The sequence below is a fragment of the Blautia sp. DFI.1.216 genome (assembly GCF_020594215.1).
Lineage (GTDB): Bacteria > Bacillota > Clostridia > Lachnospirales > Lachnospiraceae > Blautia_A > Blautia_A wexlerae.
Genome location: NZ_JAJDML010000022.1, coordinates 1 through 57,671, shown reverse-complemented (window position 1 = coordinate 57,671; position 57,671 = coordinate 1). Strand labels below are relative to the sequence as shown.

Sequence of the window (57,671 nt, the reverse complement as noted above, 5' to 3'; positions counted from 1 at the left end):
TTTGCCATTGCCTCTTGAATTAAGGCTTCATTCCCGGCGTCAATGTAAGCGGTTGCCTCGTCAAGAATAACAATCGGCGCATTTTTCAGTACAGCGCGGGCAATCGCAATTCTCTGGCGCTCACCGCCCGACAAGTGACCTCCTGCACCTCCGACAACTGTATGGAATCCATTTTCCAGATTCAGAATGAAATCATAGCAGCCACAATCTCTGGCAGCCTGATATACTTCTTCATCCGTTGCGGATGGTTTTCCCATACGGATATTTTCTAAAACAGTTTCGTCAAAAAGATAGTTGTCCTGTGAAATATAAGCGATGTTATCCATAAGCTGTGACAACGGAATTTTGCGAATATCTGTTCCGTCTAACTTGACAGTTCCGTTTGTTACATCCCAAAATCCCGCAATCAGCTTCGTAATGGTAGACTTGCCGCCGCCACTGGGACCGACAAAAGCGGTAATGCTGTTTTCTGGAATAGAAAGGTTGATATTTTTTAGCAATGGCTTTTCGCTTTCATACGAAAAGCTGACGTTTTCTAACACAATATTGGAAGAATGAATAGACACCGGCGTTTCCGGGCGATCCAGTTCTTTTTCATCCAATACGGCGCACAATTCCCCGACTACTGATTTCATTTGAGAAATGCTGTCCGTAAAGTTCATGGCATTTAAAATTGGTGTGATAATACCCAATGACAGCACGATACAGGTAACAAATGCCGGAACGCTCAGGCTCCCGTTCCGGTACAGGACACAGCCAATAGGAAGAACACACACTAACACACTGGGCCAGATTGTAACAAGCATGGATTTGTAAAGCTGCACGCTTTTCATCCAGTTCACAGCATAGGCCGCATTATCTTCAACGGCATCTGAATATTTCTGGTAAGAATTAGCAGACTGATTAAACGCCTTAATGACTTCTATTCCGCCGATATACTCAACCACAGTGCTGGTCATTTTACGCATGCGCATAATAAGACCCTGGAATTTTTCTTCATATCCATTTGCCATTCCCTTATAGCACAACATACCAATCGGCAGGGTAATCAATGCAGCCAGCGCCATTCTCCAATCCAAAAACAGTAGGTAAATCAGAATACAAATCGGAATACAGAGATTCGCTGTCAGCTCCGGTACTAAATGCGCAAGGGTCGTTTCCATTCCCTCCACACGATCTACCAAGACATTTTTTAATTCTCCCGATGGGGTGTTAATCATATAGCCCATCGGAACCCTGGTAAGTTTATCTGCTAGTTTCAGGCGGATCTCCGCCAGAGTTGCGAAAGTGGCCGTATGGGAAACTAAAGTAGAGAAATTTGCAAAGCATACTTTCCCAAGGAAACCAATTCCCGCAATCAGACACCACTCCATATAGACGGACACAGATGTCTCTCCATCCATCAAGAGAATCACAATTTTTGAAACTGCAAAAAACGGTAGCAATCCGGCGGCAACACCCAGGATTGCCAAAATCACTGAAAGAACATATTCACCCTTATATGGAGCGGCAAGTTCCATCAGTCTGGACATGGGATTATCTTTCTTGTCCATTTCACATACGCTCCTTTTCATAAAAATAGAGATTGGTTAAACACTTCTAACCAACCTCTATTATATCTATTCGGCTATTTTCTGCCACTCTGATAGGGCGTTAAACACTCCATTTAGACATTGGATTATATTTATTCCGCAGGCTGTACGTTATCGATCTCAAAGAACTGTGGCACGCTGGAGAAAGTATATCCGGCGATTTTGGAGGAATTATATACAACCAGATCCTTAGAATAGGAGATCGGAAGGTCAATCACATTGTCGTTGGAAACATTCAGTGCAGTAGCAATCGCACTCTGAACCACTTCGGGATCAGCAGAGGTGGAGAACGCATTTACCGCATCCGAATAGCTCTGGAAATCCTCAAGTGCCTGCAAGGAAATAGCATGAGGATCAGCACCGAGGGATTCCTGCAGGAACTTGTGCGGTTCAGTATAAGACCCTTCTGTATTCCATGTTGTAATGTCATAATTTCCTGCAACGCCTTCGGTCCACCAGGTCATCTGATCCTGGCCGGTAGTGGTTACGTCAATACCAACCTCTGCAAGCTGGGTCTTAATTGCAAGAGCCATGTCCTGTGCAAGAGAAAGATCAGTCCAATAGGTGTAATTCAGGGAAAGCTGCTGTCCATCTTTTTCACGGATACCAGTGCTTTCATTCATCACCCATCCAGCTTCATCCAGAAGTGCATTTGCTTTATCCAGATCATAGCTCCATGTGCTGTTATAAGTAATGTCTGTGTAGGGTGCTCCGGGTGCAAACAGGCTGGTGGCCGGAGTTTCGTATCCATAGGTCAGGCCCTTGGTGATTTCTTCCTTATTGACAGCGTATGCAATCGCCTGGCGAACCTTAAGATCGCTCAAAATTTCGCTGGACGCATTCAGAACCAGGTTCCGGGTCAGGGTATTTCCATCATTGATTGCGCCCTCGATCCCATCCAGAGAAAGAGCCTGATTATAGTCATCATAGCTGAGAAGGTCAGCACCGTAAATCAGGTCAACCTCACCAGTCTGTAATGCCTGAAGTCTGGAAGATGCCTCCGGGATATACTTTATGACAACTTCATCATAGTAAGGAGCTTCGCCCCAATAGTTTTCATTTCTGACAAAACGGGTGCAGTCACCGGAAATCATTTCTTCGCGGATGTATGGACCAGTGCCGACAACATCTGTGAATGTCTGGAAGTTTTCAGCTTCAAACACATTCGGGGACATCATACCAGCAACATTCTGGAAGCAGAAGTCATTGATATAAGAGAAGCAAGGGGCAGCATAATGAACGGCCACCGTGTATTCGTCAACAACCTCTACGCTTTCAATGTTGTAAATGCCCTTGATACCGCTAAAATTAGGGTTGGAACGGTCAAAGTCCAGAATTTCCTTTACGCTTTCCGCATTAAAAGCGGCTCCATCTGTAAAAGCAACATCCTGACGGAGCTTAAAGGTAAGGACAGTATTTGTCTCATCCCATCCCCATTCCTCGGCCAGTTCGGGAACAATTTCCCCGTCCTCATAGGCGACTAAAGTCTCATAGACCAGGCCACAGGCAATATTGTTTTCCTTGTTCATGGTCAGTGTCGTAAGGCTGTCCAATTCCTTAGCCGTGACGATCGTCAGTACCTTCGCTTCGTTTTCACCGCCAGTCTGCGTCTGATCGGAGGTATCATTCTGACCACAGCCGACCATAGACAGAAGCATACTCACGCCCAATACAGCGGCGAGAAGTTTCTTGTAAATCTGTTTCATGTTATCCTTGTCCTTTCTGGTTTGATAATTGATCTATTAGATAGCCTTGCTCGGCGATCCGTCCCTCCCGCATGATGATAATCCGATTTGCAATACGCATTGCGTCCTTTCTGCTATGCGTAATGAAAATGCAGGAGCTGCCGGATAGCTTCACAAAGTTCTCTACTAAAGTAAGTACGGCATCCGCCGAAATCAGGTCAAGCCCGCTGGTCACTTCATCCATGATTAAGTAATCAGGTTCCACGGCAATCGCCCGAAGCAAAGAGAGCCGCCTCTGTTCGCCGCCCGAAAGCTGACGGACAGGCGTTTCCAAAAGCCCATAATCCATGTGTACGGCATCCATCAAATCTAAAATATGTTTTTTTCTTTCGGCTCTTTTCTTATCAGTTAAGTTCACCAGTGCTTCTTCTACATTTGCGTATGCAGACCTGGCAGGATTTAAAGTGCCGGAAGAATCCTGAAAAACAGCCTGTATTTTTTTACGGTGCTGTTTCCATGTTCGATAATTCCAACAGGTTATATCTTCACCATCCAGTAATATTTTGCCAGAAGTTGGTTTCTCAATGCCGATCAGAAGTCTTGCCAGCGTGCTTTTTCCCGATCCGCTTTCTCCCTCAATAGCAAGACTTTCACCTTTACAAAGGTGGAGGTTGATGTCCGAAAGCGCATTAAAATCTCCCTGGTTCACATTATGATATACCTGATTTACATTCTGGATTACAATTTCTCCCATTTCCATTCACCCCGACTTTCCCTATGGCTCAACGCGGAAAATTGTTTCATCCAGTCTGTCTGCGGACTTGACAAGAGTTTATCCATCGTTCCATGCTCAATAATTTTTCCGGCTCCCAGAACATAAACGTTCTGACATAAGTTTTTAAGTGCGGCCACATCATGGGATACAAATAATATGCCTTTGTCCTTCATTTGCTCCTGCATGATGAGAAGCAATAAATCCCTGTTTTCTTCATCCAATGCAGCGGTTGGTTCATCGGCTAAAACATAATCCGGCGACATTCCCAATAAGATTGCCGCAGCTACTCGTTGTAGCATTCCGCCTGATAGTTCAGACGGATATGCACCCAAAATCCGATCCGTGTCTTTTAGATTTACGGAAACCAGTTTCTCTTTCGCCAGGTCAGTTGCTTCACTTGTATTCAAATGCAAACGATTGACAAAGGTTTCCCGCATCTGATAACCGATTTTTAATCGGCTGTCAAAAGCCGTCATAGGGTTCTGGGGGATAAATCCAAGCTTCTTTCCACAAAGCTCACGATGTGACTTGCGGGAAAGATGTGATAAATCTATATCGTCCAACAAAATTTTCCCGGCATCAATATGACAGCTTGTGTGAAGCATCCCCAAAATGCTCCGCAGCAAAGTTGTTTTTCCAGAGCCGCTTTTACCTGTAAGTCCAATCACATGGCCTGCAGGAATTTCCATAGATATGTCTTTCAGAAGGTAGCGGCCTGACCGTTCCTTGACATCTAACTGTTCAATTTTTAACATCACTCTGCCTCCTTCGTTGTCAACTGCCTGCCAATGACGTTAAAGCAGAGTGTCGATAAAATTACCGCCCCTATTGGATAGAGAATCATGGTCGGGTGAAGAACCAAAGCACCCCTTGCGTCTAAAATCATACTTCCCCAATCTACTACATTATCACCAAGCCCTAATCCAATAAAGGAAAATCCGGTAATAGCCAGAATCATATCCGCACAGGAAAGGCACAGAAAGCGAATCATTTCGGCAATCAAATTCGGGAAAATATGAATCAGCATGATTCTGAGCTTTGAAGCGCCGGAAGCGATTGCACACATGACATAAGCTTTTCCCATTTCCATGTCGGTACGGGTACGAACCAGTTTTATGTATCTCAAAATGTAAGACACAGTGAGCGCGACAAGAGTAGTTTTCGCTCCGCTGCCCCAGGCTCCAATAAACACAATTAAATACGCAATCGGGGGAATGGCTGTAACAGCGTTAATCAGGCCATCAATAAGTGCATTTTCTTTCATAATGGCCCGGCTTGTCACCATTCCGATAACAGTGCCAAGCAGAAAAACAATAAGAGAGCCTCCTAATACAATCCCCAGCGTTGTCCAGCCACCATAAAGAATCCGTGACAGAATGCAGTGCCCTAAAGCATCCGTACCAAACGGATATTCTGCGCTGGGATCAGCATATCTCTCCAACAAGTTTGATTTCATTGGATCGTTGGGTGCAAATAAAAATCCGGCAAAAAAGAAAATAATCACAAGGGTTGGAATGAAAATCGCACACCATTTCCGAAAACGCTTCGTTTTCATTTACGCCACCCCCTTTTTACGCCCGATTGCCCACTGCACCAAGTCAGCGGCAATGTTGCAAAGAGCAATCGCCAGCGCCAGAAAAAACACCTCGGCGTGTATCATGGGAGTATCGCGATCAAGCACATGGTTTACAATCAGATAACCAAATCCCGGAATTGAAAAAATGGATTCAATCACCGTTGCGTTAGCCAGTGCCAAACCAATGCTTTGTAAAAAGTTTGGAACTAAACCCATCGCTGCCCGCGGAAAAAAATGGCACAGCAAAAGCCTTTTTTCCGAAAGCCCACGGCAACGGGCATAAAATGCGTAATCCTCGTTGCTTTCATGCTCCAGAGCATCCATCAGAAGCGGCGTATAGAAAGAAGCCCCGAATACGCCAATGCAGATTGCCGGAGATATGTAGCTGAGTAGGGTTGTATTTCCTGCCACAGAAATTAATGACTTTTGAACAGCAAAATAATCCAGATAAACGGTTGCCAAATAGAAAGAGGGTATGGACACACCCAAAATGCACAAAAGCCTGACTGCCTTTTTCGGAAGTTTCCAGGGAAGTAAAAAGGCAATACAACTAACGATTACAATGAAAACAACCTGAAAGATAGATGCCAGAGCTACAATTCCAAGCGTTTTCGGAAAGGCTGTGGCAATATCCGTCCAAACATCATGTCCATTTGCCAAAGAAACGCCTAAATCAAAATGCAGTAAGTCCCATACCCAACGGCCATACTGGACAAGCAATGGTTTATCAAACCCCAACTGAATCCGAATCTTTTCAATCTGTTCCGCTGTGGGGTTTCCGATCATCCTCTTTGCATAAGCTGTGGCTGGATCAACGGATGACAGTCTCATCAGCAAGAAAGACAGTAGAGTTACAAACAATAAAGTAAATATCAGCTCAACCAGTTTCCGTAGGATATATTTTCTCATATCCCGTTTCATAATACCGACTCCTTCGCGGGTTAGAACAATCTAACCTCTATTCAAAAAAAAGAGCGTCTGCACGACGCTCTTAAATCATCTGCTAGTACAGATGATAGTATATTGTATCTGGTATTTTGCCGCCACTCTAAAAAGACCAAACATCCTCTATTTGGACAACTTTTTTCGGAACTCGGAAGGCAGTTCTCCAAATTCCTTTTTGAATACTTCGGAAAATTTACTTGGATTATCGTATCCCATTTTAGCCGCAATTTCTGTTATGCTGTCAGAAGTATCCCGAAGCAAGATCGTGGCAGCCTGCATACGATAGGATTTCATATAAGCATAAATAGAACACCCATAAACGCCCTTGAAGCAAACCTTCATTGAGGTAAGAGGAATTTCAAATTTTTCTGATAACTCCTGCAAAGTATAATGGTTGCGAAGATCAGCTGTCATATATTCCTGCATTTTCTTTATTGTTTGTACTTGATTTCTTGCAAAATATCTTCGTTCTTCCTGGTAATCCTGAAGCGAAACCTGATTCAGAAACATCAGCAATTCCAACACTTTCACTTTTAAATAGTAAACGATCATCCGAGGCTCCACCCGATAAAGTTCCGAAAAAATATGTTCAATTTCGCTTTGAGTTCTTAATACAATGCAGGTATCATTCTTGCAAAACTTATCTGCAATCGAAAAGACATCTATATTCAGACCTCCAATCACACTTTCTATCCGCTTCATAGTTTGATCTGCCGTAGGCAGATCAATGGTAATAGAAATGCCGTGATAATGCGACAACGGAAAGTAAGTTGATGTAGTTTCGTTTGTCAGGCGGTTAATTGCAAGATCGCCAGCACCGACATACTGATAATCTCCATTAGCAAATTCGCATTCAAAACGTCCCTCCCGGCAATGATTGATTTCAAGTACATCAGAGTGCGGAAGCTTGTTTTGATTCTGTCCATCGCTCATGTGAAAATCATTATAGAATAATTCAATACCCGGAAGAATTTCATAGCGAGTGATAACACCCTCCCCAGTTACATTTTTCATTCTGTAAATGGAGCAGCCATCTTCGCTGACAATTTTTTGAATTTCCGGGTCAAAAAAGTCTGTAAATTGCTGTTCGCTCATTTGTATTTTCTCCCTGATTAGCATAAGTAAACCACAGTTAGTATAGCATATTTTCATGGCCGCAGTCCATGGATGTTTTTTGAATTTTGAAGTATGCGTGTTGTTTATGTTACTGTTCAGGTGCGAACTTGATTAAGAAAAGCCGGTGGTGTAAACTGTAATCAGTCAAAACCACTGGCTCTTCTTAATCCAGAATCCTGGATACTCTATCAAAGAGGTTACTTTCATTTTGTCGCATCACAACCAGCATGCTCATGCTTTTACAGAGATAATCGTGGCTTTGGTTACTCCGGAAGGACACGACCTGCTTTTGCTTTCTTTTATAGTTGCGAAGCTGTCTCTCGGCTTCATTATTACTTGTCGGAACCCTTCTGTCATGCAGGAACATGAGATGGTTTTTCATCAGTTTGTCCATGCGTAGGTACAGGTTGTATCTGGTGTTAGCATATAAGTCCGGACAAGTGGCTCCGAAGAAATCGGAGTAATCATTCTCCTTATTGTATTGATTCACCTAATTATTTCGGATACTATTTCTCTGTAATCATATTTACTAACTTCTGAATATTGTTTACATCAGTAAAACATGTAAGATGATTTCCAGGAATCATAATAACAGTAACATCACCAATGCAATTTTCTCTCCAAAAATTTATAACTTCTTCACTTCGATGGAATACAATTTTCTCTGTATCTTCTGCTATAAATAAACGAATATCACCTAAATATGGTATAGGTTTATATATAGCTCCATTTGTACTTTGTTTGAATATATCAAATAAATAGACAAACATTTGAATTGGCATATTTTTCGATACACTGTTTATATACAGTCTTATTCTTTCCTCTTTCTCAATCTCCCGAAGACCATTTATGTATTCTTCTACTTTATTTTTAGATTTCTGTTCTATTCCTGTATATTTTCCAAATTTCTCATCCATATATTCATATAATTCCCGCTCATTTAATTGATATTCCGCCAACACAGGATACGTTATATTTACCATAGGTAAAAACATTAGTTCCATTACTACCTCATCCTCAATACTATATTTCCCTGGTATACTATCAATCAGAGAGACATCAATAACATCAACTCCCTTATCCATCATATTTTTTGCAACCTCAAAAGCTATCATTCCGCCAACACAATGTCCAATAAGTTGTATTTTATCATAGCCTAAGTCAAGTATAATTTTTGTATATTTATCAGCAACACTCTCATATAAATGCCCTGCATAAAAATCTAAATATTGCTTTACATTATTTAATGCTATACTAACAATAGTCCCCTTTTCTTCATTACATAGACCTTGTATAAATGGTAAAAATTCATCAATCGATCCCAAGCCAGCGTGGAAAATCACAACTAATTTATCTTCTTTCCCTTTTTTATGAATTTTTAGCTTGCCAAGTTCTTCCTCATTTACCTCAGCATCTTCATATCTGCTATTCACTTCTTTTTTTAAAATAATTTGATCTATGTATGAAACTATCTCACTCAAAGTCGGGGAATTAATCGTCTGTTTCAGCAATATATCAAACGGTACATCACATTGACTCCCACTTTCTTTTAAAAAATTTCGTATTTTTCCAACTGCTTGTGCCATAATCAAAGAATCTGCTCCAAAACTACGCAAATCCGAATCTGGTCTAATATCGCTTCTCTGTAGCAATTTACACCATATCTCTTTTATCGGAAAATAAGTAGATGAATCACTATTTATTGTGTTTTTCGTATCTGCCTCTTTTTTGCCCTCTACAATTTCTATATTTTTAAGATATTTTCTGTCAATTTTACCATTAGATGTTAATGGCAATTTCATTACACGTATATTGTATGGAATCATATATGCCGGAAGCATTCGTTTTAACTCATTTAATACATATAGGCTAAAATCTTCCGTAAATTCAGATGGCTGCGGTTCAACATATGCAATTACTCTTTTTTCTCGTCCCTTTTCTCTACACAAAACTGCAGCATATTTAACGGATTTAATTTTTTCTATATTAGCCTCGATTTCTCCTAACTCAACCCTAAATCCATTCAATTTTACTTGAGTATCACGCCGACCTAAAAATTCAATATTTCCATCTTCTAAATATTTTCCTTTATCACCTGTATCATACATTCTTTCTCCATTTACCATAATAAATGCTTTCTCGGTTAGTAGCGGTTCATTTAAATACCCTTTTGCCAATCCTATACCAGAAATGAAAATATCTCCAACAGCACCCAACGGGCATATTTCTTTTTTACTATCCAATACATAAACTTCTTGATTTGGAAGAGCTTTTCCATATGGTATACTTTTCCATTCATCAAAAAGGTATTCATATTCATAATATATTGACCAAATTGCTGCTTCTGTTGCTCCACCTAAACTAATTACCCGTGTTTTTTCCATACAAGCAGAGATTAATCTTTCTGGCAAAGTGAGCGGTATCCAATCACCAGACAGCAATGAGCACCTTATGTTAAACTGTTCCGTTCTTTTTTCATTTTCTCTGTATTCCAGAATCATCTGCATTATGGCTGGAACAGAATTCCATACAGTAATTTTTTGTTTCACTATCGTCTCAAATAAATAAGAAGGATCTGCAATTCTGTTTTCATCAGGTAAGAACAATTTTCCTCCTGCCGACAAAATTCCAAATATGTCATAAACTGATAAGTCAAAACTTAATCGAGATACTCCAAAAACTATATCATTAGTGGAAATATTCAGCATTTTATTTACATAATATATTGTATTCAATGCAGACAAATGAGAAATAGCAACCCCCTTAGGTTTTCCCGTACTCCCAGATGTAAAAATAACATACGCTATGCTGCTATTGGGGACTTGCGGAATTTGTTTTGTAATTATTTCATTGTTTTGTTTGTCTGCATAAATGTACTTAACATCTAAAAACATTAACTCTATCTTGCTACAACTACTTATCAAAACATATTTTATTCCCGCCTGTTCAATAATTTCATTTATGCGTTTCTTAGGTTGTTGAATATCTATCGGTACATATGTGCATCCGTTCATTAAAACGCCAAGAACACTTGCTATTTGATAGTTTGATTTTGGCATAAAAATCCCCACAAGATCTCCTGGAATGCACCCTTCCTGTTGAAGTTTATTTTGAACGAACCAGCTTTTTCTTACTAATTTACTGAAAGACCATATTTCATTTTCATCTTGAACTGCTTCTTTTTCGGGACATAATTCTGCCATTTCCAAAATAGAAGAATACAACAAGCCACTCGGCAAATCATATTTTTTCTTACTAATTTTAATGTTTTTATTTAATATAGCAGTCACCTTTTCTACATTCCAATTTTCTGCGTCAATCAAAAAATTGCAAATTAAATCTTGAAACATTAAAAACATTTCATCTATAACCTCAGGCAAAAAAATTCCTTCTCGCACATCCCAATTTATTAATAACTCATCGTCCTGATCAAACACTTGACAATCAATAAACACCTGTGGAGTTTGAGAAATACCATTTTGATAATATTTACCATGGTAACCTTCTTTCTTAGTATTCCGGATCACTCCAATTCCACTAGTAAATACATATGGCATGATAATATTCTCTTTGCCTTGAGACAATTCACGTAATACTTCAACACCAGAAAAAAACTTATGTTCCATATCTGTTAATAATTGTTGCTGAATTTGTTTCACGTATTCTCTAAAACTCTTCTGAATTGAGAAATCAACTGCCAACAAATTTATTGAAGTAAAATCCCCAACAATATTATTTACTTTGCTTTCATAACTGTTTCTATTTAAAGTCGTTAAATTCATAACAAATTTTTTGTTGGTACTCCATTTTGAAATAACCATAGCGTATGCAGATAAAATAACAGCAGAACTTGTCAATCCCATCTTACTAGAAATCAATTGTATAGTTTTCCACTTGTTTTTTTCAACAACAAATTTGTATCTTTTAAATATAACATTTTTATCAATATTCTCAACAGCATTAATAATAGGGAGATCCGGTTTTTCAGGAAACTCAGCTAAGCGTTCTATCCAATATTCACGATCAGAAAAATATTTTGGTGTATACTTCTTTACTTTTTCACAGTATATATAATCACTAAAATTGTATTCAATTCTAGGTAATGAAGCCGTTGGATTTTGATATAACTTTTCAAATTCGTCTATTAATATCCATATGCTTGCCCAATCCGCTATCATAAAATCGATAGAAATACCCAGAATAGCCTTATTGTGACCAGATACACACCCTATATCAAACATAGGCCATTTTGAAGCATCATATATTTTATGTCCTAATTCAGTTTGCAAAGTTTCTTGCGTATATGTTATGTTGCGATTTGTATACAACGTATACCAAGGAGTATCTCTTAAAATTTTTTGAATTCCTGTATCACTAAAGATTACTCGCAGCATAGGATGTCGATTAATTAGAATATTCCACACTTCCTCTACACGCTGAGAATCCAATTCAGAATACTCAACCTCCATATAAATGTGGCACGCTGCATTTCCATATTGAAAAATATTTTTTCTTCCAATCAAATACGCAGACTGTACATCTGTTAATGGAAAACTGTCTCCTTGCTTTCCTTTCCATAGTTTTTCTGGATGCTCGGTACAATTAATAATTGTCAGAAGTTCATTTTTACATTTTCTTATTTCCTCTATGACTTCATTTGTCATAATTCCTGACGGCGCTCTATATTTTATTTTTCCATCAACATTACTAAGTTTTACTTTCTTATCCTGCAATTTTACAAAAAGTTCAAAAGCCTTTTTTAAATTATTTGCATCCATAGCGTATTATTCCTTCCTTATAATAAATAACTTTTGATTTAATGGTGCTAATGGACTAGTATCACTTGGCACTACCACTAACTCTCTTTCACTTATTCCGCAACCCCAAAAAACTTCTTTCCATTCCTCCATTTTCAAAAAAGTTTCATTACATACTTCCCTTGCATCTGTTGGCCGGCTCATCATAAATGATTGTGATAACATTAACTCATAATTCTCTCCCACTGGCTCAGCAATAAGAGCAATACCGCCATGTACTAAGCTGCATATGATTTGTCTCATAGAATAATCCGTATTGACAGCATTATTCATCATTCCAGCAGCTATGACAATGTCCACACTCTCTTCAGCAATTCCCTGGTCACTTAAGTTAGAATCAATATTTATCACCTTATACTCTAATTCTTCTTTTCCCTGGTACTTTTGAGCAGCAAAATTGAGAAAATATTTTGTAATATCAGAATAAATATATGCTATTTTTTTAGTTGAATTTTCAAGAACCTTTAATATTCTGTCTGTTGTTGCTCCTGTTCCTGCTCCCAATTCTAATATCCTAATTTTATCTTTTTTAGTATGTTCTATAGCGAATGAAAGAATCTTTTCTATACAATATGCAAGATATTTTTCCATTAAATTTTCTCTATAGAAACAATTAGCTAACTCTATTGTTCCTTCCGGAAACAATAATAACGCAGCATTCATTTCTCCTGATAACAAAGCTTCCATTTTTTCAATATGTTTTAAATAATAATTAATGACATGTTCTCCTGATAATTTTCCAACCCACTTATCAGACACAATTTTCCAATTGTCTTTCTCACATATACTTGTATTTTTCTTTTTCCATTTAATTTTCCCAGCATTACATTCTATATATCCATTTTCACTTAAAGCATTAAGCCACCTTTGTAAAATATGCATATTTGAATCTGCCACCTTTAAGCAACTTACAATTTCTGTTATTGATATATTCTCCTTCTCCCCAGTCGCCTCGTACAGTTTGTATGAAATAGACTCCAAACATGCGATATTCATTATATGTTTTGCTTCTTCAACATAACCATATGTAATATCTGGTTCCAAATAAAAGTCAATATTGTTTGCAGTTTTTTTGATTTCTAGTGAATCATTTAAAAAGGTGTTTTTTTCTTCAAAAAAATCTAAAACATAGTTATTTAAATCAACTGCATGATTTGCATTTTGATACAATCTTGGGTAGCCAATCTTTTGAGTTATAAGCCCCCATATACTGGGAATTACAATTTCACTTTGAATTTTCCGACGATATTCCGTCATTTTTTCAAAATAAATATTATCTATAAATTCTTTAATTTCTTTTTTTATAGCATCTATCCATTTTTTGCAAAAAATATCTTTATAGCTCAACTCACTTTCTGACTCATACCAGTACATTTTACTGTCAAATATCCTCTGATCTAATTCATCCCCCTTCTTGATAAATAAGTCATGAGCAGCTCGAAATTGCGGTTTCCAAATAATCGGTCCATTAACATCAACCATGAAAAGCATTCCTTCCGATGTATAAATATTTATCTGTTGTAAATAATAGCAATAACTATCAGAATCGACTGTATTTACAGAATTATATACTTTAATACTCAACGGTATATCGTTAATACTACCTGAAGCAATAAAAAAATCTTGATTTTGTATCCAAAAATTTTCAATCGAAAATCTTGCCTTTTCCCTGAAAATTCTCAAAATATTGTCCAGTAGACTATATATAACTTGATTAGCACAAGCACATTCTATTGACAATATTTCATTTTTCCTCAACAGCCCTTTAGAGCACTCAATGTATTTATGAACAGTGTCCATGTACTTATAAAAATTTGCTACATGAAAAAATACCCCCTTCTCAATTGAACATTTTACACATTTTTTCATCTCGTCTATATGAATAGGCTGTTCAATGAATACATGAATACCTTTAGACAAAAATTTTAATGCCAGTTCACTTCCATCACCTCCCATTACACCCGTTCTGACAGCAATAAATACAATGTCTATATCCTCTGGGATTTTATCTATCGATGTATATAAATTAACATTATATTTTTCAGCACATAGCCTTGATCGTTCACTTCCATTAGAAAAAATGCCTATGAATTCCACGCACTCTTTCATCTTACTAATAGCATCTATATAAAATTGTCCAAACTTACTACCACATACAAGTGACTTTAATTTTCTCATTTTCTCACCTTCTCAATAAAATAGGGACAAGTTACACTCCTCAATATCTAATACTCGTAATTTGCCCCTAAAAATGCGAGCTATTTTTCATTATGAAATATACTAAAAAACAGATTTGACAATGTTAAATTTCTCCACACTCCATCTCGATATCTTCCATAATGACATTTTGTCTTACTAAATCTATCTTTTGAGCCAATAATTTTATCGTAACATTTTCAAAAATATCACTAATCATAATTTTACAGCCAAATTCTTTCTGAATATCTGAAATCAATTTGGTTGCTATTAATGAATCACCACCTAAAACAAAATAATTATCTTCAGTCCCTAAATTTTCATAACCAAACATTCGTTTCCAAATATCCAAAAGTTTTTCTTCTGTCTCCGTTACTGCTTTTGAAAATCTGATAACCGAAGTTTCTTCTTTAAAATCTTCCCGTAATTTTTTCCGGTTAATCTTTCCATTGGACAATGTTGGAAGCTGTGCCATAAAATGATAGTTTTGGGGAACCATATACTCCGGCAGCTTTTCCGACAGATATTCCCTAAGTGCTCCATCATAATAGGACAAGACAGATGCCTGCTGCCTACTGCAGCATATACATCTCCCATATTCTTCTGTTACAACAATGTCCTGGCCTAATCCTGCCTCTGATAAGCATTCTCTCCACAGCAGACAATCTGGGGTAACCATCCCCGCTTCTTTTCTCTTGTCCCGAATATCTGCGAAACCATTTTCCAAAAAAGTTGCTGTAAGCTCCTGAAGATATGTCCTTACCACAAGATCTGTCATTAACAATATCCCATTTGGCTTCAGTAATTCCGCTACTTTCTTTACCGCATCCACAGCGTCAATATTTCTATGCAAAGCATTTACCGATATCACGACGTCATAACTATGCAGAGCCATCTGCTGCTTGTCCATGCTTTCTTCCAGATTCAGCATTTCAAACTCGACTCTTTCATATCCCGCAAGCTCTTTCTCCGCTTCCTGCAGAAAATATTTTGAAGAATCCACATATGTATACGCCACACTTACATCTTCCAGCACATTTAAAATCTGTCTTGTAATTGCAGCATCCCTTGTCCCAATCTCTATAATCTGGAGTGGTTCTTTCCTGCGCCCTTCTATCAGAAGTTTTAATTCCTGCACCAGTCTTTCCACGGTCTCCTCGTAACCCGGAATCCTCCGAAGCAACATATTCGGAGCCAGCGCCGAATCTTTCTGGTAAAATACATCCAGCGGAACTTCATTCCCAGTAACCATATGCTTCAGATACGGCTTCAGTTTCTTAAAATACGTTTCCGCATCTCCAGCTTTTTCCGGTACAGCTACTTCCTTCCCGGTACGCGATAGTCTGCCGTCCTCTTCTCTCAGGATTCCTTCCTTCTTTAAAATTTCCAACCATCTTGCCACAGTATTCTTCTGTGTTTCCGTAATGCTCCCTTTTTCAAAAATTTCCTTCTGCGAAAGAACTTCCTTCTCTGATACAAAAACGCCTAACTCTATGAGTGTCTCCAGCATAAGCTGTACACATCTCTGGTCTGCATAGGCAAGGAAATTTTTGTATGCTGTCTTCCGTTCCTGCTGCATCTGCCAATTGCTGACATCATCCTTCAGTTCTTTCCAGCCCCCGCCAAAGATATCTGTGCCGTACAAATACGTTGTAACTTTAGAATCTTCCTGCAGCGGCGCTCCGATATAAGCAGCCAGCGTTTTATTGCCATGACCATCACTAACTGTATCAACAACTGCATGAGCCACACCCGGAAACTCCTGAATAGCATGTTCAATTTCTCCCAATTCAATCCTGTGTCCACGGATCTTTACCTGATGGTCTTTTCTTCCCAAAAATTCAATTGTCTCATCATCCCAGATTCTTCCGAGATCACCGGTCCGATACCATCTTCCATACTGATCTGTGATAAATTTCTGCCCCGTAAGCGCAGAATCTCCCCTATATCCTTTTGCTACACCAAAACCGCCAATCCAGAGTTCGCCTTCTGCCCAGTAAGGGCAATCCCTTCCATACTCATCCACAACACGATATGCCTGATATCTGAGTGGCTTTCCATAAGGAATAGATTTCCAGTTTTTCGGCATCGGCAGGGTAACATTCTGATAATTGGACCAGATACTTGCCTCTGTAGCTCCTCCCATAGCGACAAACTGGCAATCCTCTGTCCATGCCGCAACCCTCTGCGGGAGATCCATCCCAATCCAATCTCCGGAAAGCATAACCGCCCTGATCGGCAGTTTCTGTTTCATGGATTCCGCCCGTATCAAAAGCATATCCAGAAGCACCGGCACTGAATTCCAAACGGTAATCTGATATTTCAACACTTGTTCCAGCCAGTAATCCGCATTCCTTCTCTCCTGCTCTGGAAGCAATACCAATGTTCCTCCTGCGCCTAGAATTCCAAAAACATCATATACCGACAGGTCAAAATCCATAGCTGATACAGCCAGCGCCCGATCTGCACTTGTCACATGGTACTTTTCATTAATATCCTGAACCGTATTCCATGCGCTTTCATGCGCAATCTCTACACCCTTCGGAACACCTGTAGAGCCTGACGTCATGATGATATAGGCGCTGTCCTTCGGCGACACCTCTGGCAGTCTCACATTTTTCTGTCCCTCTTCCATACCTTCCATCACAAGGATTTCCGTACCTTCCGGCCAGTCCAGTTTTTCGGATAATTCCCGATTCGTGACCACATAGCGGACTCCCGTCTTCTCATGGATTAACGCTCTCCGATCTTTAGGCTGGCTTAAGCTGACCGGAAGGTATGAATTTCCGGAAAGCAAAATTCCTAATGCCGTCTCGATCTGTTCTATCCCGCGCGGCAGGGTAAGTGCAACCGGGACTCCCTTAATATCCTTTTCTGAAATCCCTGCCGCCACTGCTGTCGCCCGTGCTTTTAATTCCCCATAGGAAACCGATCTTCCGCTTCCCGCATCAATAAGCGCAATATCTTCCGGGCAAACTTCCGCATGGTTCATAACAGCCCAATGCAGGCATTCCACACGCTCCGGCACTCTTGTACGCGCTGTATCTTCAATTTCTCTTTTTCTTTTTTCAGGAAGCACATCAAATCGCTGATTCCAGTCCTTCTTTCCCAATTCATGCAGAAGATTCTCAAAACACTCCAGCATATCCGGGATCATATTCTCCGGGAATAACTTATCCACGCTGTCCCATGTAAGCTGTACGCCATTTTCATCTTCATAACTCTGGAAGTCATTCCACACCTGCGGCGTTTGGGAAATCATATAGGAAAACTGCCCCAGTTCTTTCCGGAACGTATCATTTACCAACGGCGTTCCCAGATTGCAGGCAAAAACAACCGGCGCCACTGCCGATGCGTCTCCATACATCTGTGCAAGGTCTCTCTGGACTTGCACGCCGGAATATGCCGTATACTTCATATCCTCATGGAGCTGCTTCTGAATCCTGTCTAGCAATTCTGCAAACGTCGGATTCCCTTCGCAGTCAATCTCCAGCAATAACAGTGTAGTGAAATCTGCTATCACGTCTTCCAATCCCTGCTGCTCTGTTTTCCGGTTAAAAAATGGAATATTAATAAGGAAACGATGATTCCTGCTCCACCGTTCCAAAACCGTCGCATATGCAGTAAGAAGAACCATTGCCGGAGTTGTCTGGTATTCCTTTGCCCGTACTTGCAGATGAGCCCACTCTTCCTTGCCAATCCTTACAATCCTGCGGTTGAATACAGTCTTTGTCACTTCCTGCGGCCGTTTTGCCAGTGGCAGGCCTGGCCCTTTCGGCAAATGCTCCAAGCGTTTTTTCCAGTATCCTTCTGCATTGTTTCTCTCTTCCTTATCTTCCTCTTTCTGCCGTTCCAGATAAGAAGCAAAATTCCACCCTTTTGATTCTGCCGGAAGGCTTTCTCCGCGATAGGCAGCCGCCAAATCCCTCAATAAGATCTGCAAACTCTGTACATCGGCAACCAAAAGTGCCATATCCACGTGCATGCGTGCCCTATTTTCAGGAAAAAGCGTAAGCTCTATTCCTGCCACTTCGCCTTCCTCGATCTTTAGCTTCCGATGGGATAAACGTTCTCTGACAGATACTGCCATTGCCTCTGCTTCCTCAGATGACATCCGTGAAAAATCATGAACCTTTATTTTTTCACAATACGGCTTATCCAGGATTTTCTGTGTCCCATCTTCCAAAAAGCAGGCACGCAGCATGGGATGATGATACTGCAGCACATTCCATGCTTTTTCCAGACGCTCCGGATCTATATTTCCCCCATCAAACTCTAAATACGCATGACAGTCTATTCCTCCAAGAGCCTGTTCTTCATCCCTGCCAACCCAATATGCATACTGTACGTCTGTTAAAGGAAACGGCTGTTTCATATCCTTTTCCGGCGTTATCTTAGATTTTTGCGCCCGTTTTTTGCCCGCTTTTTTCTTCATGCTGCGCTGGATCAGCGCCCACCAGCCTTCAAGGGTAGGATTTTCCATCAATGAACCGAATGAAACCTTAACCCCCTGTTTTCTCCACTGGTTTACCAGACGCATGATCGTCAGGGATGAAAGCCCAAGCTCCAGCAGATTTTCGGAATCCCCCAAATCTCTGGCTACCGGCAGCTTTTGTTTGATCTGTTCCTTTATCTCTATATATTCCATGATTCTGTCTCCTTCTATTTTTCCTGCGCCATCCGTTCTAATGCTTTCTTATCTATTTTTCCTACGCTGGTCAGCGGCCATGTCTCTACCCGTTCTATCTGATCCGGCATTTTATACGCCGCAACGCCTATTTCCCGCAGGAACCTGTGGATTTCCTGCAAATCGATCCCGGCTTCATCATCGGTCACAAGGAATGCACATATCCGGTTTCCAAGGGTTTCATCCGGAACGCCGACAACGGCTGCCTCTTTGATTTTCGAATGCCTGCAAAGGTAAGCTTCAATCTCTGAAGGCATGATCTTTTCTCCGGCGCGGTTAATCTGCTCTTTGATTCTCCCGCCCAAACGTAACCTTCTGTCTTTCGTCCACATAGCTTTATCGCCCGTCCGGTAAAACCCGTCCGGCGTAAAGCTCTTTTTATTTGCTTCCTCCGCCATATAATAACCATCAATCGTATACGGGCCTCTGGATAATAATTCCCCAAAAACTCCTTCCGGTACGGCCTTATCTTCTTCATCCACAATCTTCACTTCATCCGCAGGAGACACCGGAGTTCCCTGACATCTTGCGATCAGGGAACCTTCATCCTCCGGGCTAGTAAAGGACAGTAGCCCCTCCGCCGTACCAAATACCTGCATCAGTTTACACGGCCATTCTTCAATGATCTTATCCGCAAGGGAATCTTCCAGCATTGCGCCGCCCACCTGCAAAATCCGCAGGCTGGATATATCATAATCTTCATCCCATTCCAGCATTTCCATGCACACAGTAACCATAGCAGGAACCAATGCCGTTATCGTGACACCTTCCTCTGTAATTGCGTCAAGGATATCATCCGGGCTGGTCGCAGACGCAAGCACAACTTTTCCTCCCACGTCCAGCGTGCCTAAAAGCCCCGGGCAGCATAATGGGAAATTATGAGCTACCGGAAGAGACGCCAGATAAACGTCACTGCTATCCAAGCGGCATCTCTTCGCGGACATGCGGGCATTATACATATAATCCGTATGGGTGCGCGGAATTAGTTTCGGAACCCCTGTCGTCCCGCCGGACAGCAAAAGCACCGCCGTTTCATACCCATCCACAGCCGGAAATGCTCCATTTTCTCCACACGTTTCCGCAATCATTCCACTGATATCCCCGGATTCGCTATCTACAAATATATGCCGGATACATGAATATTTCTCTTTCATCGCATTTGCCATCGGCACATATGAAAATCCCAGATATTTCTCCACCACAATATAAGCGGCCGGCTTTGCCAGTTCAATAATTCCTTCCAGTTCCGCCTCCCTGTGGGCCGGCAGCATCATGATTGGCACCGCCCCAATCTTGGAAAGAGCAAAAAACACGATCACAAAAGAAATCCTATTCGGAAGCTGCACAAGCACTTTGTCTCCCTTTAAAATCCCTTTACGCAGAAAAGCTGCCGCAAGACAATCTGCTTTTTGCTTTAATTCCATATAACTGATCTCGTCTTCGCTGTCCGTGACCGCAGTTCTTTCTCCATATTTTTCCGCCCACTTATCAAGCTGCTCTCCAAAGCCGCATCGTTCCCATCCTTCCAGATGCTCGTATTTGCTCATATCCTTCTTATAACTCATTTGATTTGTCTCCTTTCTTATGCGCCGCCACATACGCAGCATATCCCTCAATCTTTACTGGATACAAATGCCATCCCTGGCCTTTCCTGCCTTTTTCTGTAATTTCCCCGTTTCTGACAGAGAAGAAATCCATTCCTCTTCCCAATCCAATACCGATCGCTTTTACATACGCTTCTTTCGCCGCCCAATACTGGAAAAACAGTTCCGGTCCCTCATTTATTACATCTTCCGCTTCTTCTGCCGTATAGAAATTCCCGGCTATCTCCCTGTAATCCGGGCATCCTGCCATTTCCTGCACATCCACTCCGATATCCATTCCGACAGCGAATCCCTCCAGTATGAATTCCCCCGAATGCGAAATATTAAAATTGACTGTCTGCTTTCCTGCGATTTCTTTATGATAAGGCTTACCCAGTTCATTGACAGAAAAATCAACTGTTTCCACATCTAAGTATCTTTTCAAGAGAATTCGCACGATAAGTTTCCCGGCAATATAACGCATCCTGTCTTCAGGAAAGCGGAACTTTCCGGCTTGCTCCGACTCCTGCTCACTCAGGATATATTCATGATTCTTCCAGAAATCTGTCATTTCCGGCCAACAGATGCACCATATATGTATCTCATTTTCACGGATACGAAGTTTGTCTGCTGACAGAAATTCCTTCTCCCCGCATCGTTTAACCTCCATTTTTCATTCCCTGAAGCCGTCTCTCAACCTCACTTATTACTTCGTCTTCGTAATCCCGCAGATAAAAATGCCCTCCCGGAAATATTCGGTAGTCAAAATCATTATCCGTATACTTTCCCCATTCACAGATTGCACTCTCATCCGCTTCACCGTCCTTTTCTCCGCCAAATGCAGAGATAGGTGTATGCAGCACTACTCCCGCTTTATCATAATACGTTTCATCCATGGTAAAATCCGCCCGCAGCATAGGCAGAAAGAAATCCAACAATTCCTGATTCTCTAGTATCTCTTTTGGCGTCCCTTCAAATCTTCCCAGTTCCCTCTTAAACGCTTCATCCGGAAGATGATAGATTGGCTTCGGTTCCGGAATGCTGGGAATCCGGCTGCCGGAAATAAACAGGTATTTCGCTCTATATCCCTCTGCCTCCAATCGCTTTTCCAGCTCATAGGAGATCTTCCCGCCCATACTGTGCCCCCATAAGGCATACGGTCCGTCCACAACCTCTCTTACAGCCTCTTCCAGATCATCTAACATAACCGGCATATCTATATACGGTTTCTCCATGATCCGTTCTTCCCTTCCCGGAAGCTGGACTGGACATACCGTTACTTTTCCCTGCATCTTTTTCGCCCACTGATTATAAGCAGACGCGCCGCCTCCTGCAAACGGCAGGCAGAACAAGGTTATTTTCTCTTTGTTGATATTTTCTGTATTTTTTATCAATTTCAAATTCACTTTTATATTCCTCTTGTATCATGTTCTTTTTGTTCTGTTTATCATCCTTTTGCAATACGCTTTTCCCAGGTATTTCTTATTCCTATCACGGATTAGTTCACTCTAACTCTTTATCAAAAAAAATTTTGGTCCATCCTAATATTAAACCAGACGCCAAAACAATATGCGCTACCATAATCCCGTTTACGATCAGGGAATATCCAATCACAGAAAAAACACCTGCTATCGCGCATTCAATAACTAAAATTACCCTCGCGCGCATCCCATAAACTTTTTTCTCTTTCGCATCCAACTTCTTGCTGCTGGCATCTACCGGCGCCATGATAAATATAACGCCAACCGCGACAAACCATATGATCCGCATTTGCCATATTACAGCCGGAGCAGACGCCAGATACAGACTGCATAGAAGGACAAGGATACCGGAAACAGCCATGCAGCCCCCTGCCTTTTCCAAATGAATCCCTCCGGCATACTGCCTTAAAACAGTAAAGGGCAATAAAAAGACTATCATCTCCATCCAATTCCCCGTTATGATGCCAAGTATGACGATGATAAGGTATATTACCACCCTGCCCAGCAGTACGCCGTAAGCATATTCATACAGCCTGCGGTCTTTCTCTTCAAGAATCCCATTCCTGCTTTGTAGTTCAAAAAGCCGACCAGCCATTTTTTTCCACACTAGAATTTCCTCATTTTCTTAACTTCTTCCGGCTCATCTTCCTGATAGTACAGCCAGTTGCACGCCAGATTTGCCGTATACGCCGTCAAGCAGAGTGCAAGACAGTTTACAGCTCCAAGCAGTTTGATTCCCAGGTTTTTTCTGATTATTTTTTTCATAGTTACAAAGCCTCCTTTTTTCCGAAAGTTTACACAAAAATCGCCCTCTTTTCAATTACCGCGGCAAAAACGGTAACTTTTTGGGCGATTTTTGCACGTCCTTATTTGATTGTAAAGATCAGCTTAACAGAGAACTCCCGTTCTCCTGCCTCCACTCGCATAATTCCCGCATACTTTTTAACCAGTTTTCCAACCGTGTGCAGTCCGATCCCGTGACTGTCCGCGTCTCTTTTGGTGCTTATGTACCTGTCCTTGTCCTTTAACAGAGGGACGACATACCCATTGCAAAATTCCATGACAAGGAAATGCCCCGCATTTCCCATATACATCCTGCATTCCACATATCTGCCATCTTCTGTCTTTTCTGCCGCTTCCAGTGCGTTATCCAAAAGATTCCCTACGATCGAGATCAAATCCAACTCTTCCAGAAAATCCAGTCTGAGATCATTACCCAGGGTAATCCTATAGGATATATCCTTAGATTCTGCAAGAAATTTTCTTTCACATAGGATGCTGTTCAAGATCGGATGCTCACAATATACACTTTTTTGAAGATTCTGAATCCGGACGCCTAAATGTTCCATGATGTCCTTAACCTCTTGATTCTCTCCTTCTTCTATCAAGCCGGCTACTGTACAGATAAATTTATTTATATCGTGTAAGAATGCTCTGTTATCCTCATTAACCTTATTCATATACTGCAGATTGGCAATCTCCGCCCTGCTTTTCTGGTATAGCCGGTCCATCTTCTTCACTTCTTCTGATTTTTCTACAAACCTGTCAAATACTGTGAAAATGAAGATATTCGTCATTAACAGAAGCGAAGCTCCTACCGGAACCATGACCCTGTTCATTCCTTCAAAAGAAGTGTGCGAATAAAACATACATCCTAACATAACGATCGTTGCGGTTGGCAGCATGAGCAGCACTGTAAATGTTTTATTTTCAATCGTCAGATAATCCCTTTTCCTTGTTACCTGATTAATGCATTTAATAAACAGAAATGTCATGGTACTCATCAGCAGGAGTGCTAATGTCTTTTCTGTTTCAGTCCTGAAGCCCTCGGACGCACCAGTCACGCCATATGCATTCGTAAGTGCCGCAAAGAGAAATTCGGGAATAATTGCCAGCACATAATAGCAGCATACCGTAACCAGCTTCTTCCATATATTTCCCCGGAACACAACCATAGACGCGATCATATAGATTACCGGAATCATTACCATATTAAGTATTGAGGATTCCAGGCGGTTGGTTCCGAACATTGCCAGTGCTGCGATACAATATACGAGAAATTTTTCCCAGAATCTTTCTCTTCTGTATGGGAGTATGTTCTTTTCCAAGTCCTCCAACAGACACATCTGAAGAAGACAAATCAAATAATCTCTTATTATCATACCATGCCGTTCCTTTCCCCAAGAAATGTTATCAGTGCGTCGGCAAACTGTCCTTTTCTCGACCTCGAAACATTCAACTGGATTCCAAACGACAGCAACGCAACGTTCTTTTCCAATCCTTCCACTTTTGCCAAATTCACAATATAGCTGTTGTGTGCATACTCAAATCCCCTTCCGGCCAGACGTTCATATAAATCGCCTAAAGATTCCTTACAATGCATCTCATCTATCTCCCCCTGCCTAGCAACGTATATAGAGCAACCCCTTTTCGCCAGACAGATATATAAAATGTCTTCCGTATAGATACGAATTACTCTTCCCGCTGATGTAACCGTCACGGAAGAATCTCCACAGTGCAATTTTACTTTTGATAAAATTGCAGGGATTTCCCTTTTTAGACTTCTGTCATGCAAGTCTTTCATAATATACCGGAACGGCTGCCCAATATTGATGCTGTCTGAAGTCGGTTCAAAGTATCCGGAGCAGAACACCAATATCGCTGCCCTATTGTATTCCCTCAGCTTCAGTACCGATTTATTCCCATCCAATCCGGGCATACGCATATCCATAAAGACCAAATCATGCAAAATATCAGCATTTTTCAGTAGTTCCTTTCCTGACTCGTATTCATAAAACCGTATCTCGCTCTTAGGAAGAATCCCTTCCGTTTCTATAACCTTCTCTATTTTCTCCCTGTAATTTTTATCATCATCGCAAATTGCTATTTTATACATCTATGTCCTCCTAAGTTAGTTTCCTCTAACCCTCTTTCATAAAAAATCCATCCTGCAGAATCTGAATCCTATGAGCATTTACTCTTCCTATAGTTCGGGTTCCAAATCTGCAAAGATGGGATCAGCAAAAAATTCCTGTATTGTGACATCCAATCCATCGCATATCTTTTTTATTGTAACTACGCCAGCATTCTTACTCTGACCATACAAAATATTCTTTAATGTTGAAGGAGGAACGCCAGAACATACCGCCGCCTCATTCACTGTGATATCTTTCTGATTAATCAGATCGTTTAAACGATATATGACCGCTGTTTTTATATCCACGGTATCGACCACCTTTTTTTCTTCTATTTTATATAAATCGGCTTTAAAAGGTCGCCCATATATAGTCTTTTTGATCTATATACGATATTTTTTTAACAGTTTTTCTTATTCTAGCAGAAATCCGCTAAATTTCTATATTTTATTAGATACATGAAACCCTGTGAGAACATTTCTGATCCTACGCAGGGTTTTCCACTTTGTTATAAAATTTTTATATTTTGCAGTATGCTGGATCGGAGTTATCATTCAACTTTCCTTCTGCTGCCGATTGTAAAAACATATTTTTACGAATAAATATTCAGCAGTTCTTCCGGAGAAAGCAGTGTAATCCAAAAGGAAAGAAAATCCTTTTTATTCCTTGTCACAATCGCATCACACTGATTCTCCTTCGTACAAGTTGCAAGTAGGCAGTCTTCAAAATCAGATACTCTCTGCAAATAAGCAGGCAGCACATCTTCGTTCGTCACTGTCAGCACTTTTGCTATGTCCAAAACGGAGCCAAGTGCCTTTCTATAAATTTATACCGTTCTTACATCCCGATCAGCTCCTCTCTCCAGCTCATCTTTTCCCTGCTTTTCTTGGATTTTTCTCTTATTGATTTCCAGTCGTTCATGAATAGATGGCTTCTTTGCCTTCGTAGTTGCTTTATTCTTTTCTGTTTGCATACTCGAAACTACCTTTTTCACAGCTTTGTCATTATCCCCTTTTGTCACATTCGCTGCTCTTGACGCTTCTACTCTGCTGTCCTGCTTTTCTGCAACCTGCCGTTCCTGCTTTTCCTGCACACTTTTTTCTTCCAGACTGCAAAAGCTCTGCAAATATGGCAGCACATGGTTCTGCATATCGGTCAGATCTTCCATACACTTCTGAAACTCTTCATTTCCCTTGTTTTTCAGATAACCAATCCAGCTTTCATCCGTAAGTTTCAGTTCATTTTGGAGTTTCAGCTGACTTAAAATACCGCCATTTCCTGTTCCAATATCTATTTTCCCTTTGAAATGTTGCAGCATTTTATCGCCTTTTTCCGCATAATATATAGTAAAAAACATCTGGGCTGTTACCATCGGCTCATCCGTCCTCGGATTACGGTCTGCGTACCATTCCTTATCCTTCTGTGCAGTACGGGAATCCAGATCTGAGAGCTTCTGACAGCGTGGTTCCATCAGCTCTCGCTTTTCACAGTAATTCACATACACCATCGGCTCTGTTTCTTTGGATATATCTGGTTCGTAGGATTTCAGCCGTTCCAGCAAAACACCTGCCCACACGGACTGCTCACAGTCTTCTTCAATCACATCCTTCAGAAAGGAAATATAAGAACCAACATTTCCACTTTGCAGATCCAGCATGACTTCCTGTATGGTATCCTGCCCTGGCTCTACATGGTCCCGATAGTCATACGGATCGAAGTCTTCCGCAATCTCATCCAATGCTGCTGCCAGTTCTTCTGTTGTCATTTTTTTCGGATACATTGCCTCACGCACATCCTGAATCGGGATATATTTATAATCAGGCAATGCTTTATGAATCTTCTCCAAACCTTCACGCACCACCGGCTGATCTTTTAAAAACCGCACATTATCCAAGAAGTCGCCGTGTATCGTTGTTCCCATTACAATCAACAGTTCTGTTTCATCAAACAAGCTATCCTCCGGATCACGATAAATAATCCCCATTCCACTGCCTTTATAAGCGTTTTCCGGATCTTCTCTGTACTTCTCATAGATTGCTGCGATTTCTTTCACATCTGTGCTTTTCTCATAAGCTCCCATATCATGAATTTCATCACATTCTGCAGCATAATATTCCAGATAAGCTTCTTTCTTAGGCGGCATATTATTGAGTACATTATCAATCATGTTATAATTGGCCTCTTCCAGTTCCTCCACCTTTGCCAATGGCTTATATTCGCCCTGGCTTTTCTGAATCTCTGCCATTACAGCTTCATCCATTTCTTCTACTTTTTCCATCAACTGATCATAATCCCCACGGATGCGTTCTCCCGTCCAGCCTTCGTCTTCCAAAAGTTCCTCCGCCGCTTCTTCAATAGAAATTTCATCATTCTCATAAATGCCACCATCCATCAAGCGGAAATCTTCATCGTAAAAGGAATAATCATATCCTTCTTCTGTTCTCTGAATAGCAAAATATCGTTCTCCTACCTCATATGCCAGTTCACTAAGAACCTGTTCTTCCAGATTCAGGAAAGAATCCAGCTGTTCAAAACTGATACTGTCTACAAAATGAGCAGTTACCTTTTTCCCGTCATTCAGAACTATGATATCACTGACAGACAGGGAATGCCCACGGAAGTCTTCCGGTCTGTCAATGTTGAACTTTTCAAAAATATCATCCAGTGACATATTTCCTGATAATTCACCAACATAGACCAGCTTATAATCTTCTTTTTTTATCTGCATACCATGACTTTCAATAAAACTCATATTCATAAATGCATAGTTTTCTCCCGGTAAATCATCCCGAATCTGATAAATTCCAAATGTCCTTCTTGTTCCTAACAACAGATTTGCTTCTTTCAAAGATTGAATCTGTGGATATTTCTGCATTTCCCATTCCAGGTTACGGAAACGCTCCAGTTCTGTCATAGACATCTGATAATGCTCCGGTCCTCGTTCAATTTCCATGCGTTCTGTGACATACATAGGTGATGAAAAATTAGTGATCAGATAGATATCTGCTCCTGCATCGTATAATTTCAGTGCTTCTTCCTGCTCAATGACACTCATAGGCTCCTGAAATGCTCCTAAATTTTCTTCTGCATAATCTAGGTTGTTATCTTTTATCCGTTCCCACATCTGCGATTCCATTCCAAACAAACCGTCATGTGCCTGTATCATTTCTTTACTCGCATATTCACCTTTACTGCCAGCACTGCCAAGACAATAAATCTTAGAACCCATTCTGTGATAATCCAAAGCTGCTTCTTTTCTAAGTGGCACCATATCTTCTTCCATATATCCATAGTCACGTAATTCCAGCTTACCTATGGTTGGATCTGGCAGTTCCTGAATATCCATTCTTGCGTCATCCAGCAAATCCTCTACACCTTCTGAATCTGCCTGGCTCACTGCATCTGCCAGATTTCTTACCAAAGCCCTAACTTTCTCTTTCTCGCCGATCAGATTCGCATATTCAAAAAGCTGTTCTTTTACATCTGTTGATATTTCTATACCTCTACTCTCTGCCTGATTGATCTGTTCCTGCGTATATTCCTGCATTTTCTGCGTTTCTCTACCTATTATCCTGTTTCTTGCCATATAAGTTCCTCCTGTATTCTGAAAAATGGCATAACCCACAGAACATATTTTCTGTCAGATTATGCCATCTTCCTTGTTTTCTTATTCCAGACCAAAGTCCCGTTTTCTGTTATCCTTGCCAGTTTCACTTTCCCGCTGACTCTTTTCTTTACAAATCTGCAGTTTTTCATGGATAGAACCACGTGCCGGTCTTTCTTCTTTCTCATCTGATTCAGATACCTCTGCTTCTGCATCTTCCCGTTCATCCATATTGAGCAATGCATTTAGCTCTGACAGTCGCTCCAGTTTCTGGTTCAACTCCTCTTCTTTTGGAAATGGCTTTCCCACTTCTTCTTTCGCATTTGCCATCTGTTCATACACTGTTTCCAATCTTTGTTGTGCTTCTGAAAGCTTCTCTGGATAACTGTCCAACAGATTGTTGATACGGGTAATATTTCCAAGTGCATCTGCTCCAAGATGAACTTTCGAGACAGCCTCATGTTTGACAGATAATATAAATTCTTTACTCCATCCATCAAACTGAATCCTCATATTGAATCCCTGATAGTTTCCGATATCCATCGCAGCATCTACAGTTTTAATATCTTTACATACCGCCAGAAGTGCTGCTCCTGCCTCTTTCTTTTCTGTGAACACTTTGCCACCAATCTCCATAGTAAACTGCTCTGGATCTGTGCTTTTATGCTCAGAAAAATGAGCGATGTCTGCCTTGTAGCTGTCAATGATCTCTGTCAGTTTTGCAATCTGTTGCGGAAAATTCCTTACAATATCATCTTCCAAACGATACTGGTTATTCATGTGATTGGCTTTTAAAAGTTTCAGCTTTGCCACATCCACGTCCAGTGCCATCTTCTCCTTTACTGCCGGATTTCCAGTTGCCAGTGCTTTAACCTCTGCATAGGAAAGTGCCGCTTCGTCCACATCTTCGCAGCTTCTGACCGGTGCTTTGCTGGTCATGATCTGGGAAATGAATTTCTGCTTGTTCTCGATCAGCTGCCACATGTAGCTGTCGAATGTGGATTCTGTTACATATCGGAAGATATGAACCTTTTTATTATGATTTCCCTGGCGGATAATACGCCCTTCCCTCTGTTCCAAGTCAGATGGTTTCCAGCCAATATCCAGATGGTGCAACGCAATCAGACGATCCTGCACGTTGGTCCCGGCACCCATCTTTGCTGTCGAACCAATCAAAAAACGAACCTGCCCGGATTTCACTTTTCCAAACAACTCCGTCTTCTTTGCTTCTGTATTTGCATCATGAATGAATGCAATCTCTTTTTCCGGTACACCTTTTTCCATCAGTTTCTGCTTCAAGTCGTCATAAACATTGAAACTGCCATCACCTTTCGGTGTGCTCAAGTCACAAAAAATCAGCTGTGCCGATTTCTGTGCTGCTGTGTCTTTCCAGATCTCATAGCTTTTCTCTGCACAGACTGCTATTTTGCTTTCTGGATTATCTGGCAATAGTTCGTTCACCAAACGCTGATCCAATGCTAATTTTCTTCCATCATTGGTGATTTTCAGCATATTATCAACTGAGGCATCTACCCCTCCGCTTCTGACAACTTCTGCACGTTCCCCCAGACTTTCTACGATTTCTTTCTGCTGTTCCGTTGGTTTCAGCACCACTGTTTCATATTCTGCTTCCGGCACAGGAAGTTTTAACTGATCGGAAGTCTTGATATCTGCAATCTCCTTAAACATATTCATCAGTTCCGGAATATTATAAAATCTTGCAAATCTTGATTTTGCACGGTAGCCTGTTCCTTCCGGTGCAAGCTCAATGCTCGTGACTACCTCGCCAAAGGTGGAGGCCCAGGAATCAAACAGTCCAAGTCCCATATTTTGTAATTTGCTGTTCTGCAGATACCGCTGCATAACATATAATTCCGTCATACTATTGCTGATTGGTGTGCCCGTAGCAAAGGTAATGCCTTTTCCTCCGGTAATCTCATCCAGATACTGACATTTATTGAACATATCTGCGGATTTCTGTGCTTCGTTCTGTGCAATCCCGGCTACGTTTCTCATTTTTGTATAAAGAAACGCATTTTTATAGCTGTGTGCTTCATCTACATACAAGTGATCCACTCCCAGTTCTTCAAAAGTAACTACCTGATCTTTTTTCTCTTTCTGATTCAGTTTCTCCAGCCTTGTCTGCAGTGTTTTTCTTGTCTTTTCAATCTGTTTGACGGTATAACGTCCACCATCCTGTTCATATCTTGCACTCTGGATTGCCATTTCCAGATCATCAATCTGCCTCTGAAGCATGGCTTCTTGTTTCTCATCAGAGATTGGAATACGCTCAAACTGAGAATGACCGATAATAATGGCATCATAGTTTCCCATAGCGATCCTGGCACAGAACTTTTTCCGGTTTGCCGGTTCAAAATCTTTTTTGGTTGCTACCAGAATGTTCGCCCCTGGATATAGCTGTAGGAACTCAGCTCCCCACTGCTCTGTCAGATGGTTCGGAACTACAAAAAGATTTTTCTGAGATAATCCCAGACGTTTGCTCTCAATTGCCGCCGCTACCATTTCGTAGGTCTTCCCAGCACCTACCACATGAGCAAGAAGCACATTATCACCATATAGCTGATGTGCGACTGCATTTTTCTGATGCGGTCGAAGTTCTATTTCCGGATTCATCCCTGGGAAAGTCAGATGACTTCCATCGTATTCACGGGGACGGATACTATTAAAACGTTCATTGTACACGCTTACCAGTCTTTCTCTCCTCTGCTGATCCTTAAAAATCCAATCTTGGAATGCAGCCTTTAAGGCATCCTGCTTTTGTGATGCCAACATAGTTTCTTTTTTATTCAAAACTCGCACTTCATCCCCATTTTCATTTACAACTTTATCATAGATTCTAACATCTTTTAGATTCAAGGTATCTTCCAGAATCCGGTAGGCATTTGCTCTCTCCGTTCCATACGTTGCATAGGCAAACGCATTTCTTGGACTGTCGGCGTTCTTTCCTGTAATCCTCCACTCACCATTTACCTCAGAGAATTTTACCTGTATTTCCTTCTGTGCAAGATACCTCGGTGTATGAAGCAGTTCCACCATAAAATCCTGATAATCCGAAGGTTCAATCCAGGTGGCTCCAATACGCACTTCAATCTCCGACGCTTCCAGATCTCTTGGCTGAACTGCCTCCAATGCACGCACATTCGGTGTGAATTCTGGATGATTCTCTGCAAAAGTTCTTGCAATATTTAATTTATCCCTAACATTTCCGGAGAGATATTCATCTCCGCTTTCCCACTGGTCTGTCAGTGGATTTTTGAAGATAACTCCAACCAGCTCTTCTGTGATTTTCTCTTCGGTCTTTCCGGTCAACTGTGCCATATATGGGAGATCTACTTGAGCCTTTTCATTTAGGGACAGAGCAAGTGCTTCTGTGGCTGTCTCCACACTTGTCACAGCGACCGCCTTTTTAATGGTTCGTTTGGTGAACATGTCCGCTTTCCGCTTCAATGTTCCATCTTCATTCAAGTCTTCCAGGGAACACAGCAGACAATAAGAAGAGTCATCAGAAAATGCACGTTTGTTAGCATTACTTCCAATAACTCCATACTTTGCTGTGTAGGTATCATACACCTGATTCAGTTTTTTCTGCTGTTTCTGGATTTCTTCGTCTGTGACAAATTCTTCCATCTGCATGGCGATCAGTTCACGAACGGTATCACGGATTGCAACCATGCCTTTTACACGTTCTGCAGTGGCTGCAGGCATTTTCACCTGATTCATCAAAGAATTGACACGGTAATATACCTGATCATCTACCACCGTATAGCTGTAATTTCGGACATTCGGATCTGCCGGAATACTCTCTGGCATCTCATCCAGTTCTGCCTCTATATCTACTGCCGCTACCATGCTTCCCTTGATGTGTTTTACAGCTTCTTGTAACTGTAATTCCAGAACAGCTCCTTCCATTGGAGCACAGGTTGTTTCCATACCATACGGACCGGACACTTCTTTCATCTCACCAAGAATCATTCCCGGATGCTGAACAAAATACTTGTTAATGGTAATCCCTTTTGCATCACTCTCCAAATTCACCCAGTCTGGCATCTCTTTTGTGAAACTCTCACGCTTCTGGAAAAACAAAATATCAGCACTGACTTCTGTTCCTGCATTTGCCTTAAAAGCTGTGTTCGGCAGTCGGATTGCCCCCAGCAAGTCTGCACGCTCTGCCAAATATTTCCGGACTTCCGGTGATGCCTTATCCATAGTTCCCTTTGTTGTGATCAACGCAGCTACACCACCTGGACGTAACTGATCTATAGTCTTGGCAAGAAAGTAATCATGAATCATAAAATTGTAGCGGTCATACTGACGGTCATTGACCTTATATGCACCGAATGGCACATTTCCGATTGCCACGTCAAAGAAATCATTGGGATAATCCGTCTTCTCAAAGCCTTTGATCTGGATATTGGCATCTGGATAGAGAAGTTTAGCAATTCTACCACTGATGCTGTCCAGTTCCACTCCATAGAGTTTGGACTGGTTTAGATTCTCCGGAAGCTTTCCAAAGAAGTTCCCGACTCCCATAGATGGCTCCAGGATATTTCCCTTTGTAAATCCCAGATTCTCCAACACCTGATACATACTTTCAATCACAATCGGCTGTGTATAATGAGCATTTAATGTGGAAGCTCTGGCTGCAGCATATTCTTCCGGTGTAAGGACGGTCTTTAATTCCAGATATTCTGTCTCCCATGCAGATTTTGTCTCATCAAATGCATCTGCAAGACCTCCCCAGCCGACGTACCTGGATAAGATTTCCTGTTCCTCTGGTGTCGCATTGCGGTTCTCATCCTCACATTTTTTTAACAGCTGAATAGCCATAATATTGGCTCGGAATTTCTCCTTCGGTGTTCCCTGTCCAAGTTCATCATCTGTGATATGGAAGTTCGTTGCTGGAATCAGTTCTGCTATTCCGTTAATCTCTTCCAATGATTCTTTTTCTTCCGATACCTCAACTTCTCCCGACAGTTCTTTTTCTTTTTTATCATAATCTGTCCACACACGTTTAGAAATAGCAGTAAAATAGGAAGACTCTTCCTCCATGATTTCTTCCTTGATTTCCCGTAATTTATCTAAGGTATCCGCATTTACTGTTTTGTTGTGATAATGATAATAAAGTACTTCTTGTCCAAGTTTTACATCCAGACGTTCCAATTCTTGTGTTGACATTCGCTCCCAAATATCATCTTTTTCCGTATGAATCGTGAAACCTTCTCCATCATCATGATATTCTAATGTGTATTGAAGTCGATTCTCTTCTCCCTTAACTTTGCAAGCAAAATCATAGATTTTTGTTCTGGTACCGGACATATATTCTGAATCAACTAGTCGCAGATCCGTTATATCTTCCGCTGTAAAAGTATCCTGTTCCAGCTGTTCTCCTAACATCTGCTGTGCTTCTTCCAGGTCTGCCAGTCTTTGTGCTTCCTGTCGCTCTTCGTACTTTTCCATTTCTTCCGGTGACAAATAATCATCTGTGCGGATTAACTGGCGAACACGTTCTGCAACCTTATTCCACTTTAATAAAACTTCTACCTCTGGATTGCCAATCTTCCCTTTTCCAAGCTTTAATCCTTTTGCATCGTGGGATGCGTCAGAAGCATCTGCTCCTGGTATTCCGGGTGAAGAACCACCTGTTCCATATTCATTTTTCAGGAACTCAGCTGCATCTTTCATATCATGGTGCTCCATGAAATACTCATAGATTCGGTTACGTCCTCCGGCAGTAATACCGCCTCTTCTTAACACTGCATCAATTTCATCCTGTGTGATAAAGGATAGAGCCGGTCGCTCTACTTTAAACTGTTGATCCACCCAGGAACGCTCCCTCTGGAGATCTTTATAACGTTGGAAATATTCAGGATTATGCTGGATTTCCCAGCGATGATAATCTTCTGGATTCTTTTCCATATCTTCCTGAAGCCATTCAAAACGATAGGCTGTCGCAGCTGCTTCTTCCGAATCTGTCCAAGCCGCCCCTACTACATCCTGCCAGTCAGAATAAGACAACCGTTCTTCTCTGTTTCTGCTCGTATCACGGAAATGGAGTGCCAGAAGATCTGTCATTTCTTTCTGTTCCTGCTCGATAGCATTATTGGAGATAAGATTATCAACGTAATTTCCCTCCTCATACATATCTCGGATTCTGTCAGCGGCTTCTTCCCACGTAACGATACGGTCAAAGTTTCTTCTGGCAGAATCACCTCTCCGGATACGGATACCATCGTTGTCGTACCAGATACTGATTTTCTGACCATCTATGGTAAATCCTTTTCCTCCAGTTCTATATTCATCTTTCAGGAAGCTTTGCATTTCTTCATTGTCCAGACCCTCAATCAATCTTGCAGTAATGTGAAACAGCGTATTTTTCTGTCCGCTTCCTGTTCGGAGAATATCGTCTACCACTTCATCAGAAATAAGAAAAGCGGCTGGCTGTTCTAATGCAGCTGCCGCTTTCCTTATTTCCCCTAACTGTTCCTCTTCTGTTGGGAACAGGCTTAACTGTAAATAATCTCCTGAATCACCAGTTCCTCTGCCTGTGCTTTGATCTGGTTCATGTGTCTGGTCCACGCCATTGTGTCTGCCATCTTGTCCGGTGCCGGATCTTTCTCCAGAAGTTCGTTCATCAGGTTGTCTACTCTCTGTCTTGCCTGACTGTCGATCTCCATCAGATGACTGTCCAGACGGTTCTGCAGAGTCAGAATGTTGAACCTTGCTACCTTGTGATTTCTCAGATACTCTTTCCTCATCATTCCATACTTCCCGATGGTTCCTCTCGTCTCTTCCAGGCTGATATCTGGAATCTGATACTCTCCGTTCTGGCTGTAAGTGATCTCTCTCATAGTCTGTTTCCTCCTTATTTTCTTCTCTATCTTCTGTTTTATTTGTACTGTTTTCACGCATTAACGTGTTAAATTCATTATAGACTACTTCTTTTTCTTTTGCAACCGTTTTCAGGTCATTTTCCAGATTATTCAGCACATATCGTCCAATCTGCATCAGGACTGGTCTGCTGATCTCATTGACTGCACTTCCCAGATGTCCTAATACTATCAGCTGATTAAAGTCCGTAATATGCCGAAAATCCTCTGCATCCAGATATTCCTGTGCATCCAGTCCACACCGGTTTAGTAATACATACCAGACACTATTGGTCATCAGTTCCCGAAATTCGACTTCCTGATTCTGTTCGTCCAGTTCTTCCAGAAATGTCCCTGTTACGTCCAGTCTCAGTTCTTCCAATGCATCTGGAAGCCATTCTTGCATACTCTCCTTCGCTGCCTGATGCAGACTTTCAGCAAGTCCTCCTTCTGTATCTTCCAGTGATAACTGCTCCTGCAGATAATCTGCCACCAGCTGTTCTCCTTCCACCGGAAGATTCCATAACTGAGGATCCTTTCCAAGATTCCGCACTTTATAAGTGTCCTGCACATCAAATACATACCGAAGTTTCGTTTTCGGTCCGGAAGTATTGTCAATCAAGGCAATCCCTTTGGATCCCTTTTTGATCCAGCGGTACATCTTCTGATTCCAGATTTCCATGGATGCTACGGCAGTTGCTTCCGGTCGCTGTGCATAAATTAAAAGCTGTTCTGGAAAAGTGTATTTGTACAGTCTGGATGCAGTGTTTAGGAACCGCATCCATTCCTGCGGACTGGCAGCTACATCTTTTGCCACCTCTTCCGTCAGCTGTTCCATTGCATATAATTTATTTGCCATGCGCTACTCCTTTTCATAAAATCAGGGACTGCTTAGCACAGTCCCCTTAAAATCATCGTTGTTACTCTTTATAATGCTGTGGCAAGCTCTTTTGACTTATTCTTTGGCACTTTGTCTCCCTCTTTTGCCTTGATTTCTGCCTTAGCTTTCTCCAGTCTTCCATGGATTCCACCTTTTACTTCCGCTTTTTCGGCTGCTTTTTCTTTCTCCAAACGAGCTTCCCTACGCTCAGCATTTTCCATAACTGCCGTTTTCCCATCACAAAACTGAACTTTATCGGAAAGCTGCTCCTGTCTCTCCACCTTTGTCTCATTGACTTCCTGTACCATCGCATTTAATTCCGGAACCTGAAAAATGCCGTTATCAGGAAGAATCAGCACTTCATGAATGGAAGATGGGATGACAAAGTAATCACTTCCCAGGCATTCCCCAATCTGTTTACGAATATCTTCCTGCAGTAACAGGGAAGCTCCATTCATCTTAGCTTTGTTTGTCAGACAGAACATTGGGTTTTCCATGGCTTCCATATCCATTTTTTCATTCAGCAGGTTTTCTGGTTCTTCACCAAAAATCATAGATTTGATAATCTCATTCATATCCATAAGTGTGACACCACGTTTTCGGTCTGCCACCATCGCATCCGCTAGAATCTGTTCGGCAGATACTCCCCACTCGTTCATCAGAGAAACAGTTACCGGAATACTGCTGATCCCTTCTCCATTTTCCTCCAGATTTACTGCATAATAAGCTGCAAAATCTCCGTGTTCTGTGACTACTTTATCTGCAAGAAGATCGGTATTCCATTCCTTATCACAAATTCTCATCTGTAATTTGTCCTTCATCTTTTCATAATCCAGAATATCTGGAACTCCCATATCAAAAAATTCTGCTTTTCCCTGTGCCTCAATACGCATATCAGCCACATCGCTAACACAAGAGTCTACATCTTTTCCATGGATATATTCCTGGTAGAGGGAATCCAGATAGACTGTCGGTACGATTCTCTGATCTCCGTTTGGAATCGTAATACCTGTCAGCTTCAAACCGTTGTTTTTTTCTACTTCCTGCAGTTTAATTTCTGCGTCCTTATAAGACTCTGGCAGATACTCCTTTACATTGTCTTTGACATATTCATAAAATTCTTTTCTGTTCATCATACGCTTTTACCCCTTTCTGATCATGTGATGGTTCACTCTTTTTCTGCTGACCATCTGCTCGGCTTTCTTCTGATAAGCCATCATTCTCTTTAAAGTTTTCTCCTGGTTCTTTTTTGCTTCCTGTCTTTTTACCATTGTTTTCATCATAGTTTTCTGTTCCTTTCTTTCATTAGTTGTATTGAAAAGGGAGCCCTGATTCAGGTAATGTCATTAACTTAAGAAAATTTATAAAATAATATGGGAAATCATCTTGACAAACATCAGAAAAAATGTGGCGAAGCCTCCTTGAATGAATACATTTTAGGAGGAATTGCTGATGAACTTTTACGCTGATTATATTCGTAACAAACTTGATGCTGTCATTTCCAGCATGTGCAGCCAAATAGAGGATTTCGTGAAAATCCAGGACATGATTTCACCAGAAATCGGAAGATGAACTTTATCTCAACAATGAATTTTTTACTTACTATGGAAGGCGGTTCTCTTAATTCTGAATTGCACAAATATTTTAATTATGATCTGAACAAGATAACACGTTCTGGCTTCATAAAGCAGAGAAACAAATTAAAACCAGGTACCATGGAACATTTATTTCATAAATTTCATGAGCAGATAGCATGTAACAAAAAATACCAAGGCTATCAGTTACTTGCCTGTGATGGTTCTGACTTGAATATATTTCGTGATCCATTAAATCCACACACGTATTTTGCTGGTAAAGAAGGAACTTTTGGGTTTAACCAACTGCATCTTAATGCGTTGTATGACCTCCAAAGCAGGCGATATGTTGACGCTCTGATTCAGGAGCCTTATGAAGAAAATGAATCCTCTGCCATGATTGAAATGGTTAAAAAACTGCCTGTAAATCAGAAGACTATCATCATGGCGGATCGTGGATACGAAACCTATAACATTTTTGCAAATGTTCAGGAACGTGGTCTCTTTTATCTGATCCGGATTAAAGATACGTCGAAAAGAGGAAGCATTTCCGGAAGCCTTTCTTTGCCGGTTTCCTGTGAATTTGATGAAGAAATCGAACTGATTATGACCCGTAAACAAAAGTTTTATAAAACGAAAGGTTATAAATATCTCTCAAATTCATCGCCATTTGACTTTCTTGATTCTGAGAACTTGTTTTATACACTTCATCTCAGGATCACACAGTTTCAGCTGGAAAATGGAGTTTATGAATGTATAGCCAGCAATCTGGATAAAGAAGAATTCCCACCTAAAAAGATCAAGGAACTTTATCATATGCGGTGGGGAATCGAAACCTCTTTCCGTGAGCTGAAATATACAATCGGTCTCACAAACCTTCACTCTAAAAATGTGGAATATATCTGTCAGGAAATTTACGCAAAACTGATCCTGTACAATTTTTGTGAAATTATTTCGGCAAATGTCGTACTGGAAGAAAGAAACCGTAAGTACACATACCAGTTAAACTACACAATGGCAATTCAAATATGCAGGCATTATCTGCGTCAGACATCTGTAACGATAGATGTTGAAGGTCTGATCAAGAAAGAACTATCGCCCCAAAGACCTGACCGTCATTACCAACGACGGATAATCAAAAAGCGTTGGGTTAGTTTTTCATATCGTGTAGGATAGAAAATTTTTGAGAAAATATTTCCGCTAAAAACAGATGTCAGGTCTGTTTTGTTGTTGTGCCTGAATTTATGCAGCTTTTCAAAAAGAAGCAAAAATGATTAGCTGACTGTTACAAATTTTCTTAAGTTAATGACATTACTGATTCAGGGCCCCCCTTTACTACAAATTAATTACTTTACTATTTTCTGTTTTTCTTTTTTCTGATATAAAGTCCTGCCATACCTCCTGTGGAGATTACCAGAAGAAGAATCGGCAGCCAAATATTCGTGCTGTCACCTGTTTTCGGTGCATTTGATACCTTTGTCTCTTCATGGGACTGTGGTGTATCCAGTGTTTTCGGTGTTTCTGGAACTTCCGGTTTCTCATTTGTCAGATTAAAGGTAACTTCTACAACCGGTGTACTGTCATCTGCATAGGCAAATGTCACTTCATGCTTGGTCTGATCCAGTGTGTATCCGTCCAGTGTCTTTGTTTCCACCAGATAATACTTGATAGCGGTATCATATTTGCCGTTCTTAAATGTGGCAATCTCATACAGCTTACTTTCTGCATGACCGGCAGCATCTGTCTTTAAGGTTTCCAGAACTTTTCCTTTGCTGTCACGAAGTTCAAATTCTACCCCTTTCAGCGGTTCTCCTGATGATTTATCTGTCTTATTGAGAATCACTTTTCCCTTGGCAGTGTCATCTTTCATAGCTACTTTCTGGATCTCTCCAGTATCCTTTACTTCAAAACTAACATCCGATGTCAGAATATATCCTTTCGGTGCCTGCTCTTCACGTAAGGTATATTTACCGATTGGAAGTTTTTCGATATAGTGTGCTTCCTCTGTGGAAGTCCAGCTCTCTACTACCTGATCATCCTTATCGAGAATCGTCAGTTTCGCACCTGGAATCTCAGTTTCTCCTGTGATATCAGTCTTACTGATCTCTACTTTTGTCACATCATCTTTCATCTCATGCTTCTGAACCTCTGCTGTATTCTCTACTGTGAAAGTAATACTTTCTGCAGTGACATATCCATCTGCCGGTTTTGTCTCTGTCATGGTGTATTTCTTACCAACAACCAGTTCTTTGATCACATGGGATTCTTCCGTAGAAGTCCATTCATCTACTGTATTGCCATCTGAATCCGTTACTTTCAGGTGTGCACCTGGAAGTTCTTTACCTGTTGTCAGGTCTGTTTTGGACAGCTCCACTGTGGTTGGCTGATTTTCAAAAGTAAAGTCGTAGCTTACTTCTGCCTGGTCTTCTCCGGCATATTCAAAGGTAAATTCCTGTACTTCTTCTGTTGTAACAAATCCGTCCGGCGCAAAGATTTCTTTCACATAGTATTTTCCGTCTACCGGAAGATCTGCCGTAAAAATAATCTGTCCTTTTTCATCCGTTACCCGCTGCTCGATCAGACTGTCTTTCTCAAGAAGTACCTCGCCCTTTGCATTTTTGATATCTTCACTGGTATAAAGACCGAAGACACCACCTGCAAGAACACGGTCTGTATCTTTTTCTTTCTTCAGAACCGTAACCTTTACTTTCTGACGGGCATTCTGCCATTTCTCATCATAAGTGATGACTGGTGTGTCCTGATCACGGTAGGAAAGGTCAACATATCTCGGCTCTTTGTCCAGCACATAACCATGGGCTGTTTTCACTTCCTTCACATAGTATTTTCCAGCCGGGAGATCTCCCATCTGTGCAATACCATTGGAATCTGTGGTAATGGTTCCCACTTTTTCATCTGCTTTGAAATAATCTTCACTGACACCATCTGCCGCTTTGATATCTTCCGCAGCAAATACATCGAACGTCACATCTGAAAGGCTTCCGGTTACATACTCAAAGAGATGCTCCACGGTACCTTTTACATGATCCAGAAGTGTTATCTTATCCAGAAATTCTCCATTTTTGTTGATGATCAGAAGTCCTGTTGGAACTTCATCTTTCATCTCTACTTTCTGAATCTCGGCTCTATCTTCCAGCGTGAACTTCACATCCGTTGCTTTCAGATATCCATACGGTGCCATTTCCTCACGAAGAGTGTATTCCTCTCCAACTGTCAGTCGTTTGATCACATGTGGCTGATCTTTTACAGAAGTCCACTGATCCACAACATTTCCTTCTTTATCAAGAACAGTGAGTTTTGCTCCATCCAGTTCCACACCTGTTGTTACATCAGATTTTGTAATTTCTACTGTTGTCGGCTGGTTCTTTTTCACTGTTTTCAGTTTTACTGTCTTCACATCCTGTCCCTGGTAAGAAGCATCCAGATTCAGAACTTCATCAGAGGATACAAATCCCGCCGGTGCTTTTAACTCTTTCACATAATACTGTCCAAGTGGCAGATCCAGCGTACATGTTGCAAGACCATCGTTATCAGAAGTCATTTCCTGTAAGAGTGTGTCTGCTTTCACGATCACTTTTCCATCTGCCTTAATATCCGCTTTGTTATAGATACCAAAGACAGCTCCTGCTACGGTTGCACCATTTTCTGCATCCTGTTTTTCTACCTGGATTACAACTTTCTGGCGGTCATCGCCAACAGTCACTTCCTGTTCGATTACAGGTGTATCCTGATCTGCATAGACAAATGCGACATCCGATCTGTCATGGTTCAGGACAAATCCTTCCGGTGCAGTCTTTTCTACTACATAGTAAGAACCAAGCGGCAGATTATCAGCAACTGCTTTTCCGTCTTCCCCGGTCGTTACCGTTGTTACCAGTGCATCTTTTGCATAGATCAGCTGTCTGTTTCCGTTTTCATCTTTCTGATAATCCGGTGTATAGATATTTTCAGCTGCATAGACATGAAATGATGCACCCTTCAGGTATCTTTCTTCATAAACAAAGTCCTTTTTAAATCCGGTCAGCATCTCACCTTTTTTATATATCGTCAGCTTTCCTTTTACCGGATGGTTCTCGTAGTCTACCGTAATAATGGCATCTCCGCTCTCAGAATCCATCTGGTATGCTGTATTTGCATCCACCGCAATCTCTACATAGTTCTTATTGATTGTGTACCCTTCCGGTGCGTTGACTTCCTCAATCCGGTAATGTCCGATCTTCAGATTCTTCGGCATGATCAGATATCCCTGGCTGTCCGTAAAATAGGACTTGTGAGTAGTTGTCACTGGGTAAGTTGTTACCTGCTCCACATACTTCTTGTTGTCCAGGTCATATACCTTAAATTCTGTTCCGGCAATCAATACAGATTTCTTTGTTTCATCGTCTTTTTTCACGATTTTCAGTTTTGCCTTAAACTCTTCATCCAGAAGCACTCGCCAGATCTGTGGCTCGTTTGGATGATGTTCTGTGATATTCACTTCAAAATCATCGACTGGCTTGTAATTGTGCGGTGTTGTAGTTTCACGCACGATATAGCTTCCAAATGGTAATGGAATACTGCAGGCATACCCTTTTTCATCTGTGAAAATCTCAGTTGCTCCATTTTCTCCACTCACTACTGGTTTGGCAGAATCAAAATCATAGCTTCCATCTGCTTTCTTTGTAAGGGAAGATTTCAGATAAACTGTAAATCCAGCTCCGGATAACAGATCTGCATCGGTCTTTCCATTGTTGGCTGCTTTGATGATCTGAAATGGCTGTTTGATGACCTGCTCACTGGAAGTGCACTCTCTTTTCACTTCTGCTGTCATATCTCCTTCATAACTGCACGTAAGATCATGCTCTTCTGTATCTGCCAGGTATCCGGTCGGCGGTGTGATCTCTTTGATATAATATTTGCCAAGATATAAGCCATTTACAGAAGCCTGTCCTTTGTCATCGGTTGTAAGAGAAGCTACCTGTTCTCCTGCTTTATAAATAGTTCCAGTTGCTCCATCCGGATGCACGATATCTTCACGGGCATACAGACCATAAACTGCACCTTTCAGTGTGGCATCTCCCTGTGGTACTGCTTTTCCTGTCTCTTTATCAACTTTGAATAAATTGATCTTTGCTGTCACACGGTCATTGCTGAAGGTATGGGCAAATGATACGGTTGCTTCTTTATCATTGGTATAAGAAAACTTAAACGTATACACATCTTCTGTATTTCTTACATAGCCTTCCGGCGCCTGATCTTCTTTTACAGAATAGGAATATCCAATCGGAAGATCTGCTGTGAATTTTGCAGTTCCATCTGCTCCAGTAGTTGCTTTCTCAATCAATGTTCCTTTTTTCACAACAACGGTTCCGTCTGCATTTCTAATATCATCGGATGCATATAGAGCAAAAATACCGCCATTCAGTGGTTTCTTGGTATCTTTATCCTGTTTTACTACGGAAACATCTGCTTTCTGTCTCTCGTTGTTAAAAGTCACATCTGCAAATACAACTTCTTTATTCTGTCCGGCATAGGTCAGAGTCACTGGCTTTTCTTCGCTGCCGTTATAGAAATTGTCCGGTGCTTTTGCTTCTTTCACCACATAGCATCCAAGATGCAGGTTCTTCAGTGTAACAGAACCATTCTCACCTGTTGTCAGATTTTCTTTTACAAGGTCCCCTTTGCTGTACACTTTTGTGCCATAAGCAGTTACGATATCTGCTCCGGCATACACGTTATATACTGCATTTTTCTGTCTGCGGTTTTCATACTGGAATACCGTTCCATTCTCACTGACATCTGCTCCGGTAAGCACCTGTCCTTCTTTGTAAATGGTAAGCTCTGCCAGCTGTTCCTTATTTTCCACGGTTACAGCTGAGGTCTTACTTGCTACCAGTTTTACATTTGTTGCCGTTGCATTTACCACATATCCCTGTGGTGCTATGATCTCTTTCAGATAAACAGTATCCTGTGTCTTGATGATCGTAACAGAAGATTTTCCATTCTTATCTGTTGCCGGCATCTGAGTGATCAGTTTTGTGCAAGACTCATCGCTGTATATACCGAATACTGCACCCGCAAGATTAACATCCGCCGTGTCGTCTTTCTTTACGATTTCAATCGTAGCCTGTTCAATCCAGGACACCTTTAAGCTTACATATTTTTCATCAGCGACACCTTCTCCAAACACAAATGCCAGATCCTGAACACTTGCATTCGTAGTCAGTTTATATGCTGAATAATCTTTTGTAATACTTCCCTTCATTTTTGCAGAAAAAGTAGCGCTTACATCTTTTGTCTGTGTCAGAGGCGCTGAAAGATAAAACGTGGTTCCTCCTCCAATTGTTACGCTTGCACCTGCCGCACTTACGGTTCCAGTAGATACATTATGGAGCTTTACTCCTTTTGGTAAGTCCATTGTGATTTTCTGCTGGGAAGATGCGTTGAACTGAATGTTCTCCGTTCTCTGAACATTTCCATCTACATAAGCTTTTACATTCGGCTTTGAAAATGACATCGCTACATCTGGTATTTCCGGCTTATTCACACAATAATTATAGAGTTCTTTTGCCAAAGCCTCTCCTGTAGCATTTGTTCCGTAAAAGGCATCACTACTTCCGTTGGCATATGATGCAGCCATATGAATAATGATGAATCTTTTTCCTTCTGAAAAATCCGTGTATTTATTTGCAAAAAAGCTTTCACTTCCTGCGGCATCTGTACCGTAATAGCACACTTTTGCTAACGCCTGATTGTCTCCAATCTTTGTAATTGTATAATTTCCAGATCCAGGTCCTGGCTTTGCTGGCTGTACACAATACGCAATTGCTCTGACGCTTCCGTAGCTGATATAGTACGGCTCTGTCAGGTAGGTTCCAAGATTATAATCTGCATATCTATACAGTGGTCCTTTTTCAATTGTTACCTGCTGTGTACTTCTTGCTGAATAAGCTGAAACTGCTTCAAATGTTGCAATCTCTCCTTCTTCCATAGAATCAAGATCCACACCTTCGTCTCCTGCCTGTTCCAAAACATCATGAAGCTCTAACCCTGATTCTTCATCATAGGTATCCTGGTTCTGTGCCTGCTCTACCAAATCATCAAATTCATCAGCGTCAATATCGGTAACCTCCGAGTCTGCTTCGGAATCCTCCGCTTCCTCTGTCTGCTGTTCACTTACAGCTTTTTCGGATTCGGTCACTGCTTCACTCCCTGCCACCTCTGTCTGAGCTTCTGTTGCTTTCTCACGCACAATCAGTTTTCGGCTGATCTGGTACTTCGGATGCTCCTGATTTACCGGTTCCACATAATAGACCGCTTTGTAAGTGTCCGCATGATCTGTCGTAAAATCCTCATCCTTGTCGTTCTTTGCTTCCTCGAATGTGACTTTGACCTTGTTATCATCCTTGATTTCCAGTCCTGTGTAATCTGATTTCACATCAAATACACTGCCTGTTTCGATTTCATAATCTTTGGCAGTCACCACCTCATCTTCATCCAGAAGGTCTTTCACGTCCTCATAAAGTGGCGGTTTTTTCTCTGGCTGGATCTCCGCTGCATATGCTGTCATCGGAGATAACACTGTACTTAGCATTGTCATGCCTGCCAGCAAGCCAGATACTACTTTTCTAAAATTACCTTTTTTCTTCATGCTAAGGTCCTCTCTTTCATAATATTTGTATGAAAACAGACAGTCCTTAGACTGCCTGCAATACACTGCTTATCGTTGCGGGAAACTCAGATTGAACTGCACATTTCCCTCGCCGGGATCAACCATCTCCACGGTTGCTTCATACTGTCTCCCTGTTTTTCTGGATAACAGATCCTTATAATGGATTTTTCCTTTAGACAGGAACTTCTTTGCTGCCGCCTTATCCATCTTTTTTCCCTGGCTTGCAAGGAATTTATCATTCTTCCATAAGGCAAAAGCACAGTTCCGGTCAGAACAGTAAAAGTTTACTTTTCCTTCCCTGACATCAGCTCCACAGCGGGGACATTTGCCAATGACTTCTCCTTTTGCTTTTCCCTGAAACTGCTCTTTCTTTTCTTCTGAAATCCCCTGATATCTGGCAACCAGTTCCTGCATCAGCTCTGTAATCCCATTTAGGAATTCATCTGCTGTCTCTGTATTCTGGGCAATGTGATTCAATGCCATTTCCCACTCTGCTGTCATCTTCGGAGATTTAATCTCATCCGGCAGAACCGTAATCAGGACATTGCCATCATCTGTCGGCACCAGATTTTTCTTTTCCCTTTTCACAAAACCAGACTGAATCAGTTTTTCAATGATTGCTGCCCTTGTTGCCGGTGTGCCAAGTCCTTTCTTTTCTGTATCTTCGGTCAGTTCTTCATTCCCTGCACGTTCCATCGCAGAAAGCAGGGTATCTTCTGTGTACTGTTTCGGTGGCTGTGTAAAATGCTCCGATACAAAAGAATCACAAGGACCGTAATGCTTGCCATCCCAGATATCCAGCTCCGGCTCTTCTTTTTCACTCTTTACGCCAAAGAACTGTTTCAATTTATTTTCGATCGACTTGAATCCTTCCTGCTTTGTTTTCTTTGCCGTGAGATAAAACGTATGATAATTACAGGTAATCTGGCATTTATGGCTTTCATAAATATAAGGATCTGCGGTTGCTGTCAGTACCCTGGCACTGATCAGATACAAAATCTTGCAGTTTCGTTCTTTCAGTTTACCTATATCTGCCTTTGCTACTTCCATGGTCGGGATAATTGCATGGTGATCAGATACTTTCTTTGAATTTAATACCTTACTCACGTCCGGCTGATATTCCAGCCCTTCGGCGTAGGGCATTTTCCCAAGCAACATCTGAATCAGAGTTTCTGTGCTTTCTCCCATCTCATCTGTCAGATACTGGCTGTCTGTTCTCGGATAAGTAACAAGCTTCTGCTCATACATCTCCTGCACGGCATCCAATGTCTGCTGAGCGGTATAGCCAAACATTCTGTTTGCTTCCCTCTGCAGAGTGGTCAGATCATAGAGTTTTGGAGGGCGAACCGTTTTCTCTTTCACATCATCCTTCTCCACTTCGCACATACGCTCCATACAGTCCGCAGCCACTCTATCTGCATCTTCTTTTTTCTGAAAATGCTCTGTGACCGCATCCATATCGTCAAACTTGATATGAGCCATATAATATTTTTCTTTGGTAAATTCCTTGATCTTCTGATTTCGATCCACGATCATGGCAAGTGTTGGTGTCTGTACTCTTCCAACTTTCAGATTCTGGTTATACAGAACGGAAAAAAGACGGCTCGCATTGATTCCCACCAGCCAGTCTGCCTTTGCCCTGCAAAGTGCTGACTGATAGAGACTGTCATAACACGAACCGTCTTTTAATGACGCAAATCCATCTTTAATTGCCTGTTCTTCCATAGAAGAGATCCAGAGCCGCTTCATCGGCTTTTTGCATCCTGCCTGCTCATACACCAAACGAAAGATTAACTCTCCTTCACGTCCTGCATCAGTAGCACAGATCACTTCATCTACTTTGGAATCTCTCATCAGTTTTTTCAAGATTCCGAACTGCTTCTTTGTGCCCTCCAAAATCTTGTGTCTCCAGCATTCCGGCACAATCGGCAGATCTTCATATCTCCATTTTTTATATTTTTCATCGTATTCCGATGCATCGCATAATCCAACCAGATGTCCTACGCACCAGGAAACGATATAACCGTTTCCCTCCACGTAGCCATCTTTTCTTGTTCTGGCTCCAAGCACGGAAGCCAGTGCCATCGCAACCGATGGCTTTTCTGCAATCACTAATTTCATTTACTCCTGCTCCTCTTCTTCATCTTCCAGTACATCATCATTAAAATCTTCATCTCTCAGGATTTCCGGTTCTGCACTTTCTTCCTGCTCATCTGCATCGTCTACTTCCCGTTTTTCTGACTCTGAATCTTCGGATTCATCTTCATCCTCTTCCATCTCATCTTCGTCATCATATTCATGCTTTGGTTTATAGACTTTGAAATAATATCCTCCTGCCGCAGCTCCGACTGCAACCAGTGCAATCAAAAGATACGTTCCGAATGGACTTTTATCTTCCGGCATCTGAATATCATCCTCTACCTTATCTTTCTCAGCTGACTCTGTCGTTTCCGGTTTTTCTTCCTCTGCTTTTTTCTCTGGTTCTGCATAAACCGTATCCACTTCCGGAAGTGTCACTGAATCAGAAAGTGTGAAGTTCATCAGATCTTTCTCACTGACTTCGGTAAGGAAATACACATTATCCTGAGATTTTGAATTGTCAATAATCAGATAGAAAATCTTACCACTCTTCGTTGAAATGGTATAAAACTCTTTTGTTCCTTCCGTAGCTGTTTTTGTAACGGATTCTGCCGTCTCGCCTTCTTTATTAAGCTGTTTCTCAATACCTGTTACTGTCCGATCATCCACGGTCCCTTTTGCATCTGTCGGCTCAGAAGCCTGTGCATCCTGCGGAAGCGGAGAAGTCGTTGTTTTTTCAGTCCCCATTGCATCTGCACTGGTCGTAGTTGCCATTGCACCATTGCTGTCACTGGAAGATTTCTGTTTTTCTGCCTGCTTCTTTGCCCATTCATAGTAAGGATTCTGCAACACATACTTTTCAGAAGTATTTCCAGCACCATCTGTTACCGTAATCTCAATCTGCTTTGTAGTAAAATCTTTCTGTGTCAGTTGCACTCTCAGCATTCCATCCTTCAAGTCTGTATAAGTGGTGCCATTGACGGTTACCGCAGTAATCCCGGATACTGTATCATTCCCCTGAATCGTCAGCACACCATCTGTCAGAGAAGCAGAGAGTGTCGGCTTTTCCGTGTCATAACACTTAATAGAGCGATTCTGCTCATAGACCTTCCCCTCACCATCTGTCACACGCACATACACTGTCTGATTTCCAGTGATCGTGATACTTCCGCTTCCGGTTACATCCTGCCAGCTTCCATCTTTTCCTGCTTTTGCTTCAATCTTTGCTATTGAGAAACCTTCCGGCATATGGCTAGCATCTACCGTAACAGCAATGGTTGTTTCTCCCTGTTTCCAGCCATCCGGTTTCTCAATCGTGATTGCAGGTGTGGTATTCTCAGCTGCATAAGCAGTCTGTGTCTGGAGCAAAGGTGTTGTCAGGCAAAGAAATGTCGTTGCTGCAAGCAGGCTCTTTTTTACCCTGCTTTTAGTAATTGTTCTCTTCTTCTGTTTCATTTTTTCCAGATTCATCATCGGCTTTTGTTTCCTCCTTCTGTATTTCTACCCTGCCGGGCAGTCCATTTTTCATTCTCTTTTTGAAAGCTTCCAATTCCGGAATACTCATATCCATTGCACGGATAATTTTTACAATTTCCAGATTTTCCGCTTCTGTTTTTGCAATCTCCGCAGCCTTGAAACGCTTTAAATCTGCTTCATATCTGGCTTTGGATGCTTCCATTTTTTCCTTGACTTTCTCATAATCTGCCGTTGCTTTTTCAAGACTTTTCATCGCTTCTCCTTTCCGGACGGCTGATGCAGCCGCCCTTTTTTCTTACCATCGTCCAAATCCATAGAAATGGCTCTGCCAGTATGGGGAATTGATGGACGTATACTGCACTGGATGTCCACAATGGATCATCTGATCATTGCCTACATAGATTCCGATATGCGTTACCGGCTCCCCTGCGTCGTAAGTTCCAGTAAAGAAAATCAAATCTCCCGGCTGTGCCTCCGACTGGGATACTGGTGTACAAATGTTGTACAGTCCCTGTGCTGTTAGTCTTCCTGTATTCCTTACACCAGAGTTTGTCAGACAGTAGCTTACAAATCCAGAACAATCGAATCCACTTGGGGAATATCCACCCCATACATATGGTGTTCCAAGATATCTCGCTGCTTCATTTAACAAACGCTGTGCTGCTTCACTGGTATATTCATTGCCGCCAAAGCCTGCTCCTTCTCCAGTTTCCAGATAAAAGATCGGGTTTAACCGCTCTCCATTTTTCAGAAGTTCAATATGAAGATGGCTTCCTGTGGAATTACCAGTATTTCCTACAAGACCTATCTCATCACCTTTCGTGACGGATGCTCCTGCAGATACACTCCGGCTGCTTAAATGTGCATACCGCAGTTCATAACCTTTTCTGTCTTTGATAATGACGTAATTTCCATAGCTGTCGTTATAAGCAGAAGTTGTAACTGTTCCGGTCAGTCCTGCCATCACTTTTGTTCCCTCCGGTGCTCCGATATCCATACCATTATGAAGCTGATTTGCTCCTGATATTGGATGAATCCTGTATCCATAATAGCTGGTCACACTGGAGTACCAGTTAAAATCAACCGGTGTTGCAAACATCTGCAAGTTGCCTTTTGTATCGTTGTAGGCACTGAACAGTTCTTTCTGGAAAAATCCCAGCCTGTCCTGACAGATTGACATCAGGTTTCCACTATTTAAGGTAACATTCAGCACATCTACATCCCTTGTCCTAGTCACTTCCACTTCCTGACTTCCATTATCATCTGCCAGATAACATTCCCATGTCTGATGTCCATGTGCAGATGCCGCCGCATGATTATCATAGTAGACGTCAAACTGTACCCCGTATCTTGCGAAAGCTCCGGTATCTTCTACCGTATATTCGACACCATTCATTACCACCTTTGTTCCCATTGGAACAAACGGATTGGAAGCATCTACCGCTAAGGTGTGATTGGCTGTTGGATATGCTCCACTGGCAGTTGGTCCTCCACTCCAAATACCACAGCAGATTGGACAATTACAATATCCGCTTGTTACAACCTGTCCCAAAGATTCTCCAACTCTTACTGTTGCTGTCTCTGTCACAGTCTCATTGACCGCTTCTGTAGTCAGATGATATTGCTCTGCAAACAATGCATCCAGTTCAGGCTTGACCTGTTCAAAAGTAAACTCCTCATACTTTGCTGACAGATAACTGATCAGGATAAACGGATCATGCTCAATAGGCCCGATGTTATATCGGTATTCCTCATGTCCCGGTTCTTCAGACTCCATGTTGTTAATCCGCTCCTGCAGATTAGCTTCCAACTGTGTATAATACAGTTCCGCTTCCCGGATTGCCTGATCCGATGACAGATAACTGGTTCCCGTGTAAGTGATCACATTTTGTAAAAATACTGCAGAGCATGACGTGACATTCGTTATAATCAGAAACATCAATCCGATCAGAACTGCCACACTGATATACACCTTCCGGTTTTCTTTAAAGAAGTTGGTGACTTTGCCGCCAATCTTCTTGATATAATCAATCGTACCTTTTGTAGCTGTTCCTACTGTCTGTTCACTTCGTTTTGCTTTGGCATAATCCCGTTTGATCTGTTGCTTCTGAATCTGTTTTTTTAGCTTCTTCTGCTCCTGACGGGCTGCCGCCTGTGTCTGTTTCTCTGCCTGTCTCTCCAGTCTGCTTCTCTTTCTGGAAGCCCTCTGTTTCCTTTGTTTGGCACTTCTCTGTTCCAGCCGGTAAATACCTTCGCAGCCTTCTTCCAACTTATGGGCACCTTCTACTGCCGCATTATCGTCTTCATTTTTACTGATCTCACGGTGCAATGCTGCGGAAGTTGCACTTCCTGCTTTCTTAACAACAAAAGCTTTTTCTGTTTTCACAGATTCCCCTTCGCCAAACTTCAGGCGGGATTTCTTCTTTCCAGAACCCTCTCCTTCATTTGCCTGATAAACCTGTGCCTTCTTGGAATGCTGCTTTGCTTCCTTTTTCTTTCTTGGTTCCTCATAAGAAAACTTTTTGGCTTTTTCCTTCTGTTTCTGATGACGGAAATTGACTCCATCCGTATCCATCTGGTTCAATTTCTCCATATCTTTGTCATTTTTCACAGAAGCACCAGTCTCTTCATAAGCAAATTTCAGACGCTGTTTCTGCTTTGGTTTCTTACTTCCACCATTCTTCTTACTCCGGCTGTCTCCTCTGTTTTCTGAAAGATCCGCACGTTTTTCTTTCAGTCTCCCTGACTGGCTGGCTTCGGATTTTTCCGCAAATCTTGATTCTTTTCTGTTCACAGCACGGATTCTTTTCCGGTTTTGTTGCTTTCTATTTTGTCCAAAATCCTCACTTTGGTTCTCCGTTCGCATCAGTTCCGGTGCATCCCTGGATTTTTGCACAGAGGGACGGATATTTTTCCCGCTTCGCTTAGACTGGCGGGGAGACTTATCCACAAGGTTTTCTGCTTTTTCCCCCTGTTTTATTCCCATCTGCACATCACTGACACGGTTACTGACACGAACAGAAGATTTATCCGTCAGGTTTTCTTCCACCAGACCATCTTTGGTCATCTTCTGGACTTTCTTATCCCTGACTTTCATTCTCTGTTCTGCCACTACTTACTCCTCCTTTTTCGGATACCCTTTCCCTGCCTGTAATAAACAGAGAAAAGCGATGCCAAATACAGCACCGCCACTAAAAGTTAATACATATGAAATTGCTCGTAACATTGTCTTCTCCTTTGATTTAACCTGCTTCGGAAGTTTCCTCTAAGCGGGTTGTCATGATTTTATAGAGGGAATTCTTCGGGAATCTGTCTACGAACGGGATAATGACATTTCCATAGAACAGAAGTCCTTCCCCCTCATTACTGTTGGTTACATAGGACAGCTGGGTTGGTGAGATATTCAGCTGTTTTGCAAGAATCTGCCTGTCTCCGGAAGCCTGGTTCAGCATATAAATAAAATCTGAATTTTCAAATATATTCTCTATTTCCCTGGAAGACAATAAATCCTTAATATTCTGGGTGATGCCCGTTGGGATACCACCCCATTTACGGAATCGCTTCCAAATCTCCACGCTGTAGGCTGCAGTCTGCTCTTCCTTCAAAAGAAGATGGAACTCATCCACATAGTATCTGGTGGACTTATGGGCAGAACGGTTCATCGTTACCCTGTTCCAGACCTGATCCTGGATTACGAGCATCCCAATCTTTTTCAGCTGTTTTCCCAATTCTTTGATGTCAAAGCAGACAATGCGGTTATTGATATCCACGTTTGTCTGATGGTTAAATACATTCAAAGAGCCTGTAACATAGATCTCTAATGAAGTAGCCAGCCGCTGTGCTTCCGGCTCTTCCTGTTTTCTCAGAAGGTTGTATAAGTCCTCCAGGATTGGCATCTTCTCCGGTATTGAATCGGCAAGGTATTCCTGATATACTAACCGCACACAACGGTCAATAATCGTTTTTTCTACCGGTTCCAATCCATTCTTTCCTCCAACAATCAGCTCACACAAAGACAGGATAAAATCTGCTTTCAATGACAGCGGATTATCTTCCTCAGAATAATTCAGGTTCAGATCCATTGGATTGATATACTGGTCAGATACCGGCGAAACTCTTACCACCTGCCCATGCAGCGCCTGCACAAGTGCCGAATATTCGGCTTCTGGATCACAGACAATGATATCGTCCTCCGTAATCAAAAAGCAGTTTGTAATTTCCCTCTTTGCTGAGAATGACTTACCGGAACCTGGTGTACCAAGAATCAGTCCATTCGGGTTCTTCAGACGTTTCCGATCAACCATGATCATGTTGTTGGATAATGCATTCAATCCATAATAAAGAGCTTCCCCTTCCTGAAACAGTTCCTGTGTCGTAAATGGCACGAAGATCGCTGTTGAAGATGTGGTAAGCCCTCTCTGAATTTCAATTCGATTGACTCCAAGCGGAATACAGGACATGAGTGCTGCTTCCTGCTGATAATCCAGCTGTTTTAAGGAACAGTTATATTTCTGTGCGATCCCCTGCACCTGGAAAATATTATTATCCAGCTTCTGACGCTTCTTTGCGGTATTCATTACCAGAACTGTCACAAGGAACATTCTCTCATTTCTGGACTGCAGATCTTCCAGCAGATTCTTTGCCTCTTCGCCATAAGTCACAAGGTCCGATGGAAGCACGTCCATATCATAACCGGAACGTACCGCACGCTTCTGCTCTTCGATCTTCATCTTATCAAGATCAGAAATCTTACTCTTGATCATCTTGATTGCTGAACTCTGATCAATGGACTGGATATGAATGTTGACATTGATGCTGTCATCCACATCCAGAAAATCTGCAAGCATCCGGTCTGTCAGCTCCGGTGCAAGAATCTGAAGGTAACTCACACTTCCCATCGTTCTTCCCATCAAAAATGTCTGATTCTTGGAAAAGTTAAAGGAAGTCGGTGCAATAAAATCTTTGGTCTTTAATCCGGTTTCCGGAAGCATCTTGTACTGGAACTTAAATGGTTCAATCCGATCCTGGTTGAACACATGATACAGAATCTCCAGCCTTTCCAGTCCATTCAAAGAATGTGCCTGTGCTCCCAGAACCTTAAAGTTATTTAAGATATCTGTTTCGATTCTTTCAAGCCTTGGTCTTGCTACCTTCAGACTTTCTGCTTCAATTCCAAAAGTGATATACTTCGTCTTTACCAGACCATTATTTCCTTTGGAAAGCTGATTTTTCAGCATAGTACGGTATTCTTCACGAATGGAATTGAAGTCATCGTTCTGATCCGGAATATCAATACTTTTCTCAAATTCTGCCACATCCACCTGCTGATTGATAAAGGACAGCTGCACACTGATGGAAGAATCAAAGTAATTTAAGAAATCACAGTAATTCTCAAATATCGTGGTCTTATCCTCATTTAAAGCTAGCTGATAATTGATGTCATAAAACTGAATCGTCTTAGAGAAAAAGGTCTTTGTCACCTGGCAGATACCATCCTGCAGCATCCGAATATACGGAATGCTCTGCTGTGCAGTTGTAGGAATGCCTTTCTGTTTCCTGCAATCCCGTTCCTGTTTCTTCTTACGCTTTTCCTGTTCTCTTTCTTTTCTGCTTTTTTTGTTTCTTCTTTCCTGACGGTTTCTTTTTTCCGCCAGAGACAGACGCTCCTGCTGAGCCTCCTGCTTTGTCTTTTTTGCCATCCGGCACACCCTCCTTTTTTACAAGGGTGGAAATCTCCTGATAAAAATTTTCTGTCTTATATGGTCTTACCGCTGGACAGATAAACTTCTGTCGAATGATATTTGCCACCACTTTTTCAAAGGGAAGCCCGTCTTTTTCATACATTGCCATGAAGAAAAATGGAAGCATGATCGTTACCATCAGAATGGCAGCAATACTGGAACCGATTGGTTTTCTCATGAACAGATAAAACGGAATCCCCACAACTGCGGCAAGTGAAAAGAAAATCAGCTGCCGCTTTGTCAGATTTAACGCTACTTTTGTTTTGACCTTGGTAAGGTCTTTTGGTACTGGTACATACGCCATGGTATGCGCTCCTTTCCTGCCCGTTAATGGGCATTGAATATTGATTTGCTAAGGCTTCCGGTCTTGAATAATGAAAATGCAAGAATCACGGTATAAGCCGCTACTGAAAACATTGCTGCATGAAGGTCACTGGATATGGTCATTGCATTTACTAAAACTGCATAAATTCCCACACAGACCATCATGAAGAATCCCTGAAATGCCAGTGCGAACAAGCCTTTTAAATAGTTGTTTCCGATATTGCCCCATTCCTTATTGGTCATGGTGGCAAACGGAATTGGTGCTATGGAAGTATAAAGGTAAATTTCTATCATTCTTCCGAACAAGATTACCGTAATGATAATTGACAGAATGTGCATGGTAACACTGATCAACATCGTTTCCATGGATAGCAGGAACAAATCCCCTAACTCCATATCCTCCAGGGCATCCACAATCCGTGAAATTGCTTCTGTTGCATCCACCGCAGTGTTTCCTGATATCACCCCGGCGGCATTGTTGACCACATGCTGGCCAACATCAAAGACCGCCATCGTGATATTGAACGTATTTGTCACCAGATAAACGGCTACATACGCTTTGAAGATCCAGAGGAAAATGTTATAAGTCTCAAATTCATGGAAATTGTTTTTCTGTGTTACCATCGTGATCAATTCATAGCACAGGACAAAGGTGATGATCAGTCCCGCAATGGGGACAATCACCGTTTGGGATATATTCTGAATCAGATTAAAAATCCCTGCATTCCATCCCTGCGGTGTCTGTCCCACCTGCCCGGCTATGGTTCCCACCTGCTCATTGACAGACGTGAACATGTTATCCAAACTTGACTTAATAAGCCCGATCAGGATATCCTTTATCGCTTCCGTAATTCTCTCAATGATGGTGTTCATCTACCACTCCTCTTAAGAGAACAATGTTGCCAGCTGTGGAATCAGGGTAGTTCCCAGCAGCATGATTCCGGCACCAGCCATCAGCTGTTTTATCCCCAATTAGGTGTAAAACTCTGCTCGATGGCGGGCGGCGGCGTACAAAAAATCTATATGGTGTTTTTAAGAGAACCGTCCCGGCGGGACAGGTCAGGCAGTGACCTGTTCCACCTCCGGGATGGGTTTGAGATTAAAATGAATTTCGATAGAAATGTGTCTTGTTTTATCTTCGTCAATGCGCTCATGCACGACGATTTCTTTGATTAAGCGGTTGAGGGTGGCTGCGTCCAGTTCTGTAATGTTGGCGTATTCCTGAATGGCTTCCACCCATTGTTTTGCGTCATTGGCAAGCTGGACTTCATCAGACAGCCGCTTTCTGCCCTCGGACACTTTTGCTTTAAGCTCCGTCTGCTCGGTCTGTGTCTTTTCCAGCATGGTGTTGAAATTCTGCTCACTGATACGCCCTGCAATCATATCCTCATAAAGCCGCATGACCATTTTGTCCAGAACCTCAATCCGTTCCTCGTCCCTTGTAAGGGAGCGTTCCATTGCTTCCCGCTGTTCCCGCTGCTCTGCTTCACAGGTATTGGTCAGGCGGTCGGCAACCGCTTCCCCGTCCATCAGGGCAGCTCTGGCACATTCCCGGATTTTCCGCAGCACATGGCTGTAAAGGGTGTCATAGTCAATCCGGTGCTGGGTGCAGTGGTTCTTTCCAAAGGCGTTGTAGGTCTTGCAGGAATAAATCCGCTGGGGATGTTTTGCGTTTGTGTAGCGTACCGTCAGCGACTTCCCACACTCGCCGCATTTTATCAGTCCGGCAAACAGGCTGATTTCATCGGTCTGCCCCGGACGCTGGCGGGATTTCAGCTTGTTCTGCACAATGTCAAAGCTCATGCGGTCAATCAGCGGTTCATGCTGTCCCTCCACCACAATCCAGTCCTCCGGCTTCTTTTCCCCAATTGTGCCGATTTTGAAACGGTAGTCTTTTTTCTGGGAAGCAATCGCACCGGTGTAGACGGGATTCATCAAAAGGTCTTTGATAACGGAGAAGTCCCACATATACCGCCCGTTTTCCGGGTCTTTCTTTTCCCATTTGGTTCGGGTGTTGCGAAGCCCCCGTTCCCGGTTCCACCATGTGGGGCAGGGGATTTTTTCTTCCT

At 41.8% G+C, this 57,671-nt stretch carries 36 protein-coding genes (1 of these 36 running past the window's edge); 1 reads left to right on the top strand and 35 read right to left on the bottom strand.

Features of this window, described 5'->3' with window-relative positions:
- The 24 genes from LJE11_RS10370 to LJE11_RS10255 all read right to left on the bottom strand — a co-directional run.
- Positions 1-1,553, bottom strand: the 5' portion of a protein-coding gene (locus tag LJE11_RS10370; protein ID WP_044921515.1) for an ABC transporter ATP-binding protein. Its footprint begins 187 nt before the window's first position; the window shows 1,553 of its 1,740 coding nt (coding positions 1-1,553); its start codon is at positions 1,551-1,553; the stop codon falls past the left edge of the window.
- 131 nt (positions 1,554-1,684) lie between these two features.
- The gene (locus LJE11_RS10365; RefSeq protein ID WP_005344256.1) at positions 1,685-3,298 is read right to left on the bottom strand and encodes a nickel ABC transporter substrate-binding protein; all 1,614 of its coding nucleotides are present in this window, start codon (positions 3,296-3,298) and stop codon (positions 1,685-1,687) included.
- A gap of 1 nt (position 3,299) precedes the next feature.
- Positions 3,300-4,031 carry an ATP-binding cassette domain-containing protein gene (locus LJE11_RS10360; RefSeq protein ID WP_049940617.1) on the bottom strand — a complete coding sequence of 244 codons (732 nt, stop codon included), beginning with the start codon at positions 4,029-4,031 and terminating at the stop codon, positions 3,300-3,302.
- Complete coding sequence (locus LJE11_RS10355) at positions 4,016-4,807, bottom strand: ATP-binding cassette domain-containing protein (RefSeq protein WP_005344247.1); 792 nt, start codon at positions 4,805-4,807, stop codon at positions 4,016-4,018. Before LJE11_RS10355 ends, LJE11_RS10360 begins: the two co-directional genes overlap by 16 nt.
- On the bottom strand, positions 4,807-5,607 hold the full coding sequence (locus LJE11_RS10350; protein ID WP_005344245.1) for an ABC transporter permease: 801 nt from the start codon (positions 5,605-5,607) through the stop codon (positions 4,807-4,809). The genes LJE11_RS10355 and LJE11_RS10350 overlap by 1 nt, the downstream gene beginning before the upstream one ends.
- A complete protein-coding gene (locus LJE11_RS10345; protein WP_005344243.1) occupies positions 5,608-6,549 on the bottom strand; it encodes an ABC transporter permease in 942 nt (313 codons plus the stop codon).
- Positions 6,550-6,696: 147 nt separating this feature from the next.
- Positions 6,697-7,668 (bottom strand): helix-turn-helix domain-containing protein, encoded by a 972-nt coding sequence (locus LJE11_RS10340; RefSeq protein WP_227295928.1) that lies wholly within the window; start codon positions 7,666-7,668, stop codon positions 6,697-6,699.
- Between the two features lie 184 nt (positions 7,669-7,852).
- Positions 7,853-8,083, bottom strand: coding sequence for an IS66 family transposase (locus LJE11_RS20370; RefSeq protein WP_255655871.1), 231 nt, complete (start codon positions 8,081-8,083; stop codon positions 7,853-7,855).
- A gap of 112 nt (positions 8,084-8,195) precedes the next feature.
- Positions 8,196-12,467 (bottom strand): non-ribosomal peptide synthetase, encoded by a 4,272-nt coding sequence (locus LJE11_RS10330; RefSeq protein WP_227295926.1) that lies wholly within the window; start codon positions 12,465-12,467, stop codon positions 8,196-8,198.
- A gap of 6 nt (positions 12,468-12,473) precedes the next feature.
- Positions 12,474-14,684, bottom strand: a complete 2,211-nt coding sequence (locus LJE11_RS10325; RefSeq protein WP_005344234.1) for a bifunctional Gfo/Idh/MocA family oxidoreductase/class I SAM-dependent methyltransferase — start codon at positions 14,682-14,684, stop codon at positions 12,474-12,476.
- Between the two features lie 124 nt (positions 14,685-14,808).
- Entirely contained in the window at positions 14,809-19,350 is a 4,542-nt protein-coding gene (locus LJE11_RS10320; protein WP_227295924.1) for a non-ribosomal peptide synthetase, read from the bottom strand.
- Positions 19,351-19,364: 14 nt separating this feature from the next.
- Positions 19,365-20,954 (bottom strand): (2,3-dihydroxybenzoyl)adenylate synthase, encoded by a 1,590-nt coding sequence (locus LJE11_RS10315; protein ID WP_005344232.1) that lies wholly within the window; start codon positions 20,952-20,954, stop codon positions 19,365-19,367.
- Complete coding sequence (locus tag LJE11_RS10310) at positions 20,944-21,642, bottom strand: 4'-phosphopantetheinyl transferase family protein (RefSeq protein ID WP_005344231.1); 699 nt, start codon at positions 21,640-21,642, stop codon at positions 20,944-20,946. Before LJE11_RS10310 ends, LJE11_RS10315 begins: the two co-directional genes overlap by 11 nt.
- Positions 21,632-22,378 carry a thioesterase II family protein gene (locus tag LJE11_RS10305; RefSeq protein ID WP_005344230.1) on the bottom strand — a complete coding sequence of 249 codons (747 nt, stop codon included), beginning with the start codon at positions 22,376-22,378 and terminating at the stop codon, positions 21,632-21,634. Before LJE11_RS10305 ends, LJE11_RS10310 begins: the two co-directional genes overlap by 11 nt.
- A 97-nt stretch (positions 22,379-22,475) precedes the next feature.
- On the bottom strand, positions 22,476-23,060 hold the full coding sequence (locus LJE11_RS10300) for an accessory gene regulator ArgB-like protein (protein WP_005344227.1): 585 nt from the start codon (positions 23,058-23,060) through the stop codon (positions 22,476-22,478).
- The gene (locus LJE11_RS10295) at positions 23,060-23,218 is read right to left on the bottom strand and encodes a cyclic lactone autoinducer peptide (RefSeq protein WP_005344225.1); all 159 of its coding nucleotides are present in this window, start codon (positions 23,216-23,218) and stop codon (positions 23,060-23,062) included. Before LJE11_RS10295 ends, LJE11_RS10300 begins: the two co-directional genes overlap by 1 nt.
- A gap of 101 nt (positions 23,219-23,319) precedes the next feature.
- On the bottom strand, positions 23,320-24,561 hold the full coding sequence (locus tag LJE11_RS10290) for a sensor histidine kinase (protein WP_227233615.1): 1,242 nt from the start codon (positions 24,559-24,561) through the stop codon (positions 23,320-23,322).
- A gap of 50 nt (positions 24,562-24,611) precedes the next feature.
- Positions 24,612-25,349: a LytR/AlgR family response regulator transcription factor gene (locus tag LJE11_RS10285; protein ID WP_227295922.1), complete on the bottom strand. Its 738-nt coding sequence runs from the start codon at positions 25,347-25,349 to the stop codon at positions 24,612-24,614.
- A gap of 87 nt (positions 25,350-25,436) precedes the next feature.
- Positions 25,437-25,676 (bottom strand): helix-turn-helix domain-containing protein, encoded by a 240-nt coding sequence (locus tag LJE11_RS10280; RefSeq protein WP_054337273.1) that lies wholly within the window; start codon positions 25,674-25,676, stop codon positions 25,437-25,439.
- 284 nt (positions 25,677-25,960) lie between these two features.
- Entirely contained in the window at positions 25,961-26,167 is a 207-nt protein-coding gene (locus tag LJE11_RS20800; RefSeq protein ID WP_024728263.1) for a PIN domain-containing protein, read from the bottom strand.
- A gap of 27 nt (positions 26,168-26,194) precedes the next feature.
- Complete coding sequence (locus tag LJE11_RS10275; protein WP_118037241.1) at positions 26,195-28,954, bottom strand: YodL domain-containing protein; 2,760 nt, start codon at positions 28,952-28,954, stop codon at positions 26,195-26,197.
- A gap of 81 nt (positions 28,955-29,035) precedes the next feature.
- On the bottom strand, positions 29,036-36,718 hold the full coding sequence (locus tag LJE11_RS19810) for a DEAD/DEAH box helicase family protein (RefSeq protein ID WP_255655853.1): 7,683 nt from the start codon (positions 36,716-36,718) through the stop codon (positions 29,036-29,038).
- Positions 36,719-36,786: 68 nt separating this feature from the next.
- Complete coding sequence (locus tag LJE11_RS10260; protein WP_055156947.1) at positions 36,787-37,875, bottom strand: DUF5688 family protein; 1,089 nt, start codon at positions 37,873-37,875, stop codon at positions 36,787-36,789.
- A gap of 6 nt (positions 37,876-37,881) precedes the next feature.
- Complete coding sequence (locus LJE11_RS10255; RefSeq protein ID WP_170962603.1) at positions 37,882-38,022, bottom strand: hypothetical protein; 141 nt, start codon at positions 38,020-38,022, stop codon at positions 37,882-37,884.
- Positions 38,023-38,307: 285 nt separating this feature from the next.
- On the opposite strand from LJE11_RS10255, the gene LJE11_RS10250 reads away from it, so the two are divergent.
- The gene (locus LJE11_RS10250; protein WP_227295920.1) at positions 38,308-39,489 is read left to right on the top strand and encodes an IS4 family transposase; all 1,182 of its coding nucleotides are present in this window, start codon (positions 38,308-38,310) and stop codon (positions 39,487-39,489) included.
- A 178-nt stretch (positions 39,490-39,667) separates the two neighbouring features.
- Here the strand turns inward: LJE11_RS10250 and LJE11_RS10245 are convergent, their stop codons facing one another.
- From LJE11_RS10245 to LJE11_RS10195, 11 genes are all read right to left on the bottom strand, one after another.
- On the bottom strand, positions 39,668-45,961 hold the full coding sequence (locus LJE11_RS10245) for a SpaA isopeptide-forming pilin-related protein (RefSeq protein WP_101695380.1): 6,294 nt from the start codon (positions 45,959-45,961) through the stop codon (positions 39,668-39,670).
- Positions 45,962-46,030: 69 nt separating this feature from the next.
- On the bottom strand, positions 46,031-48,103 hold the full coding sequence (locus LJE11_RS10240; RefSeq protein ID WP_101695381.1) for a DNA topoisomerase 3: 2,073 nt from the start codon (positions 48,101-48,103) through the stop codon (positions 46,031-46,033).
- A complete protein-coding gene (locus tag LJE11_RS10235) occupies positions 48,104-49,534 on the bottom strand; it encodes a CD1107 family mobile element protein (protein WP_330593611.1) in 1,431 nt (476 codons plus the stop codon).
- Positions 49,488-49,790 (bottom strand): DUF4315 family protein, encoded by a 303-nt coding sequence (locus tag LJE11_RS10230; protein ID WP_227295918.1) that lies wholly within the window; start codon positions 49,788-49,790, stop codon positions 49,488-49,490. The genes LJE11_RS10235 and LJE11_RS10230 overlap by 47 nt, the downstream gene beginning before the upstream one ends.
- A 42-nt stretch (positions 49,791-49,832) precedes the next feature.
- Positions 49,833-52,634 carry a CD1108 family mobile element protein gene (locus LJE11_RS20365; RefSeq protein WP_227295939.1) on the bottom strand — a complete coding sequence of 934 codons (2,802 nt, stop codon included), beginning with the start codon at positions 52,632-52,634 and terminating at the stop codon, positions 49,833-49,835.
- Positions 52,635-52,652: 18 nt separating this feature from the next.
- Positions 52,653-52,763, bottom strand: coding sequence for a hypothetical protein (locus LJE11_RS10220; RefSeq protein ID WP_008688066.1), 111 nt, complete (start codon positions 52,761-52,763; stop codon positions 52,653-52,655).
- 16 nt (positions 52,764-52,779) lie between these two features.
- Positions 52,780-55,236 (bottom strand): VirB4-like conjugal transfer ATPase, CD1110 family, encoded by a 2,457-nt coding sequence (locus LJE11_RS10215; RefSeq protein WP_227295916.1) that lies wholly within the window; start codon positions 55,234-55,236, stop codon positions 52,780-52,782.
- Positions 55,118-55,582, bottom strand: a complete 465-nt coding sequence (locus LJE11_RS10210) for a PrgI family protein (protein WP_055268321.1) — start codon at positions 55,580-55,582, stop codon at positions 55,118-55,120. The genes LJE11_RS10215 and LJE11_RS10210 overlap by 119 nt, the downstream gene beginning before the upstream one ends.
- Positions 55,583-55,605: 23 nt before the next feature.
- Complete coding sequence (locus LJE11_RS10205; RefSeq protein WP_195303090.1) at positions 55,606-56,475, bottom strand: VirB6/TrbL-like conjugal transfer protein, CD1112 family; 870 nt, start codon at positions 56,473-56,475, stop codon at positions 55,606-55,608.
- A gap of 12 nt (positions 56,476-56,487) precedes the next feature.
- The gene (locus LJE11_RS20795) at positions 56,488-56,538 is read right to left on the bottom strand and encodes a hypothetical protein (protein ID WP_235853306.1); all 51 of its coding nucleotides are present in this window, start codon (positions 56,536-56,538) and stop codon (positions 56,488-56,490) included.
- 123 nt (positions 56,539-56,661) lie between these two features.
- Positions 56,662-57,671: recombinase zinc beta ribbon domain-containing protein (locus LJE11_RS10195; RefSeq protein ID WP_227295914.1), on the bottom strand; the 1,010-nt coding region annotated here is incomplete at its 5' end.

Excerpts from the sequence above, each read along its gene's own strand:
- LJE11_RS20370 (WP_255655871.1), bottom strand. The coding sequence starts at position 8,083 with ATGGACAAACTGATGAAAAACCATCTCATGTTCCTGCATGACAGAAGG.
- LJE11_RS10255 (WP_170962603.1), bottom strand. The coding sequence starts at position 38,022 with ATGATGAAAACAATGGTAAAAAGACAGGAAGCAAAAAAGAACCAGGAG.
- LJE11_RS10245 (WP_101695380.1), bottom strand. The coding sequence starts at position 45,961 with ATGAAGAAAAAAGGTAATTTTAGAAAAGTAGTATCTGGCTTGCTGGCA.
- LJE11_RS10275 (WP_118037241.1), bottom strand. The coding sequence starts at position 28,954 with ATGGCAAGAAACAGGATAATAGGTAGAGAAACGCAGAAAATGCAGGAA.
- LJE11_RS10230 (WP_227295918.1), bottom strand. The coding sequence starts at position 49,790 with ATGAAAAGTCTTGAAAAAGCAACGGCAGATTATGAGAAAGTCAAGGAA.
- LJE11_RS20365 (WP_227295939.1), bottom strand. The coding sequence starts at position 52,634 with ATGAAAGTCAGGGATAAGAAAGTCCAGAAGATGACCAAAGATGGTCTG.
- LJE11_RS10360 (WP_049940617.1), bottom strand. The coding sequence starts at position 4,031 with ATGGGAGAAATTGTAATCCAGAATGTAAATCAGGTATATCATAATGTG.
- LJE11_RS10315 (WP_005344232.1), bottom strand. The coding sequence starts at position 20,954 with ATGAGTTATAAGAAGGATATGAGCAAATACGAGCATCTGGAAGGATGG.
- LJE11_RS10235 (WP_330593611.1), bottom strand. The coding sequence starts at position 49,534 with ATGATGAATCTGGAAAAAATGAAACAGAAGAAGAGAACAATTACTAAA.
- LJE11_RS10205 (WP_195303090.1), bottom strand. The coding sequence starts at position 56,475 with ATGAACACCATCATTGAGAGAATTACGGAAGCGATAAAGGATATCCTG.
- LJE11_RS10295 (WP_005344225.1), bottom strand. The coding sequence starts at position 23,218 with ATGAAAAAAATAATCAGAAAAAACCTGGGAATCAAACTGCTTGGAGCT.
- LJE11_RS10250 (WP_227295920.1), top strand. The coding sequence starts at position 38,308 with ATGAACTTTATCTCAACAATGAATTTTTTACTTACTATGGAAGGCGGT.
- LJE11_RS10220 (WP_008688066.1), bottom strand. The coding sequence starts at position 52,763 with ATGTTACGAGCAATTTCATATGTATTAACTTTTAGTGGCGGTGCTGTA.
- LJE11_RS10345 (WP_005344243.1), bottom strand. The coding sequence starts at position 6,549 with ATGAAACGGGATATGAGAAAATATATCCTACGGAAACTGGTTGAGCTG.
- LJE11_RS10310 (WP_005344231.1), bottom strand. The coding sequence starts at position 21,642 with ATGGAGGTTAAACGATGCGGGGAGAAGGAATTTCTGTCAGCAGACAAA.
- LJE11_RS19810 (WP_255655853.1), bottom strand. The coding sequence starts at position 36,718 with ATGGCAAATAAATTATATGCAATGGAACAGCTGACGGAAGAGGTGGCA.
- LJE11_RS10330 (WP_227295926.1), bottom strand. The coding sequence starts at position 12,467 with ATGGATGCAAATAATTTAAAAAAGGCTTTTGAACTTTTTGTAAAATTG.
- LJE11_RS10350 (WP_005344245.1), bottom strand. The coding sequence starts at position 5,607 with ATGAAAACGAAGCGTTTTCGGAAATGGTGTGCGATTTTCATTCCAACC.
- LJE11_RS10325 (WP_005344234.1), bottom strand. The coding sequence starts at position 14,684 with ATGAGAAAATTAAAGTCACTTGTATGTGGTAGTAAGTTTGGACAATTT.
- LJE11_RS10355 (WP_005344247.1), bottom strand. The coding sequence starts at position 4,807 with ATGTTAAAAATTGAACAGTTAGATGTCAAGGAACGGTCAGGCCGCTAC.
- LJE11_RS10365 (WP_005344256.1), bottom strand. The coding sequence starts at position 3,298 with ATGAAACAGATTTACAAGAAACTTCTCGCCGCTGTATTGGGCGTGAGT.
- LJE11_RS10210 (WP_055268321.1), bottom strand. The coding sequence starts at position 55,582 with ATGGCGTATGTACCAGTACCAAAAGACCTTACCAAGGTCAAAACAAAA.
- LJE11_RS10260 (WP_055156947.1), bottom strand. The coding sequence starts at position 37,875 with ATGATGAACAGAAAAGAATTTTATGAATATGTCAAAGACAATGTAAAG.
- LJE11_RS10215 (WP_227295916.1), bottom strand. The coding sequence starts at position 55,236 with ATGGCAAAAAAGACAAAGCAGGAGGCTCAGCAGGAGCGTCTGTCTCTG.
- LJE11_RS10340 (WP_227295928.1), bottom strand. The coding sequence starts at position 7,668 with ATGAGCGAACAGCAATTTACAGACTTTTTTGACCCGGAAATTCAAAAA.
- LJE11_RS10320 (WP_227295924.1), bottom strand. The coding sequence starts at position 19,350 with ATGGAATATATAGAGATAAAGGAACAGATCAAACAAAAGCTGCCGGTA.
- LJE11_RS10240 (WP_101695381.1), bottom strand. The coding sequence starts at position 48,103 with ATGAAATTAGTGATTGCAGAAAAGCCATCGGTTGCGATGGCACTGGCT.
- LJE11_RS10285 (WP_227295922.1), bottom strand. The coding sequence starts at position 25,349 with ATGTATAAAATAGCAATTTGCGATGATGATAAAAATTACAGGGAGAAA.